This window comes from Actinacidiphila cocklensis, assembly GCF_907177275.1.
Lineage (GTDB): Bacteria > Actinomycetota > Actinomycetes > Streptomycetales > Streptomycetaceae > Actinacidiphila > Actinacidiphila cocklensis.
In genome coordinates, this window is the sequence record NZ_CAJSLV010000094.1 from 1 (window position 1) to 41,106 (window position 41,106).

A 41,106-nucleotide genomic window follows, 5' to 3' on the forward strand; every position below is an offset into this window, starting at 1 on the left:
AGACCGCCGCCCGCGGCGCCAGAGCGCCGTCGACGTACAGCTGCCGCGAATCGGAACCGGCCGGCACGGACGCGGCGTAGATGTTGCTCGACGCGTCCTTCAGCGTCCACCCCGTCACCTGCTGCCCACCCGACAGCACCGGCTGCTCACCGGGGGCCGCCTGCCAGATGACCTGGTGGCCGTTGCTGCCGGAGTCCGCGCTGCCCAGTACGAGCGGGGACGACATGCGGTACGTGCCGCCCGCCAGTTGCACGACGATGTCACCGCTCATGTTCCCGTCGATGGCCTCGACCGCTGTCTTCGCCTGGGCCGGAGAACAGGGCGCTGACGCGGAGCACGCGGTGCCGCTGCCGGCCGGGGAAGCGTAAAGGGTGGTCATGGTCGCAGCGTGCGACGTCACGGCCGGAGCGGCGAGCACGGCGCCGACGGCGAGCGCCGCGACAAGAGCCGCTCTCGGTGGTCGGCTGCGGTGCGGGCGCGTACGGGAGGGGAAGATCATGGTCCGCTCTCTTTCTGCATGGGTGAGAAGTCGGTTACGCGGGCTGGGAGGCTCGCGCTGCCGGCGTGTGCCCCATCCGCGGGCCGATCGCTATACCACCTATGCCATCCCCGCTCCGGACGATGAATCAGTCTCTTCCAAAGAAGATCGAAGCATCACAAGTGCCGGAATGATTTGCGCGCTCCAGATGGCGCCAGCTGGACTGGAGGAAGCGAGCGCTCGCATGCAGTGGGGATACAAGGGCGGGCGGAGAAACCTGGGGCGGAGAGTGCCGAAATGAGACTGACACATTCTCGTGCCGAACCTCAAGAGGTGCGTCACACAGAGCTTTCGGACTCCGGATCGATGCCGGCTGGACGGCCTGATCCACCGACGGTCCGCGACCTGTCGGACCTCGGCCACCGCAAGGCCCGCCCTGGTGAACCGCGCCCCGGAGCGGTGCGGCCGGCCCCTTGCTCACCCGGAGCGCCGGGCGAGCAGGGGGCCGCACCGCCGCAACCCGGGGGCGGCACCATCCAGCGCGCTCTCGCCGATGCGGGACTGAGTACCCCTACGACTTCTCTGTCACCCCGTCCCGCACGGGTCAGGGACTGGTGCAGCTCAACGAGGCGTCGGTGGGCGCCCCGGCGCCGAGGAACCCGAACGTGGTCGACGTGGACGGTTGCAGTGAGCCGTTGTAGGACACGTTGCCCACCGACACATCAGAGCCGCTGGTAGTGACGGCGCCGTTCCACACCTGACTGATGCTCTGGCCGCTGCCGAGCGTCCACCGTACGGTCCAGCCGCTGATCGGCTGGCCGCCTGCCGTGACCTTGACCTCGCCCTGGAAGCCGCCGGACCAGGTGTTGACGGTCGTGTACGTCGCTGTGCAAGCGCCCCCTGAGGTGCCTCCGGAGGTGGTGCCGCCGCCGACCGTCCCACCGGTCGTGGTCCCACCGGTCGTGGTCCCGCCGGTCGTGGTCCCACCGGTCGTGGTCCCACCGGTGGTTGTCCCACCGCTGGTTGTCCCACCGCTGGTGGTTCCGCCCGGGGGCACGTAGGGGCACTTGCTGTGGTAGATCGAAATGCCGCTGGGATCGGCCAGTGACGGGCACAGGAACTGCGTGTAGCGGGTGTCGTTGTCGACGAAGATCTTGAGCCAGGGGATCAGGAGGCGCATCTCGGTGCTCTGCGGATGGGTGTAGTAGACGTGGTCGGCGCCGGCGATCTGCACGAAGTCGCTCTGGGCGGCGGCCGGCATGGTGGCGTAGAGGCCGTCGAGATACGAGGGAGTGACCACGGTGTCGTTCTGCCCGGCCATGACCATCGTCGGCACCTGGTCGGTGGACATGTTCTGCGACGGCGAGAAGGGCGCCAGGGCGACCGCGGCCTTGAGCGACGGCCGGTGCTCGGAGGCGTACACCACGCCACCACCCCCCATGGAGTGGCCGATCACGGACAGCCGGCTCGTATCGACGCGGTCCCGCACCGGACTCCGCTGGGTGAGGTAGTCCAGCGCCGCCAGGAGTTGGGTTCCCCGAGCGGCGTCGTAGTCGGTGCGGCTGTTGGTCTCGATGCCGATCACAACGAACCCGAAGGAGGACAGCCAGGGTCCCATCCAGGCTTCCTCATCGGCGAACAGGGCGGTGTAACCGGGGACGATCGCCACCGCGCCCCAGGTGCCCGCGCTGGTGTCGGTGGGATAGTAGACCGTGCCGCCGTTGAATCCGTTGCCCGGCGCGACGCTCATCTGCGCCGTGGCGAACGGCCCCCTGGAGGCGGCCACACCGGCCAGCGTCGGGTCGGGTCCACGCTGGTACGGATTGTCCGCAGCCGCTGCGGGCTGGAACGCCAGCATCGCCGCCAGCAGGCCCGCGACGGCCACCAGCACGGCCACGATCATCCTGACCGACCCGGGCCGTAAACCCTGGTACATCGTCCATCTCCGGGCGCCCGTGGGCGCCTCCCACGCTACGTGCTGCACGGCACGTCTCCCTTCCGGACAGCGGGCGGCTCGAACACCGGCCTGCTGATCGTCATGTGTCCCTTGGCGGGTGGAGGAAAAGGGACCTCGGCGCCGCCACACGGTCCGCCTGCTGGCAGGCAGGAATCGCGCAGCGTCGGCGGCGCGCGCCGAGGTCCCGTCCCCGGCGGCTCAGACCGGCACGAGGCCGGCCTGCGGTGCGATACGCCGGGGGGTCATGCGGAAGGCCGCGGCAGGGCCGCTCCCCCCGAGGTCGCATCGCCTGAAGGTCCGGTGCTGGGTGGTGACGCTGGAGGGGACATCACTCCAGTGAGCCATGACGTCACGAATCGTTCTCCTCGCATGTGGGGGGATGTCTGCGCGCCGGTCGGGAATGGTGGTTCCCGACTCGATGCGAGCGCGCACTCGGTCGGACGGTTCACACTCCGTCAGGGGCGAGTAATACCGGTGGGGGGTGCCGCGTGCACGGATTCGGTGTGCTGCAGGAGAGATTGCTGTTCATGCCCTACTCGTCCCGGCCTGGGACCGACGCTCCGGCCGTCACCCACGCTCATCAAAGGGGCACAGTCCGGCACGTGAGCTGGGCGCCATTGGGGAGATCACCTCCTGCATTGTTAGCGCTAACTACCGTTCTTTCCGAAGGGAGTAGCGGAGTGGTTCCCCACATACATGGGATGTCCAGGGCAAAACGCTCCACCCATCCAGCGCTCTTGTCAAGGGCCTCTGCCGCACCTCCTGCCTCAGCTGTGCCGCCCGCTGTGGGGGGCGGCGCAGCTGGAGGTCAGGAGCAGGAGGTGCCGTTGAGGGTGAAGCCGGCAGGTTGGGCGTAGGTGCCGGAGTATGTGCCCTGGAAGCCGAAGGACTGCGTACCGCCGGCCGGTATCTGGGCGTTGTAGGAGAGACTGGACGCGGTGACAGACCCGGAGGAGGGCGACACGGTCGCGTTCCAGGCGCTGGTGATCGACTGGCCGGACGGGAGGGTGAAGCCGAGCTTCCAGCCGTTGACGGCGCTGGACCCGGTGTTGGCCACGGTGACGTTGGCGGTGTAGCCGCCCGCCCAGGTCTGCGGGGTGACGGTGACCTTGCAGGACGGGGAACCGGAACCGCCGGTGGTGCCGCCACTGGTCGTACCGCCGGTGGTCGTACCGCCGGTGGTCGAGCCGCCGCCGATGTTCACCGAGGACGAGAAGGAGGTCACCGCCAGGCCGGCGCCGTTCTGCCAGGGCTCGAAGCCCGCCTGGACGCTGGTGAGGTACCAGGAGCTCTGGGCCATACCCCGGTTGATCGTCTCGTTGGCGAAGGCCTTGACGTCGAAGTTCCAGCTGCCGATGGCCGAGGGAGCCACGAAGGAGATCACGTCGTTGGAGCCGTTGTTGCCGGTCCACACGTCCCAGCTGCGGCCACCCACGTTCGCGGTACCGACGCGGGAGCCGACCGGCTGGACGGGGCTGGTCTGGTGGTACCAGACCATGATCTCGGTCTTGTTGACGCCGTCCTTCCTGGGCGTCGGGTCGAGCCAGATGTCGTACGCGGCGTCGTAGACGGCGTTGCCGACGTAGTTGAACGAGACGCTCGTCGGCGCACTGCTGATCGCGCTGAGCTGCGCGGGCAGGTTGGTGCCCGGTGAGCAGTTGGTGTAGTGGCAGCCGTAGAAGACCGACGGATAGGACTTGGGACCGCCGTTGGTGGCGGTGCCGTCGGCTTGGGTGATCTGGAAGCCGCTGCTGGTGACGTTGATGCACTGGGTCGCGGTGGTGCCCCAGCGGTTGTTCTGGACCACGTAGCGGCCCTGGATGGTGGTCGAGCCGTACTGGTCACAGATCTGGGTGTCGGCATGGGCGGCCGGAGCAGCAGTCAGGGCGATGAGTCCGCCGACGGCGACGCCGAGCGCCACGACGGCTGACAGCACGGCCTTGCGGGTCGACCGGAAGGCTCGCTGAAGTGTCGACATGCTTGTCCCTTCGACAGGCGCTGAGGTGGGGGGAGAGGAACAGGCAGAGCGTGGAATCCCCTCTCGGGACGGCGATGGGAGCGCTCCCACACAACTCCGGGCACAGATCACGGAACGAGCCGTCTCGCAGGCGACGACGGTTCGGCAGAAGCGCGTCCCTGCCCGGTGTGCGCGAAACGTTCGCAAGTGTGCGCGCGCAGGGCTCGAAACGTCAACGCTCGGGAGTCGAGATTTTCGGTACCCGCCGTCGGCCGGAATCAGGACGATCGCTCTCCGATCCGCCCGGCCCCTGGTCGCGGCGCTGCCGGCCGGGCGAGTTGGGCGGGCGCACCGCCCACGCACGCGCCTCGCACGAGAGGGGCTCCGTGCGAGATGTATTGACGCGTTCAGATGGGCGCCCTAAGGTGCCGCGAAACGATCGCAGGGCTCTCGGAAGTTTCAGTCACGGAGGCAAAGTTCGGCAAGATGTTAGCGCTCACCTACGCCCCATGCAGGCAGTGCGCCGATAGCAGCCGGGCGCCGGCCTCCGGTCTGTGCCCTGTCCCCCCACCGTAAGGAGCACCTACCGACATGTCTTGGCTCAACAGGCACCGAAGCGTTCACAGAAAGGCGGTGGCCGCGGCCACCGGAGTGGCGGTCAGCGCCTCACTGGCTGTCGTCGCCCTGGCGACGACAGCGCCCCATGCCGCAGCGGCGAGTTCGCTGGGTTCCGCGGCTGCGCAGTCGGGCCGGTATTTCGGTACGGCGGTGGCGGCGGGCAAGCTGGGCAACTCGACGTACTCCACGATTCTCGACCGGGAGTTCAACATGATCACCCCGGAGAACGAGATGAAGTGGGACACCACTGAACCGTCCCGGGGGAACTTCAACTTCGGTCCCGCCGACCAGATCGTCAGCCACGCCCAGGCCCACGGCCAGCGGATGCGCGGTCACACCCTGGTGTGGCACTCGCAGCTGCCCTCCTGGGTGTCCGGGCTGTCGGCGTCTGATCTGCAGTCCGCCATGGACAACCACATCACGCAGGAGATGACGCACTTCAAGGGCAAGATCTACGCCTGGGACGTGGTCAACGAGGCGTTCGCCGACGGTGGCAGCGGCCAGCACCGCAGCTCGCCGTTCCAGGACAAGCTCGGCAACGGCTTCATCGAGCACGCCTTCCGCACCGCGAGGTCCGTCGACTCCTCGGCCAAGCTCTGCTACAACGACTACAACATCGAGAACTGGTCCGACGCCAAGACCCAGGGCGTCTACAACATGGTCAAGGACTTCAAGTCCCGCGGCGTGCCCATCGACTGCGTCGGCTTCCAGAGCCACTTCGGGACCGGAGGACCCCCCTCCAGCTTCCAGACCACCCTGTCGAACTTCGCCGCCCTCGGCGTCGACGTCCAGATCACCGAACTCGACATCGCCCAAGCCTCCTCCACGAACTACACCAACACCGTCCAGGCCTGCATGAACGTCGCCCGCTGCACCGGAATCACCGTCTGGGGCATCCGCGACAGCGACTCCTGGCGCTCGAGCGACAACCCCCTGCTCTTCGACAGCAACGGCAACGCCAAGTCCGCCTACACCGCCGTACTCAACACCCTCAACGGCGGCGGCACGACGACGACGCCGACCTCGCCGACCACACCGCCGACCAACGGCGGCACCAGGGCGATCAAGGGTGTCGCCTCCGGGCGCTGCGTGGACGTGCCCAACTCCACCACCACCGATGGCACCCAACTGCAGTTGTGGGACTGCAGCGGCCAGGCCAACCAGCAGTGGACCTACACCTCCGACAGCGAGTTGCAGATCCTGGGGAGCAAGTGCCTGGACGCTGCCGGTACCGGCAACGGCGTCAAGGTGCAGATCTACTCCTGCTGGGGTGGCGACAACCAGAAGTGGCGCGTCAACTCCGACGGCACCATCGTCGGCGTCCAGTCCGGGCTGTGCCTGGACGCGACCGGCGCCGGCACCGCCAACGGGACGAAGATCGAGCTGTGGGCCTGCAATGGGGGCAGCAACCAGAAGTGGAGCTGAACCGGCAGCAGTAGTGCCTCCGCTCCCCCGGCCTCGTCGTAGGCCGGGGGAGCGGTCATCTTGGGTTCGGGTTATCCCAGCGTCCATTGCTGGTTGCTGCCGCCGTTGCAGGTCCACAGTTCGGCGAGGGCGCCGTTGGCGGTGGAGGCTCCGGTGACGTCGAGGCACAGTCCGGACTGGGTACCGGTGACGGTGCCGTTGGAGTTGACGCTCCACTGCTGGTTGGCCTGGCCGTTACAGGACCAGACCTCGACCTTGGTGCCGGCGGTGGTCTGGTTGTTGTACGCGTCCAGGCACATCTGCGAGCTGCCGGAGTAGACGGCCAACTGCCCGCCCGACGTACGGGTCCAGGTCTGGTTCGGCGTGCCTGCGCAGTCCCGGATGTCCACCTGCGTGCCCGCAGTGGTCGACGAGTTCGGCACCTCCAGGCACTTGCCCGCACCCACCGCATGCAACGCACCAGTGGTGCCGGTCCCGCCGCCGGTGGTGCCGCCCGCGACTCGGTACATCACCGTGCCGTGCGCGGGCACCGAGGCACTGATGGCGCCCGAGGTGGTGGACGTCGCCCCGGACCACAGGTCGGTCAGGTTGTAGCCGGAGGCGCCGGTCTTGCCTATCGCGGCAGCTGTGGTGCTGATGGTCGCGGTCGATCCGGTCTCGTTGAACAGCGCCACGGACACGTCGCCGTTGGACAGCGGCTTGGCCATCACGTCCAGGCCACCCCCCGACGAGACCAGGGTGCCCTGCTTGCCCAGCGAGTCCTGGTCCACCGCGATAACCCGGGAATTGGTGTAGATGGACAAGGTGGTGGAGCTGGCGGAGGCGATGTTGGTACCCGCGATCAGCGGAGCCGCCATCTCGGACCACAGGCTGAACTCCGTGCGGGCCTCGGTGGCGGTCAGGGATCCGTTGCCGACCTCCAGCATGTCCGGATCGTTCCAGTGACCGGGACCGGCGTAGGAGGCCAGACCCACGTTGCTGTGGAAGATCGACAGCATACTGGAGTAGCTCGCGTTGATGTCACCGGTGGTGCGCCAGCTGTTGCCCACTCCGGCGCCCCAGGTCCACACGTTCTCCTGGCCCCAGTTGCACAGGCTGTACAGGATCGGCCGGCCGGTCGCGGCGAGCGCGTCCCGCATCGCGGTGTACCGGGACTGCCCCGGCACACCGTTGTTGTTGCAGTTGTCGTACTTCAGGTAGTCCACACCCCACGAGGCGAAGGTCGCCGCGTCGGTGGTCTCATGTCCCAGGCTCCCGGGGTACCCGGCACACGTCGCAGTGCCGGCGTCCTCGTAGATCCCCAACTTCAGGCCAAGAGAGTGCACATAGTCCGCCGTGCCCTTGATGCCGTCAGGGAACTTCGCCGGGTCCGGGACCAGCCGACCGGACGAGTCCCGGGTGTGGGTCATCCAGCAGTCGTCGATGTTGACGTAGGTGTAGCCCGCGGCCTGCATGCCGTTGTCGTGCATGGCCAGCGCCGTGGACTTGATCAGCGACTCAGAGACGTTGCACCCGTACGCGTTCCAGTCGTTGAACCCCATCTGCGGCGTCAGCGCCAACCCGTTGCCCAACGCGGCAGCAGGCTGAGCCGCGCCTGGGGCGACCAGCGAGGCACAGACGGAAAGCAGCAGGGCCGAGACTGTTAGCGCTAACACTCTGCCGAGCGGCGACCGTGCGATCCAGCGCCTGGCTCTCGCATTGCTGTTGACCATGGTGTGTCGACCTCCTGGGCCGAGTCGTGGGGGGAGCCGTGCCTGCTACCGAACCCCGTCCGCGCGGGAAGGAGGTCGGTTGATGACCACGAGCCGTGCAGCCGTGGCGGGTTGGGAAGCAGGGTCGGTGCGGCGCGGGCAGGCATGCTGTCTGCCCGCCGTTGTGTGAAGTAGGTAACTCCTGTGCGTTCAGGGCGTCAAGAGTGGTGGGAAAATTTCCTTCTTGATGGAGTGCCCCGTGCGGCGGAAGGCCTGCTCACCGTGTGACGTCCTGGACGGACGCCAGAGCGGCCAGCTCCGGTCGCCGGGGAAGCCCTTCGCAGTCCCCCGGCACGCTCACCGCGTACGCGCCGGCGGCGACAGCCGTCCGCAGCCGCTCCGACGCGCTCCGGCCGGCCAGGAGTTCGGCCAGGTATCCGGCGACGAACGCGTCGCCGGCGCCGACAGGGTCGACAACCTCGGCGGGCAGAGCGGCAAGCCGGTGGTCGGTGCCTTCGATACGTGCCGTGCAGCCCCGCGCCCCGTCCTTGATGACCGCCTGGGCCGGCCCCAGTGCGGCCAGCCCTTCCGCCAGAGCGGCGGCCGAGGACTCACCGTCCGCACCGAGCACCAGCTGCGCCTCCTCCACGCCCGCGAACACCACGTCGGCGCGCGCGACGAGACGCCGAAGCGTAGGGCCGGCTGCTTCGGGGCTCCACAGCTTGCGGCGGTAGTTGACGTCGACGCTGACCGGTACCCCGGCGGCCCGTGCCCGGGTGACGGCGCCGAACACCGTGTCGCAGGCCGAGGGAGACAGCGCGGTCGTGACACCGGTGACGTGCAGGACCCCCGCGGCCTCGACGCAGCCCTGCGGGATGTCCCCCGGGCGCAGGCGGGATCCGGCACTCCCCGCGCGGTGGTAGTCCACCGACAGTGCGCTGCCGAAACGGCGGTGCTTGACCATCAGCCCGGTGAAGGACCCGTCACGGACCACGAGGGCCGTGACGCCCTCGGACCGCAGGCGGCGCTCGATCATGTCCCCCGTCGCGTCGGCGCCGAGCCGGCCTATCCAGGTGGCGGGTACGCCCAGCCGGGACACTCCGATGGCCACGTTGCTCTCGGCGCCACCGATGCCGTAGGTGAACGTGCGGGCGTACTCCAGGGAGCCGATCTCACCAGCGGTGACCAGTCCCATGGTCTCTCCGAGGGTGACCAGTCCCGGCATGCTCGTTCCGGTCATGCGGACTGCCTCCCCGCAGTGGTCGCCGCCAGCTGCGCGGCCTGCGCGCACAGCGTGCGGATCCGGTCCCACGCGCGCCGGGCCAGGAGATCGCGCGGCGCCATCCAGCTGCCGCCGACCCCCAGCACCGACGGCTCGTCCAGATACGCGGCGGCGTTGTCCTGGCCGATGCCTCCGGTCGGCATGAAGGCGATGTCGGGGATGGCGGAGGCGAATGCCCGCAGCGCGGGCACACCGCCTGACTGCTCGGCGGGAAAGAACTTCGCCGCCGGCAGCCCGAACCTGCGCGCACGAAGGACCTCCCCGGCCGTCGCGACTCCGGGCAGGACCGGCACGCCGAGCTCCAGGCACCGCTCGACGACCACCGGGTCCAGGCCGGGCGAGACGACGAAGCGCGCTCCGGCCTGCACCGCCTGGTCGACCTGCTGCGGTTCCAGGACGGTGCCGGCGCCGGCGAGCAGTTCTGGACGGTCGGCCAGCCTGCGCAGGACCCGCAGGCCGGCCTCGGTGCGCAGGGTCACCTCGACGCAGTGCAGCCGGGACTCCGCCAGGGCCTCCGCCAGCGGTGCCGCCGCCTGCACGTCGTCGACGACCAGCACCGGCACGACGGATGCGGACCGGATCCGTGCCAGCACCTCCGCGGTGTCGGGCAGGGGTGGGCAGGATTCCATGACGCATCGTCTCCTCGGTGCTCAGGTGAAGTGCGCTGCACGGGGCAACGCGGCATGGCGCGTGCGCCGCTTGCCGACTCGGGAGGGCACGCGAGGGCGTCGACGGCGTGCAGGGGTGGAACCCGGCTGCGGCTCAGCCGAACACGCGGCGCTGGATCTCGCGGCGGTAGTCTTCCAGCGTCTGGTCCAGGTGGAGGGTGGCCGCCTGCGCTGCGGCCTCCGCGTCGCCGTCCTTGATCGCCTGGTAGATCGCGGCGTGCTCTGCCACCGCCTCCTCGGCATGGCCGCCGACCGTACCGTGCAACCCGATGGTGCTGGACTGGCGTTGGAGACGCCGGGCCTCGCGGACCGCGTCCACCAGGAACGGATTCTGCGAGGCCTTGGCGACGCTGAGGTGGAATTCGTCGTCGCCGCGGTCGAACAGCTCGCGCTGGCCGGTCAGATGGCCTTCCCTGCATGTCTCGGCGGCCTCTTCGATCGCGCGCAGGTCGGCCGGCGTCGCACGTGTTGCGGCCAGCCGGCTGGCCGCGGCCTCCTGCACCCGGCGGAACTCGAACAGGCGGTAGACGTGGTCGAGGTCGGTCGGCAGGAAGAAGCTCCCCCACAGCGACGAGCCCAGCATGCCTTCGTCGTTGGCCACGAACAGGCCGCGGCCCTTCTGCGCGCGGATCCGTCCGATGGCCGAGAGGATCTTGACGGCTTCACGTACCACCGTCCGGCTGGTGCCCAGGCGCGAGGCGAGCTGGTTCTCCGTGGGCATCCGGTCACCCGGCTGCAGTTTCAGCTCGGCGATGAGCCGCAGGATCTCCTCGGCCACGCGTTCGTAGCCGGGTCGATAGGCCACGGTGTCCTGCGTGTCCGCCGGCGCCGATGCGGAGCTGCCGGTCGCCGCAAGTACGGGGTTGCCGTCCAACGACCCGCCTCCTTCATCTCCCGTCGTCAGCCACGCGGTACGCGGCCAGTCCGACATTACGCCGCAGCATACAACGGAGGTTCATCTCGGCGATATATGTAGGACTCATTTCCCCCTCACGCTCGTCGTAAATAAGTGTAAAACGGTCAAAAGCTGGCGGTTGTGAGTCGGTCGCGTTAAAAGATCTTGGAAATAACCATGCTCATCCTGTTGACTCGACCGGGGCCTGGCGCTTGTTATGTGTGATCAAAGCGCGATGCTGCTTCGCCTGAAAAGTTCAGGTCGGGACGGCTTCGTCCCGGTGACCACCGAGCTCCCACCTGTCTGCCTTCCCCTCCAGGAGTGCGACATATCCCGGCCCGCGTCCCAGCGATGGACGGGCCCCACGACGTAGTGGAGTTGTTCATGACAGCCAAGGTCCGCGCGGTCGGCGCGAACACACCCAACGGAACCCGCGGCAACCGCAGACGCACCGGCATGCTGGCCGTGGCCGGCGCCCTGGTGCTGGCCACGGTCGCCGCCTGCGGCGGAGGCAGCAACAACAGCGGTTCCCAAGGCGGCTTCAAGCCCGTCAAGCAGACAGGCGGCGCCCTGACGGTGTGGGTGGACGCCTCTCGTATGGACGCCGCCAAGCTCTACCAGCAGCAGCACCCCGACGTGAAGATGAACATCGTCAGCTACGACGGTGACGCGAACGGCTCCAACTACCTGCGCACCAAGGTGAGCCTGTTCAACCGCACCCGCAAGGGCTGGCCCGACGTGGTGTTCAGCTCGCAGAACAACGAGACCACCTGGGCGGTCGACGCCGGATTCACCGCTCCGCTGAACAAGGGTCTGATACCGCAGTCGACGCTGGCGGGCTGGGCCAAGGGCGCCAACACCCCCTGTACGGTCAACGGCACGCTGTACTGCCTGCGCAACGACCTCGCCCAGACGGTGCTGTGGTACAACGCCCCGCTGATGAAGCAGTGGGGATACCAGGTCCCGCAGACCTGGGAGGAGTACCAGGCCCTAGGGGAGAAGGTGGCCACCGAGCACCCCGGCTACCTGGTCGGCTCGGCCGGCGACACCTGGGCGCCCGAGCTGTACATGTGGCCGAGCAAGTGCGGGGCCAACCAGATCACCGGTCCCAAGGCGGTGACGGTCAGCACCGGCAGCGCGAACTGCACGCGGATGGCGTCGTTGCTCGACACCCTCATCAAGAACAAGACGATGTCCATGAGCAGCGTCTTCAGCTCGGACTTCGACAAGAACGAGGCCGGCAAGATCCTCATGCTGCCCGGCCCCTCCTGGTTCGGCGGCGCCCTGTTCCAGGGGTCGTTCAAGACGCCGGCACACCAGATAGCCGTCTCGCCGATGCCCAAGTGGTCCGCCGACAGCGGCAGCACGGCAGGCAACGTCGGCGGCGGGACCTGGCTGCTGTCCGCGCACAGCGCGAACCTCAAGGCCGCCACGGCCTTCCTCACCTGGGTGACCACGTCGGACGACTACCAGGCCAAGCTCGCACCCGGCTACCCGGCCTACGCCGCCGCGGCCAAGAACTGGCTGGCCAAGCAGGCCTCCTCCGGCTACTTCACCGGCGACATCTCCGCGCCGCTGCAGGCCGCGGCGGACGAGGTCTGGCCCGGTTGGGGCTACGGCCAGTTCAGCCAGGAGGCCGTCTGGGCCGCCACGGTGACCCCGCAGCTGACGGCAGGCAAGTCCATCGTGTCCCTGCTGCCGGCCTGGCAGACGGCGATCGCCAACTACGCCCGCGCCGCCGGCTACAAGGTCACAACCCAGTGACGGCGCAACCCACCGAGGCCGGCCGGGCACCGGTGCGCAGCGCGCGCACGCTGTGGCCCGGCCGGGCCGGGCACGGCTTCGTCGCCGCCTACACGGTCCTGCTGATCGCCTTCGGGGTCATACCGACCGGCTACGCGATCTACTTCGCCTTCACCGACGGCGGCGGCACCTTCAGCGGCCTGTCCAACTTCTCGACCGCCGTCGACGACTTCCGCTTCACACCCGCCGTCGAGCACGTGGCCCTCTATCTGGTCTGGTGGCTGGTGTCCCTGGTCGTGTTCGTCGTCGGGCTGGCGCTGCTGCTGCACCGCCTGGCGCTGAGCGGCGTCAGCAGGGCGCTGCGGTTCCTGTACTACGTGCCCGGCGCCCTCGCCGGGGCGGCCAGCGTGATGGTGTGGCTGTTCGTGCTGGACCCCACCGTCAGCCCGGTCGGCTTCCTGCTGCGGGCCTTCGGGTACGACACCTTCGGCGAGGTCATCGCCCCCGGGCACCTGCCGATCCTGTTCACCCTGATCGCCTTCTGGACCGGGGCCGGCGGCTGGATCGTGGTGATGTACGGGGCGCTGAACAACATCTCGCAGGACGTCCTGGAAGCTGCGCGGATCGACGGCGCGGGGGCCTGGCAGACCGCCTGGCGGATCCAGATCCCCCTGCTGCGCAAGTGGATCGTCTACATGGTCATCCTCGCCTTCGCCGGCGGTACCCAGCTGTTCGTCGAACCGCAGCTGCTGTCCCAGGCGAGCGTCGGCGTCGCGGGCCGGGACTACTCCCTCAACCAGCTCGCGTACGACTTCGCGTTCCAGAACAACGACGTCAACACCGCAGCCGCCGTGTCGGTGGAACTGCTGGTGGTCGGGCTGGTCGTGGCGGGGGTCTTCGTGGCCAGATCGGGGTTCTTCGATGCGGACTGACATCCGGCGGCCTGCGGTCGCCACATCCTCGGGCAGCGGGCAGGTGCCCGGACGAGCGGACCGGACCCGGTCCGGCCGCCCCGTGCGCGGGCGCCCCAACCCGCTCCCGGCCCTGGTGCTCCTGCTGTTCGTGGTCTTCTTCGTGCTGCCGGTGCTCTGGCTGCTGCTGGCGGCCACCAAGACCGACGACCAGCTGGTGCACAACAACCCGCTGTCGTTCGGCTCCCTGCACGCGCTGCACGCCAACTGGAAGGCCCTGACCGCCTATCAGGACGACGCGATCTTCATGTGGCTGCGGAACTCGGCCGTCTACTCGTTCCTCGCCCTGGTGATCACCCTGTGCGTGGCGGTGCCGGCCGGCTACGCGCTGGCGATGACGGAGTTCCGCGGCCGGCGCGCGCTGCTGGTCGCCACCCTCGTGGTGATGCTGATGCCGAACGCCACGCTGGTCGTGCCGCTGTTCCTTGAGGTCAACGCGGTCCACCTGATCGGCTCGATGTGGTCGATCATCCTGCCGTACGCCTTCTACCCGTTCGGGGTGTACCTGACCTACATCTACTTCAGCACCGCCCTGCCCAGGGAACTGCTGGACGCGGCACGGCTGGACGGCTGCTCGGAATTCGGCGTCTTCCGCCGGGTGGCGCTCCCGCTCGCGGCACCTGTCGTCGCGCTGGTGGGGTTTTTCAGCTTCGTCGCCAACTGGACCAACTACTACCTGCCGTACGTCATGCTGCCGCAGAGCGACCAGTTCCCGGTCCAGGTCGGCCTGGGGACGCTGCTCGACTCCGTCCCGCAGTTCAACCCGACGGCCAGCACGCTGCAGGTCGAGCGTCCTGAACTGGCCCTGGCCACGCTGCTGGCGATCGTCCCCGTGCTGGTCGTCTTCCTGTTCTCCCAACGGTTCCTGGTCGCCGGCATGCTCGCCGGCGCGACAAAGAACTGACCCAGCCGGTCGCCCCGCACGATGCGCAGCACACCGCCCGCCCCGGCCGGTGTGCGGGCAGCGCTGTGCCCGGACGCGGCCGTGCCCGAACGCGAATGGAGCTCCTCCCGATGCATCCCGTCATCTCGGCCTCGGTGCCGCTGCTCGAACCGCCGGGCTGGGCGACAGCGCAGCGCGAACTGTTCGACCTGCTCGACCGGGCCTGGCGCCGGTTCGCCCGCGACTTCACGGGGCCCGACGGACGGCTGCGCTACACCGGCGAGCTGACCTCCCGGGACGGCGTGGACGACTTCTACGAGGTCTTCTTCAACTGGCCCCAGTTGTACCTGCTCGGCGGAGCGGACGACCTGCTGGCCCAGTCCGAGCAGCACTGGGAGGGCGTCACCCGCCAGCTGACCGAGCTGGGCATGCTCAAGGACGAGTACGAACGCGGCTACGACTGGTTCCACCAGGGCGAGAGCCTGCTGCTGCTGTACTTCCTGTGCATGGCCGCCCCCGATCGGTGGGCCGAGCGGGCACAGCGCTTCGCGGATCTGTACGTCGACCCCGTTCACGGCAACTACGACCCCGACCGGCACATCATCCGCCGGCCGCACAACGGCAGCGACCCGGGACGCGACGGCCTGTCGGACGGCGACGCCTACCCGTGGCTGCCGAAGGAAGCCCAGATGTACGGCTTCCCACTCGGCTGGATCCTGCCGGCGGGCGCGGAGCAGCCGCCGCTCGACGCCGACCCGCGGCTCGGCGCGGAGATGCGCCGCCGGATGGGCGACGGTGACACCGCGGTCAACCTCTCCGCAGCGGGACTCGTCCTGAACGCCTGGATACTCTCCGGCGAGCAGCGCTACGCGGACTGGATCGCCGAGTACGTCGGCGCCTGGCGGGAGCGCGCCGCCGCCAACGGGGGCCTCCTGCCGGACAACGTCGCCCCGGACGGTACCGTCGGCGGGCTGCTGGACGGGCGCTGGTACGGCGGCCACTACGGCTGGTCCTGGCCGCACGGCTGGTACAGCGTGGGACATGCGGCGATCGTCGCCGCCCTGGCGGGTGCCGCGGTCACCGGCGACGACTCGTACCTGGACCTGGTGCGGCCGGTCCTGGACGAGATCATCTCGCACGGCAAGGTGATGGCTTTCACCGAGGCTGATTCCAGCATCAAGTCCAAGTGGATCCCGCAGCTGGCGGAGGACGTGAGCGTCCCGACCTTCCACGTGCCGTTCCGGTACGAGGACGAAGGCTGGTTCGACTACAACCCGATGCTGATGGCCGTCCCGACGGCGCTGTGGCACCACACCGCCTCCGACGCCGACCGGGCGCGCATCGAACGCCTGCGCGCTGCCGCCGGATACGACTGGCGTACGGTCCGCTCCTTCCGCAGCAAGGAGGAGGCCGGCCACGAGGAGCCCTGGCTGGCCTTCCTGGCGGGCGACGACCCGGCCTATCCGGAGAAGATCCTGGCAGCGGCCCAGGCACAGGTGCGGCACCGGCTGTCCCGCATGGAGAAGTACTGCGACTGGGACGTGCCGGAGGCGGACATCCACCTGTGGCAGCAGTCCAACCCCGTGGTCACCGAGGCGCTGGTCCAGCTGACCTGGGGCGGCCCCCAGGTGGTCTACAACGGCGGTCTGCAGCAGGCACGGGTGCGCTACCACGACGCCGCCGCCCGCCGTCCAGGGCTTCCCGCGGGGGTCGCGGCGCTGGTTTCCGCCATCGACCCGGACGCCACGGTCATCGACCTGGTCAACCTCGATCCCGAAGCGGCACGATCGGTGATCGTCCAGGCAGGCGCGTTCAGCGAGCACACCATCCGCTCGGTGGAGTACAGCGTCTGCGAGGACCCTTCCTGGATCGGTGACCTGTACGACTACGGGCACACCGCCCCGACGGTGACCGCCGCGTCAGCGGTGGTCGGTGGACCCTGGCTGCAGGTGGAGCTCCCCCGCTCCAGTACCGTCCGGCTCACCCTGCAGCTCGGCCTGCGCACCCGGCCGCCCTCCTACCGCACCCCGTTCGACGAGCAGTCGCAGCAGGACGCGCCGTGAAGCGCCGCACGTTGGGCACAACCGGTCCGGAGGTCTCCGAGCTGGGATTCGGGGCGTCCCCGCTGGGCGGCGTGTACGGCGCGTTCGCCGAGCCCGACGGTATCGACGCCGTGCACACCGCCCTGGACCTGGGGATCTGCTTCTTCGACGTCTCGCCCTACTACGGGGCGACGCTCGCAGAGACGGTCCTGGGCAAGGCGCTTCGCGGTGTCGAGCGCTCCAGCTACGTCCTGGCGACCAAGGTCGGCAGATACGGGGACGACGAGTTCGACTTCACCGCCGACCGCGTCAAAAGCAGCGTGCACGAGAGCCTGAAGCGGCTGGGAACGGACCATCTCGACCTGGTCCAGTGCCACGACATCGAGTTCGGCGACCTCGACCAGGTCGTGCACGAGACGCTCCCGGCATTGCGCGAGATGCAGGACGCGGGCCTGGTGCGTGCGGTGGGCGTCACCGGATACCCGCTCGGCGCCCTGCAGTACGTGGCGGCGCTGACGCCGGTGGACGTGGTGATGTCCTACTGCCAGTACACCCTGCAGGACCGGCGCCTGGCGCGGCGCAGCCCCGATTTCGACCGGGCGGGCACCGCGGTGATCAACGCGTCGCCGCTGGCGATGGGGGCACTGACCGAGCGAGGGCCCGCCTTCTGGCATCCCGCACCGGCGCCCGTCCTTGAGCGCTGTGCAGCGGCGGCCGCGCTGTGCCGGGCGAGCGGGGCCGACATCGCACGCCTCGCGGTGCAGTTCGCCGTCTCGACCGGCGGCTTCGCCTCCACCGTGGTCGGCACCTCCAGCGCTCGGCAGGTGCGCCGCCTCGTCGAATGGATCGCCCAGCCCCTGGACGAGGAGCTGCTGCGTGCCGTGGAGGACTGCCTGGCACCGGTGCTCGACCAGGGCTGGCTCAACGGGCGTCCCGAGAACCAGCACTCCGAGGAGCAGCCATGACCATGGATCAGCCGTCCGGTGGCGCCGCGGCGGAGCGCGCGCCGGTGCTCGACAGCCACGTCCACTTCTGGGACCCGCAGCACCTGTCCTACCCGTGGCTCGCCGACGTTCCCGCCCTCGACCGGCGCTTCTCCCCCTCCGGTTTCCTCGGTGACGTGCCCGAGCCGGTGGAGGCGGTCTTCGTCGAAGCGGGGCGGCATCCGGACCAGGCGGCCCAGGAAGTGCGGTGGGTGCGCAGCCTGGCACGTACCCAGCCGTGGATCCGCGGCGCCGTGGCGCACGTGAGCCTGGACGACCCGGTCGGGGCGCCGGACGCCATCGGCCGTTTCGCCGCCGACCCGTTCGTCGTCGGTGTCCGCCACAACATCCAGGACGAGGAGCCGGGCTTCACCGAGGGTGCCGGCTTCCGCGCGGGTGTGGGGCTCCTGGGCCGGGCGGGGCTCCCGTTCGACGCGTGCGTGCGAGAGCGGCAACTCGGCGAAGTCGCCGAACTGGCGGCCGCGTGCCCGCAGACCCTCATCGTCCTCGACCACCTCGGCAAGCCGTCCGTCCCCGGCCCCGACCCCGCGTGGCGGCCGGCCCTGCACCGGCTCGCCCGGAGGGACAACGTCGTCTGCAAGCTGTCCGGGCTGGCCACCGAGGCGGCTCCCGGCACCGACGCGACCGCCCTGCTCGCCGTGCTCCGCGAGGTGCTGGAGGCGTTCGGCCCCGACCGCTGCCTGTACGGCGGCGACTGGCCGGTGATGACGCTCGCCACCTCGTACGGGTCCTGGCTGGATCTGGTCCGCGAAGCGCTCTTCGATCTGCCGGCGGCCGATGCCGACGCAGTGATGCGCACCAACGCGGTCCGCACCTACCGGCTGCAGGACCGGGGGGCGGCTCCCATGTCCGACGAGGCCGACCGGCCCGCATGAGCAAAGGAATCCGCATGAGACGCCTCGCCCAGACCATCCGGCTGCGGCCCGAACGCCGCGCAGAGTACCTGGAGTTGCACCGTTCCGTGTGGCCGGGGGTGGAGGCCGCGCTGCGCGCGGCGCACATCCGCAACTACACGATCTTCCTTCGCGACGACGTCCTTTTCAGCTACTTCGAATACCACGGCGACGACTTCGAGGCCGACCTCGCCTCCATCGCCGCCGACCCGGACACCCAGCGCTGGTGGCGGCTCACCGACCCATGCCAGGAGCCGTGGCCCGACAGCGGAGCCGGCGGGAACTGGTCCGACCTGGAAGAGATCTGGCACCTGGACGAGGAGTCCCCCGCGTGAACGCACGACGAGTGGCCTACACCGCGCCTCGGACGCTGGCGCTGGAGGCCGGTACCGCAACCGCTCCCCCACCGCCAGGACACGTGGCGATCGACGTGGCGTACACCGGCATCTGCGGCACCGACCTGCACATCTTCCACGGCTCCATGGACGCCCGGGTCGGTCCGCCCCAGGTCATCGGGCACGAGATGTCCGGACGTGTGGCGGAGGCCGCTCCCGACGTCACCGGGTGGGTGGCGGGCGACAACGTCACCGTCATGCCCCTGGTCCCGTGCGGGAAGTGTCCCGCGTGCCACTCCGGCCACCGCCACATCTGCCATCGCCTGGTGTTCCTCGGCATCGACGCGGCCGGCTCCCTGCAGTCCCGCTGGACGGTACCGGCCGACACGCTCGTCCGGCTCCCCGAAGGTCTGCCGCTGGACCGCGCCGCGCTGGCGGAGCCCACCGCGGTGGCGGTGCACGACGTGCGGCGTGCCGGACTGCGGGACGGCGAGAAGGCCCTGATCGTCGGAGGCGGGCCCATCGGCCTGCTGATCGCGATCGTCGCCCGCCGCGGCGGGGCCGACCTGCTGCTGGTCGAACCCGATCCCTACCGGCGCGGGATCGCCGGGTCACTCGGCCTGGCGACACTGGACCCCGCGGCGGTCGACGCAGCCGACGCGGTGGCCGACTGGACGGGCGGCGCCGGGGCGAACGTGGCCTTCGAGGTCTCAGGCGCCGCAGCCGGGGTGACCACCGCGGTCGACGCGCTGGCGACGCGCGGACGGCTGGTGCAGGTGGCCATCCACCCGGCTCCGCGCGAGATCAGCCTGCACCGCTTCTTCTGGCGCGAACTCACCCTTCTCGGAGCGCGGCTCTACGACCGCGAGGACTTCGAGACCGCGGTGGGCCTGATCGCCGAGGGCCACATCCCGGCCGAGTCGCTCATCTCACGGATCGAGCCCATCGACCGGGCGGCGCAGGCCTTCGAGGCACTCGAAGCCGGAGGCGGCGTCATGAAGGTCCTGATCGACTGCCAGTCCGACGCGGGAGCAGACGCACGATGACAACGATCCGTACGCCGTTCGACCTGACCGGCAAGCTCGCGGTCGTCACCGGCGCCCGCCGGGGCATCGGGCTCGCCGTCGCTGAGGCACTGGCTGCCGCCGGGGCCGACATCGTGGCCGTCAGTGCCCACCTGGAGCCGTCCGGCAGCGAAGTCGAGAAGCGTGTGACCGCGCTCGGGCGCACCTGCACCGCCATGCAGGCGGACTTCGCCGACCGCGCCGCCGTCGCGCGCCTCGCCGCGGACCTCGGGGAGCTGGACCGGCCGGTCGACATCCTGGTCAACAACGCCGGAACCATCGCCCGCGCCCCGGCCGCGGAGCACTCCGACGACGACTGGGACCACGTCCTGACGGTGAACCTCAGCAGCCAGTTCGCCCTGACCCGCGAGGTCGGGCGGCGCATGCTGAGCCGGGGCCAGGGCAAGGTCGTCTTCACCGCCTCCCTGCTCAGCTTCCAGGGCGGCATCAACGTCCCTGGCTACACCGCCGCGAAGTCCGGTATCGCCGGCCTGACCCGGGCACTGGCCAACGAATGGGCCGGGCGCGGGGTGAACGTCAACGGCGTGGTGCCCGGCTACGTGGCGACCGACAACACGCAGGCTCTGCGGGACGACCCTGCCCGCTATGCCGCCATCCTCGACCGGATTCCTGCCGGACGGTGGGCCAGACCGGAGGACATCGGGGGCGCCGCGGTGTTCCTGGCCTCGCCCGCTTCTGACTACATCCACGGCGCCCTCATCCCCGTCGACGGGGGCTGGCTCGGCCGCTGACCGGCGCCGAATCCTCCCGGGGACCGCGGCAGGCCCAGCGGTCCCCGGCCAGCCCCCGTCGGCTCCGACTCCCAACCCTGAGGACCCTCATGCACCGTCATCCACGGGCGACCGCCGCGGCCCTCGCCGCGGCGCTCGCCGCCCTGGCCGCGAGCGTGCTCACCACCGCTCCCGCACACGCCGCAGCCGGCCCGGTGGCCCGGATCGTCGTCTCTCCCCCAGGCGACCGCGGGCCGGCAGCCGCCGGCCGGCACGTCGCCACCATTCAGGAAGCGCAGAAGCTCGCCCGTACCCTGTCGGGCAAGGCCGACGTGGTCGTGTCGCTGGCGGGCGGTACGTACCGCCTGGCCGAGCCCTGGAAGCTCACCAGCGCCGACTCCGGGCAGAACGGGCACACCGTCACCTGGCAGGCACTGCCCGGCCAGCAGCCGGTGCTGTCGGGTGGGCAGCAGGTGACGGGGTGGACGCTGCAGGACGCGTCGAGCAACATCTACGCCGCGTCCGTGCCGGCCGGTTCCGATTCGCGGCAGCTGTACGTCGACGGCGCTCTGGCGCCGCGGGCGGCGGTCTCCATCGCCCGCAGCGACGTCAAGATCACCGCCGCCGGGATGACCATCGTCAACCCGGCGCTGAACTACCTGGCCTCGCTCCCGCAGCAGAACCGGATCGAGCTGGAGAGCCAGAACTCCTTCACCGACCGCTACGCGCCGGTCCAGTCCATCAGCGGCAGCACCATCACGATGCAGCAGCCGGCCTGGAACAACAACAACTGGGGCTACGACACCCTCGCCAGCCCCTTCGCCGGCGGCAGCCTCCAACTGGAGAACTCCTACAGCTTCCTGAACACCACCGGCCAGTGGTACCTCGACCCCCAGGCCGGACAGCTCTACTACAAAGCACCCAGCAACTGGTCACCCACAGCGCACGACATCGAACTGCCCCGCCTGACCTCCCTGCTCCAGATCAGCGGAAGCTACACCAACCCCGTCCACGACATCACCGTCAAGGACATCGCCTTCCAGCACACCACCTGGCTCCAGCCCAGCACCTCCACCGGCTACGCCGACCAGCAGAACGGCGCGTTCATCCCGTCCGCCTACCCGCAGCCGAGTGACTTCATCACCTCCTGCCGCAGCGGCTGCCCCCAGTTCGAGGCCGCGCGCAACGGCTGGAACCAGATGCCGGCGGCCGTTCAGGTCTCGGCGGCCCGCGGTATCACCTTCACCGACGACACCTTCGCGCACCTGGGCCAGGTGGGCCTCGGCATCGGCAACGACGCCAACGCCCACGCCTCCGGCATAGGCCTCGGCACGTCCGACATCACGGTGCACCACAACACCTTCACCGACGACTCCGGCGCCGGCATCGTGGTCGGCGGCATCCAACCCGACGCCCACCACCCGTCCGACCCCGCGATGGTGAACAGCGACGTCACGATCACCGACAACCTGGTGACCAAGGTCGCCGAGGACTACCGGGAGATGTCCGGGATACTCTCGACGTACGTCACCCACGCCGTCATCAGCCACAACGAGGTCTCCGACCTGGCCTACGACGGCATCGACGTCGGCTGGGGCTGGGGCGCCAACGACCCCGGCGGCAGCCAGGACTACCGCAACCGCGGCCTGTACAACTACCAGCCCGTCTACACCACCCCCACGACCCTGAAGAACACCGTCGTCACGGACAACCTGATCCACGGCACGAAGAAGGTGTTCCACGACGGCGGCAGCCTGTACAACCTGTCCGCCAACCCGGGCTCGGTGTTCGAGGGCAACTACATCTACGACAACCAGCACACCGTGGGCCTCTACCTCGACGAGGGCTCCCGCTACGTCACCCTGAAGAACAACGTCATCCAGGACTCCGGCGTATGGGCCTTCACCAACGCCGGCGGCACCAACAACACCAACGACAGCACCTTCGACACCAACTGGTACAACTCAGGCGCCACCCAGGTCGCCACCGGCTCACCCCACAACAACGTCCTGACCGGCAACCTCCAGGTCGCCGACGACAGCTGGCCGCTGGGCGCGCAGCAGGTGATGTACACAGCCGGCATCGAGCCCGCCCTGCGCACCGCTGCCGACTCCCGGCCGGCGCCGGCCGGGGTGGCCCTCACCGCGGAGAAGTCCTCGCTGGACTCCGGAGGCAGCACCACGCTGACAGGCACCGTGCAGAACTTCTCGGTACACCGGATCACCGGGCTGACGGTCAGCCTGGACCTGCCGAGCGGCTGGACCGCGAAGCCGGTGACACCGGCCCCGGCCACGCTCGCCGGCGGGGCCGCCGAGTCCTTCGGGTGGCAGGTGACGGCGCCGTCCGCCGTCACCGACCCCCTCAGCAATGCCGCCTTCGCCCTGAAGGCGGCCTATCGCAGCGGCCGGACGTCGTACAGCACCTCGGCGGCGGCCCGCGTCGCCGTGGCCGGGACGCTGACCTCGCTGCGGTCCTTCGGTTCCGTGCCGTCCGCCTTCGGGCAGCAGGACGACCGCTACGCCATCCTGACCGGCGGCAACGACATATGGGGCGCCGGAGGCCAGCACTTCGACGAGTACGGCGCGATCTACAGCCCCAAGGCGGCCGGCCCCACCTCCACCCTCACCGTCAAGGTGACCGCGCAGCAGGCGGTCGACCCGTGGTCCAAGGCCGGCCTGGTGGTGCGCAACGACCTGTCCGCGCCGGGTGTCTCACAGGGCTACGCCGCTCTGGTGGTCACCCCGGGCAACGGTGTCTCGCTCCAGTGGCAGGACGCCGCGACCCCGGGATACCTCGACCAGTTCGCCACCTCCGCGGACAAGGCGGCCAAGGCCCCTGTCTGGCTGCGCATGGTCCGCAACGGCAGCCGGCTCAGCGGGTACTACTCCGCTGACGGAACGAGCTGGACCCAAGTCGGCTCCGAAGTCACCCTCGCGGGCGCCGACCCGGCCGAGGACGCGGGCATGATCGCCACCGCTCACAGCCCGAGCGCACAGGGGGAGGCCGACTTCAGCGACTTCCAGGTGAGTTGAGCCCGCAGGCCCGGGTGCCGGCCCCCGGGCCTCGTACCTGAGAGCCGCCCCCGGCCGTCGCGGCCGGGGGCGGTTCACGCTTCCGTCACGTCAGTTACGTGCCCACTTCTGGTTGGTGGCCCCGGTGCATGTCCACAGCTGCACCAGGGTGCCGTTCGCAGTGCCGTAGGCGCTCGCGTCCAGGCACAGGCCGGTCTGGACGTTGGTGATGCTGCCGTCCGAGTTGATGTTCCACTTCTGGTTGTTCTGGCCGTTGCAGTCCCAGATGATCGCCTTGGTGCCGTTGGCCGTACCGCTGCCCTCGTCGTCCAGGCACTTGGTGCCGTAGACCTGCAGTTCCTTGGCGGTGGTGAGGTTCCACTGCTGGTTCGAACCGCCGTTGCAGTCCCACAGCGCGGTCTGCGTGCCGTTGGTCTGGCTGAGGTTGGGCACGTCCAGGCAGCGGCCGGAGGCGGTGCCGCGCACCACGCCGCCGGTGCCTCCGGTGGAGCCGCCGCCGTAGCCGGCAGCGGTGATGCTGGCCTGCACCGCGCTCTCCGTGGCGTCCGTCGGGAACCCGGAGGTCATCGCGCCCTCGAAGAACTCGCCCTGGCCGGAGACGCTGTTGTCGCCGCCGGTCCCCAGCAGCAGGGAGCTGTCGGTCTTCATCGGCGAGTAACCGTTCGGCAGCCCGCCCGAGTAGGTCGTGGTGAGACTCCCCGTGGCGGCGTTGCCGTATTTCAGTGTGAAGTTACTCGTCCCGTTGTTCTTCTCCCAGGCGCTCACGAACGGGAAGTGCACTCCCTGGTTGTTGGCGTCGTGGTTGGACCCGCTCCCGGTGTGGAACATGCCGTTCTCCAGGTCGGCCTCGACCCAGGGGCCGGTGCCGGTGCAGCCGCCGAACCAGCAGGCGTTGCCCCAGTAGATCGCGTTCATGGTGGCGTTGCCGGTGTCGGTGTGCGTGTTCTCACCGCTGCCGTAGTCGAAGCAGCACCACTGGTTGGTGAAGTTGGACGAGGTCACCATGTAGATGCCCTCGGGCTGGGAGCCGGTGGGCGCCCCGTTGGCATGGTCGATCCGGTACCCCACACCCTGGTTGACCTTGACCCCGAAGACCGGGTGGCCGCCCGCGGTGATCGGCAGTGCCGCGGCGTCGGCGCCGACGTCCGCCCCGTTCGCGCCCGGCCCCTTCCAGTAGCCGCCCCAGGAGATGGGCAGGTCGTTGTGGCGGGAGCTCTGGTCGTAGATCTTGCTGATGATGCACGACGTGCCGGCACAGAAGGTCGTCTGGACCGAGGCGTCGGCGTATCCGCCCGCGGACAGCAGGCCCACGTCGTGATATGTGTGGTCGGAGGCGCGCTGGACCTGGTATAGCGGTCCGTTGTACGCCGCGAACAGCGCCCGGGTCGTGGAGTGTGCCGCGATGCAGGGTGTCCCGCCGGCGGCGTAGATGTCACAGGGCAGGGACGAGGCCGCCGCGGCCGCCGGACGGACCGCGGCGGACACCGTCCGGGCGTTCGGGCCGCTCGCGGCGGCCCGGCCGCCGAAGACGGCCGCGGCCATCGCCAGGGCGAGCAGGAGGATGAGCAGCGGTCTTGCTCGCCGTACGCCGGTGGATAGGGAAGATGCGGAGCTGTGCATCGGCTCTCCTTCGATTGTGGGGTGGTGCTCCCGCTGTGCCGGGCCTGTGCGTCACGCCGACGGCGGGACGCCGGTCCGGCGTTTGTCGTCGGCGTGGCTCAGCCGGGGACCAGGGCGGTCCACTTCTGGTTGGCCTGGCCGTTGCAGTCCCACAGCTGGAGCTGCGTGCCGTCGGTCGTGGAGGAGGCGGGGTCGTCCAGGCAGCGGCCGGAGACCGGATTGCGGTAGGACCCGTTCACCGCCTGCCAGACCTGGTTGGCACCGCCGTTGCAGGTCCAGATCTCGATCTTCGTCCCGTTCGCCGTGCCGCGTCCGGTGGCATCCAGGCACTTCCCGACCGCGCGAAGGGTGCCGTCGGCGTAGGCCGTCCAGTTCTGGGCGGCGGCGCTGTTGCAGGTGTAGATCTGGGCCGGAGTGCCGTCGGCGCTGCTGCCGTTCCTGACGTCGAGGCACTTCCCCGCGATCCCGGAGCGGACCGGCCCCGAAGCGGAACCCGAGCCCGAGCCGCCCAGCCAGCCGGCGCTGTCGGCCGCCTGGACACCCCGCCGGAAGGCGTCGGCCATCTTCTGGTACCCGTTGTCGTTCGGGTGCAGGTAGTCGGAGAGGTCCGCGGTGGTCACCGCGCTCATGTCCACGTACCCGACGTGCTTGCCCGCGGCCTGCTCGCTCTGCACGATGCCGGGGATGGCCTGGTTGTACGCGCCGCGGTACTGCTCCTCGGTACCGCTTGTGGAGACCACGAGCGAGGCCACCAGCACGGTCGCGGACGGGACGTCGCGGGTGATTTGGTCGACGAGCGACTTCAGCCGGGCGGTGGCCGTGGAGACCTGGTAGTTGCCGTTGAGGTCGTTGGTGCCGATCTCCAGGGTGACCACATTGGGCTGGTACCGGGACAGGGCCGCGTCCGTGAGGGCGGCCACCTGGTCGATGCGGTAACCGGAGTGCCCCTCGTTGTCGGGGTCTGACATCGTCCCGCCGCGCAGCGAACCGACGAAGTCGGTCGGATGGCCGTCGGCCACGAGCCCGTTGTACAGCGCAGCACGGTATCCGTTGCCCGTGCTGCTTCCGACGCCCCAGGTGATCGAGTCACCCAGCGGCATGAGGCTCAGGGGTGCCGTGGACGCCGCAGCGGCGGCCGCCGCCGGCGTCGTCGACGCCATGCCCGGTAAGCAGAGCGCCGCGGCCAGGGCGAGCAGGAGCGCGGTGAGAGGTCTTTTCATCAGGTTTCCTCGTCTGGTGAGGAGGGCGGACGCCCCGGGTGACGTGCAGGGCATGCCGTCAGCGGTGGCCCGCCACGGCGACGTCGGCCTGTACCGCGTGCTCCGCCGGCGGTGACCGGAAACGACCCTCAGACGCGCGGGTCCGGCCGCGGGACCCACACACCGGGCGGCGGACGGCGGCTGAGCAGTGGTCAGGTGACAGTGACGACCGGGCGTGGCCGCCGGTCAGCGGCACCAGGGTGTGCCGCGCCGCCTCGGCGCGGAGACACGGGCCTCGGTGGTGGATGCGCTGCTGTACTCACGGGGGACTCCTGCATGAAGGCCTGCGACGCCAGATGTGAGCGCTCACAACCCTCGACGTGGGGGGATTACACAGAGAGGAGTTGCATACCCACCGCCGCGCTCCCGCAGCAGTGGGACGGAATGAGACTGACACATATGAGCGACGGAACTCAAGAGTGCTGCACCCGACCATCTGCGAACCGGCGGCGCAACCGATCACCAGGGCCGCCGAGCCCGCACCGGGGGTGCCGCCTTCGCCACCAGACCCCGCAGGTCACAGCGCCACAATGCGCGGCCGGTCGGCGATCGCGGGCCGAGACGCCCAGATTCCGCCACCTTACCGGGCTCGCCCGGTCGGCGAGTCGCGGCGGCCGTTCGGCCGTGGCGCAGCAAACCGACCGGTCTCGATGTATACGACAGCAGACGCAGGCGTCTCCGATCTGATCGAACGAGCAGAGGGGCTTGACACCACCTGCCCTATGCAGCACGCTGCCGTCGTTCCGACGACAGACGCCGTCCCGAAAAACGGGTTATGGCACCGGTGCATATGTTAGCGCTCACATATGCCGGTGCCGTGCCCGCCCATGGCTGCCCCCACGTGCCAGGAGACCTGCGTGAACGTCAGTCCCGTTCCTCTCGTGTCCGGCCCGCGGCGCCGGACCGTCCGTGCACCGGTATCCGATCTGCCGCGGCCGCGCCGCCCTGGCCTCCGGCCGGCCCTGTGGAGCCCGCCGCTCATTCACCCATGACAGCACCAGCATGCGCAGTCCCACGGGACCGCGCTCCAGGAGGGAGATCCGATGGACGACAGACTGACACGAGGCGGTGCGCCGTCCCGGCACGGCGGCATCCGCGGCATCTGGGAATCGGCCCTGCACCGGACCCGGTTGAAGGCCGGGAGCGCACCCGCCCACAAGCCGCTGCGCCGGCGCGCGGCTCTTCCGGCCAAGCTGGCAGCGGCAGCTCTGCTCGTCGTCGGCGGCCTGGCCGGCGGTGCGGTGGGAGCCGGGACGGCACGGGCCGCCACCTCGGAGCCGTGTGACATCTACGCGTCCGGCGGTACGCCGTGTGTGGCGGCGCACAGTACGACGCGGGCGCTGTACTCGACGTACAACGGGCCTCTGTACCAGGTCAGGCGTGCCTCGGACAACGCGACGAAGGACATCGGGCTGCTGAGCGCCGGTGGTTACGCGGACGCCGCCGCGCAGGACTCCTTCTGCTCCGGCACGAGCTGTCTGATCACGGTCATCTACGACCAGTCGGGCCGCAGCAACAACCTGACCCAGGCTCCTGGGGGCGGCGCGGCAGGCGGCCCCGACAACCTCGCCAGCGCCACCGCCGCACCCACCATGGTCGGCGGGCACAAGGCCTACGGCGTCTTCGTCGCCCCCGGCACCGGCTACCGCAACAACCACACCAACGGCATCGCCACCGGCGACAACCCCGAGGGCATGTACGCCATCTTCGACGGCACCCACTACAACGGCGGCTGCTGCTTCGACTACGGCAACGCCGAGACCGACAGCAACGACGACGGCAACGGCACGATGGAGGCCATCTACTTCGGCAACATCAAGGTCTGGGGCTACGGCGCCGGCAACGGCCCCTGGATCATGGCCGACCTGGAGAACGGCCTCTTCTCCGGCGTCAACCAGCACCTGAACTCCGGTGACCCCACCATCAACTACCGCTACACCACCGCCATCATCAAGGGCACCCACAACCAGTGGGCCATCCGCGGCGGCAACGCCCAGTCCGGCGGCCTGTCCACCTTCTACAACGGGGTACGGCCCAACGTCTCGGGCTACAACCCGATGCGCAAACAGGGCGCCATCATCCTGGGCACCGGCGGCGACAACAGCAAGGGAGCCCAAGGCACCTTCTACGAAGGCGTCATGACCTCCGGCTACCCGTCGGACGACACCGAGAACGCCGTCCAGGCCAACATCACCGCTGCCGGATACACCAACTCCTCCGGCACCGGTACGACCGGGGCGCTGCACGCGGTGGGTGCGGGCAAGTGCCTGGACGTGCCGAACTCCTCGACCACGGCCGGTACGCAGCTGCAGATCTGGGACTGCAACGGCCAGGCCAACCAGAGCTGGACGCGTACGTCCTCGGGCCAGCTGACGGTCTTCTCCGGCGGCTCACAACTGTGCCTGGACGCCTACAACAACCAGACCACCGCCGGTACCAAGGTCGAGACCTGGTCCTGCAATGGCGGCGCCAACCAGCAGTGGAGCGTCAACTCCAACGGCACCGTCACCAGCACCCAGTCCGGACTGTGCCTCGACGTCACCGGAGCCTCCACCGCCAACGGCGCCCTCGCCGAACTGTGGACCTGCAACGGCGGCAGCAACCAGCAATGGACCCTCGGCTGACAGCAGCCGCCCTCAGGAGAACCGCATCACCCACCCCGATGGCCCGCCGGCGCTCCCGGCGGGCCACCGGCGTGGGAGCCGCACCACCCGACACCCGAGGAGGCGCCATGCGCTTACTGCAATCAACTGCGACGCACGCGGTCGCGGCGGCCCTGTGCACTCTCGGCCTGCTCTGCACCACCACCCCGGCGCACGCCGGACCCTCCGTCGCAACCAGCCCCTCGGTGCCGATCTACCTGGACACCGGCTACTCGTTCCAGGAACGGGCCGCGGACCTGGTCGCCCGCATGTCGCTCGACGAGAAGGTCCAGCAGTTGCGCACCAACAGCGCACCGGCCATTCCGCGCCTCGGCGTGCAGCAGTACACGTACTGGAGTGAGGGCCAGCACGGCATCAACACGCTCTTCGCGAACACCAATCCCGGGTCGGTGACCGGCGGCGTCCACGCCACCAGTTTCCCCACGAATTTCGCCGGGTCCATGAGCTGGGACAAGGACCTGATCTACCGGGAGACCACCGCCGTCTCGGACGAGGCCCGCGGTCTGCTCGACAAGTCGCTGTGGGGTACCGGGCAGAACAACCTCGGGCCGTCCAAGGACGACTACGGCATGCTCACCTACTGGGCGCCGACGGTGAATCTCGACCGCGACCCGCGGTGGGGCCGCACCGACGAGGCGTTCGGTGAGGACCCTTACTTCGCGGGGCAGATGGCCGGCGCGTTCGTCAACGGCTACCAGGGCCAGAACCCGGACGGCACCGCGCAGAGCAAGTACCTCAAGGTCGCGGCCACGGCGAAGCACTACGCGCTCAACGACGTGGAGCAGGACCGCACCGGCATCAGTTCGAACGTCTCGGACGACGACCTGTACGACTACTACACCGCCCAGTTCAAGAGCCTCATCGAGAAGGCGCACGTCGCAGGACTGATGACGTCCTACAACGCGATCAACGGCACGCCGTCGGTGGCCAACACGTACACCACCAACCAGATCGCGCAGCGCACCTTCGGTTTCGGCGGGTACATCACCTCCGACTGCGGTGCGGTGGGCACGACGTACCAGAGCTTCCCGGCCGGCCACGACTGGGCTCCGCCGGGCTGGAGCACGGACCGGAAGGGCGGAAGCGCCACCTGGACCAACACTGCGACCGGGCAGCAGGTCTCCGGTGCCGCCGGCGGTCAGGCCTATGCGCTGCGGGCCGGGACCGACGTCAACTGCACCGGCGCGGAGGCGACGTCACTCAACCTCGAACAGGCGATCAGAGCAGGAATCCTGAGCGAGGGAGTCATCGACGACGCACTGCTGCACCTGTTCACCGTCCGGATGCGGACCGGGGAGTTCGACCCGGTGGACGAGCAGCCGTACACGAAGATCACCAAGGCCGCGATCGAGTCGCCGGCGCACCAGGCCCTCGCACGGACCGTCGCTGACAACGCCCTCGTCCTGTTGCAGAACAACAAGGCCGGGGGCGCCCGCTTGCCCCTGCTGCCGCAGGACCCGGCCACGCTGGGCAAGGTCGTGATCGTCGGCGACCAGGCGGGCAAGGTCACCCTCGGCGGCTACTCGGGCGACCCCACCAAGAAGGTGGACGCGGTGCAGGGCATCACGGCCCAGGTCAAGGCGGCCAACCCGGACGCTCAGGTCGTCTACGACGCTGCCGGCACGTCCACCACCGCGACCGGCGACGCCGTGCTCAACGACCGGACCCGGGCCGACATCCAGAGCGCGGACCTCGTGGTCATCGCGGTCGGCACCGACGAGGCCACGGCAGGCGAGGGCAAGGACCGGAGCGGACTGGCGCTGCCCGGCAACTACGGCAGCCTCATCGACCAGGTCACGGCCCTCGGGAACCCCAGGACCGTCCTGGACATCCAGTCCGACGGGCCGGTGGCCATCGAGGCCTACCGTGCCCAGGTCGCCGCCATCGTCTTCGCCGGCTACAACGGCGAGAGCCAGGGTGACGCGCTGGCCGACGTCCTGTTCGGCAGGCAGAACCCCGGCGGGCACCTCAACTTCACCTGGTACAAGGACGACTCCCAGCTGCCGGACATCTCCGACTACGACCTCGCCCCTGGTGGCACCGGCGGTCTGGGCCGCACCTACCAGTACTTCACCGGCACCCCGACCTATCCCTTCGGCTACGGCCTGAGCTACAGCGCCTTCGCCTACTCCCACGTCCGCGCCGACCGCCGCTCGGTCGCTGCCGACGGTACCGTCGGCATCAGTCTTGACGTCACCAACACCGGCTCCGTGCCCGGGACGACGGTGGCACAGCTCTACGCGGCGGGCGACTTCACCGTCAAGGGCAGGGAACTGCCGGACAAACGCCTCGTCGGCTTCCAGAAGACCAGGGTCCTGCGGCCCGGCGCCACGCAGCACATCACCCTGCACGTCCGCGTCCCCGACCTCGCCTTCCACGACGGCCAGAAGGCCAAGCAGGTCGTCTACGACGGCCGGTACCGCTTCGAGGTCGGAACCGACTCGGCCACCCCCGTGGGATCGGCCCAGGTGACCGTGCACGGCAGCCTCACCCCGCACGTCCAGTACGTGACCGTGCAGCCCGAGTCCGTGGTCTACGACGCCGGCGACACCATCGACCTCACCGGCCGCAACCAGTGGATCAAGGACGACACCGCCCCCGCCGCCCAGCCCGGCCGCAACATCAACGTGACCGCCGACCACGTCGTGCAGGCGGTCAACGACGACGGATCGTTCCTGGACCTGTCCAGGACCGCGGTCCGCTACACCAGCAGCGACCCGTCCGTCGCCACCGTGAGCCGTGGTGGTCTGGTCACGACGGTGGGCAACGGTGTGGCAACCATCAGTGCGACCGTACACGGGGTGACCGGCTCCGCGGTGATCCGCGTCCACCACACCCTCGCCGTCTCCTCGGCGCGTATCGTCACCCCGGGAGCCCCTCTCACCGCGACCACCACGTACACCAACACCGGCCCCACGGCGCTGCCGAACGCCTCCGTCACCCTGGCCGCACCCGACGGCTGGACCGCCACGCCCACGTCGCCGGCCACTTTCACCAAGGTGGCCGCTGGTGCTTCGGTCACCACCACCTGGACCGTCACTCCCCCGGCGGACACCAAGCCGGGCAGCTACGCCCTGGCCGCCTCCGCCATCTACCAGGGTGCAAAGGCCAGCGACGACGCCGCCGGGCAGTTGCTCGTCCCCTACTCCTCACTCGACGACGTCATCACCAACGTCGGCATCAGTGACGACGCGGACCCCGGCAGCGGCAACATCGACGGCGGCGGACAGAGCCTGTCACAGCAAGCCCTCGCCACCCAGGGGATCGCCGCCGGCGGCACGGTCGCCCACGACGGCCTGACCTTCACCTGGCCGGCCACCGGCACGGGCAGGCCCGACAACATCGTGGCCAGCGGGCAGACAGTCCCGTTCACCGGAGGGGGCAGCACGATCGGCTTCCTCGGCACCGCCGACTACGGCAACGCCTCGGGCACCGGGATGATCACGTACACCGACGGGACCACGCAGAGCTTCACCCTGTCCTTCCCCGACTGGTGGGCCAACAGCCCCTCCGCAGGCAACGACATCCTCGCCACGACCGGCTACTTCAACAACGGCAGCGGCAAGGTCCAGCAGAAGGTGAGCGTGTACGGCGCCACCGCTCCGCTCCAGGCCGGCAAGACCATCGCCTACCTGACCCTGCCGAACATCGGCCCGAACGCCGCCACCAACCAGGTGGCGCTGCACATCTTCGCCATCGCCGTCGGCTGACGACCGCCGTACCACGGCAGCAGATCGGCACAGTCGTGCGGCCCGGGTCACCACCCGGGCCGCACGACTTTCGTGTCCGACTACCCTAGGGTTCGTTGAACCAAGTGCGCTCAGGTGCGACTCACCCTTCGTACCAGCACTGAGCGGCGGCAACGGATACCGACCGGCGCTGCCCGCACGTGTACAGGAAAGCGAGCTGAACTGCCATGGCGGACAACGCCACCTTGAAGTCCCAGTACCTTGCCCAGATCCAAGCCGACCTGGAGCGCACCGCCAAGGAGAAGGAGCGCATCGCCGAAGAACTGGCAGTGCTGCAGGAGCGGTTGGCGGGTCTTGAGCAGGACCACGCACTTCTCGTCGGAGTGCAGCAGGCCCTGGCCGGCGCGTCGTCCGCTCCTTCGCAGAACACCGAACCTGCCGTCGCCGACGCGCCTGAAGCGCCGCAGGCGGCGGTGCCCGCGCCCCGCAAGCCCAAGGCGGTTCCCCGTACGCCCAGGCAAGCCACGCGCAAGACGAAGACCACGGCCGGGCACGGCGCCGGAACGAGCAGCCCCGCGCCGGCATCCACGCTGGTGGAACTGGTCGTCGCCGATCTCACCGGGCACAGCGAGCCCCGTTCGGCCGCCGAGGTCGCCACCGCACTCACCCAGGCCCACCCCGGCCGGAAGATCCAGACCACCGTGGTGCGCAACACCCTCGAAGCCCTGGTCGCCAAGGGACAGGCCCTGCGCTCCAAGCAGGGCCGGTCCGTGTACTACTCGGCCACCGGAGACCCCGCGGTCTCCGCATCAACGTCCGAGGCTGCCGAGGCCGCCGAGGCCGCCGAGGCCGCCGCATAGGGTCGGGCAGGTGACCCCAGCGACCTGGTCGGCACGACGGTGATCGGCTTGCGGGCGCCCTGTCGGGCGTCGGCGGTGGGGGGGACAGCCGGCGCTCAGGTCCGGCGTCGCCCCGTCATAGTGCGCTGGATCAGGATGAACGCGAAGAGCAGCACCCCTGTGGCGATCTTCGTCCACCAGGAGCTGAGGGTGCCCTCGAACTGGATGAGCGTCTTGATCAGGCCCAGCACCAGCACGCCGAAGAGCGTCCCGATCACGTAGCCCGATCCGCCGGTGAGAAGCGTGCCGCCGACCACCACCGCGGCGATCGCGTCGAGTTCCAGGCCTACCGCGTGCAAAGGGTCACCCGACTGGATGTACAGGGTGAACAGCAGCCCCGACAGCGCGGAGCAGAAACCGCTGACGGTGTAGACGGCGATCTTCGTACCCGCCACCGGCAGACCCATCAGCAGCGCCGACTGCTCGTTCCCGCCGATGGCGTACACCCGCCTGCCGAACCGCGTGTAGTGCAGCACGTAGAACGCGAGGGCCAGGACCGCCAGCGAGATGACGGCGGCGATCGAGAGGAACGATCCGCCGGGCAGCGGAACATGCGTCTGGGCGAGCCTGTCCACCGTGGGGTCGGTGATGGATATCGACTCCTTGCTGATGACCAGGCACAGCCCCCGGAAGAAGAACAGCCCCGCCAGGGTCACGATGAAGGGCTCGATCTCGAAATGGTGGATCACGTAGCCCATCAGGTAGCCGCCGAACGCACCGACTCCCAGGGCGATGGGCGCCACGAGGAGGAGAGGCAGGCCCTGCTTCTCCACCAGCCACGCGGTCAGCATCGTCGTGAACCCGATGACCGAACCCACCGAGAGGTCGATTCCACCGGTGAGGATGACGAAGGTCGCACCGACCGCGGCGACGAGCAGGTAGCCGTTGTCGATGAAGAGGTTCATGAAGACCTGGGCGTCGAGGAATCCGTAGGACTGGTACCGGAAGGCACCGAAGCCGAACATGAGCACGAACAGGCCGGCTGTCACCAGGACGGGCAGCCGCCGGTCCTGCAGCAGCCGGAGTCCCTCCGCACGTGTTCGGAAACCGTCGATCACGCTCACGACGACACCTCCATCTGCGGCGCCGCGTCGGCGGCCGCACCCGGGCTTTTCTGAGCAGGGCCGCGGCGCTTGGCGCGAGCGCCGAACACCTTGGCACGGAAGACGGAGGACTGCATCAGGCAGACGACGATGACGACGACTGCCTTGAACACCAGGTTGGTCTGGGTCGGCACACCGATGGTGTAGATCGTGGTGGTCAGGGTCTGGATGATGAGAGCCCCGATGATCGTGCCGCCGAGGTGGAACCTGCCGCCGGTGAGCGAGGTGCCGCCGATCACGACGGCGAGGATCGCGTCGAGTTCGATCCACAGCCCCGCGTTGTTGCCGTCCGCCGCGGACACGTTGGAGCTGATCATCAGGCCGGCGATGCCGGCGCAGAGCCCGCAGAACATGTAGGCCATGATCTTGATGCGCCGTGATCGGATGCCCACCAGGCGGCTGGCCTCCGCGTTGCCGCCGACCGCCTCGACCAGCAGTCCCAGGGCGGTGCGGCGGGTGAGCGCCATGCTCAGCACGACCACCAGGGCGACCACGAAGAGGGAGAACGGCAGGGCCAGCCAGTACCCCCCGCCGATGAGCGAGTACGCGTCGCTGTTGACGGTGATGATCTGACCGCTGGTGATCAGCTGGGCGATTCCGCGGCCCGCGACCATCAGGATCAGTGTGGCGATGATCGGCTGGATGCCGAGCCGGGCGACCAGCAGGCCGTTCCAAGCGCCGCACACCAGTGCCACGGCAAGTGCCAGCGCGAAGGCCAGCAGCACTCCGGCCACGCTGTCCTGGTCCGCCTGCTTGCTGACGACGAGGCAGGCCAGCGCGCCGGATATCGCCACCACCGCCCCGACCGAGAGGTCGATGCCTCCGGTGGCGATCACCAGCGTCATACCGATCGCCACGAGGATGAGCGGGGACCCGAACAGCACGATGGAGACCAGGCTCCCGTACAGGTGGCCGTTCTTCAGATGGATCTCGAAGAACCCCGGGGTGAACGGGACGTTGATCACAAGCAGCGCGACCAGGGCAGCCACCGGCCAGAACAGCCGGTGCTGTGTCGCCGCGCGCCACAGGGATGTGAGGCTCACTGATGCTCTCCGCTCGCAATGATCTCCAGGACCCGCCCGGCGGTGACGTCGGGCCCGTTGGCCATCCGCGCCACGAGCCGGCGGTCGCGGAGCACGCCCATGGTGTGGCTGAGCCGGAGCACCTCCTCCAGCTCGGCCGATATGTAGACCACGGCCACACCCTCCTCGGACAGTGACACGACGAGCTTCTGGATCTCCGCCTTGGCCCCCACGTCGATGCCCCGGGTGGGCTCGTCGAGGATGAGCAGCTTCGGCTGGGTGAGCAGCCATCGGGCGAGGAGGACCTTCTGCTGGTTGCCGCCGCTCAGCGAACCGGTCTTCGCCTCTGGGTCGGCCGGACGGATGTCCAGTGCCGCGATGTACTTGGCGACCAGCTCGTCCCGCTGCGACGCGGGTACGGGGCGGGTCCAGCCGCGGGCGGCCTGAAGGGCGAGGATGATGTTCTCCCGCACCGTCAGGTCCGGAACAAGGCCCTCGGTCCTGCGGTTCTCCGAGAGGAATGCGACTCCCCTGCCGATCGCGTCGTTCGGCTCCCGCAACGCGGCCTGATCTCCGCCGATGTACACCTTGCCGCCGTCGGAGGTGTCGGCGCCGAACAGCAGGCGGGCCAGTTCCGTACGGCCCGAGCCGAGGAGTCCGGCGAGCCCGAGGACCTCCCCGGCGCGGACCTCCAGGTCGAACGGCGCGATACCGCCGGCCCGGGAAAGGCCTTCCGCCTTGAGGAACGGCTCGCTCGTATCAGGCTCCGTGTGGTGCTCGCTGAGTTCCTCCAGCTCGTCCAGGTCCTTGCCGATCATCAGCTTGACCAGGTTCACCTGGTCGAGGTCGGCGACCAGGTGCTCACCGACCAGAGCTCCGTTGCGCAGCACGGTCATCCGGTCGCAGACCTCGTAGATCTGGTCGAGGAAGTGGGAGACGAACAGGATTGCCACACCGTCCTGTCTCAGCCGCCGCATCAGGGCGAACAGTTCCTCGACCTCGTCGCGGTCGAGGCTGGAGGTCGGCTCGTCCAGGATCAGCACTCGTGTGCCGGCTGCGGCGTCACCCTCATCCGCGGCCGCGGGGTTCCCGGAGCCGACGGCACGGATGATGGCCACCAGTTGCTGGACGGCCAGCGGGTGCGAGCCCAGCGGCGCGGAGACGTCGAGGTCGAGGCCGAACCGCGTCACCAGCTGCGCAGCCCGCCTGCGCAGTTCCTTCCACCGGATCCGGCCGGCTGCGACCGGTTCGCGGCCGATCAGGATGTTCTCCGCCACCGAGAGGTTCTGGCAGAGGTTGACCTCCTGGTAGACCGTGCTGATACCGGCCTGCTGGGCTTGCAGCGGACTGGTGATGCGGACCGGCCGCCCCTCCAGGACGACCGTTCCGCCGTCGAGCGGATGAACTCCCGTCAGGACCTTGATGAGAGTGGACTTCCCGGCCCCGTTCTCGCCGAGAAGAGCGTGGATCTCGCCAGGGAACAGTCGGAAGTCGACGTCCGACAGAGCCCGTGTGCCGGAGAACTCTTTGACTATGCCCGTCATTTCCAGGACGGGCCGAGGCTCTGCCATGGCAGCGCTCCTACGTGGAATCGTCGCGACGCGGACGGGAGTCCCCCGCACCCCGGGGGCACTCGTGGGCGGCTGTCAGTACTTGCGGCTCGGCAGCGCCGCCGCGGCCTGATCCGCCGTGTAGTCGCCCTCCTTGGTCTTGATCCAGCGAGGAAGCGTCGATCCCTTGCCCGCGTGCACGGTCTTGACCGCGTCCATCAGCTGCGGGCCGAGCAGCGGGTTGCACTCGACGATCGCGTTGATCTGTCCCTTGGACATCGCCACGAACCCGTCGTGCACCCCGTCGACGGACACGATCTTGATATCCGTTCCGGGGGTCTTGCCGGCCGCCTGGATCGACTGGATGGCGCCGATGGCCATGTCGTCGTTGTGGGAGAACAGCACATCGATGTCCGAGTGCGCCTGCAGGAAGGCCGCCATCACCTGCTTGCCGCCTGCCCTGGTGAAGTCGCCGGTCTGGCTGGCGATGATCGTCCACTCCGGGTGGCTCGCGTGCATGATCTTGCCGAAGCCCTTGGCCCGCTCGATCGCGGGTGCCGCGCCCGTGGTGCCTTCCAGCTGGGCGATCTTGACCGGCCCCTTGTGGCCGGCGAGGACCTTCTCCAGCATGTGCGCCGCGCGCTCCCCCTCGATCTCGAAGTCCGAGCCCACCAGGGTGACGTAGAGCGAGGGGTCGGAGGTCTCGACCGAGCGGTCGGTGAGGATCACCGGGATGCCGGCCGCCTTCGCCTCCTTCAGCACGGTGTCCCAGCCTGTGACGACGACCGGCGAGAACGAGATGACGTCGACCTTCTGAGCGATGTAGCTGCGGATCGCCGAGATCTGGTTCTCCTGCTTCTGCTGGGCGTCGGAGAACTTGAGGTTGATGCCGGCGGCCTTCGCGGCCTCCTTCACCGACTGGGTGTTGGCCGCGCGCCAGCCGCTCTCCGACCCCACCTGGGAGAAGCCCAGGGTGATCTGCTTGCTCCCGCTGCTGTCCGGCCCGGTGGACTTGGCGGGGTTCTTCTTCGCGCACGCCGCGAGGATGCCGGCGGCCGAGACGGCCGCGCCCGCGGTGAGAAAGCTGCGTCTGTCGATCATGTCTTCTCCTTCGAGGAATTCGGCAGGTGCACTGGTGCAGGTTGCTGACGCACCCCTTGCGGTCGCACGGCGGCGCTGCCGGAGGGCGAGTGGGGAGTGGTCAGCAGGTGGTGGGGGATCGGGTGAGGAGGCCGACGTTCCAAGGGAGGGTGTCGTGGTTGCCGCTGGCGTGCGGGGGTCTTGGCCGGCAGCCGGGGAAGTCCGGGCGACGGCGAGGGGCGGTGTCGCAGGTGGCCCACGTAGGTACTCCATAACGGTCCGACTGCACCGCTCCGGGTGGGATCTGACGGGCTGAACAGCAACGGGCGTCGCGGACAATGCGGGTTCATGGCCGTGACATCACGTCAGGGATGTGTGCGCTCACCTGTCAGTGGCCTGCGACGCCTGGGAGGGCGCCGGTAACCCTCCGACATGCTGAGGAGACAGCGGATGTGGCGAAGCGTCGCCGGGTGCGGCTTGCTGAGGATCGACCAATTGGGTGAGCGCTAACATAAGCCCGTTGCGATGCCGGTGCCAACCCCTCGGCACTGACAGCCGGAACTCCCCCGCGGTCATCCACCCGACCGGAGCAAACGCGACTGGTAGTGAGCGCTAACACCATTGTTCCCTCTCGCACTTCGAGCCAATGCAGCCACCGCCGTGCCGTCACACATCGCCCCGTGGCACGAGCGAGCGGATTCCTCGGATGCCGTACGATCTTTTCGCGGCACCATAGGACGCCCGCTGATGCACGTCAATAGATCGCACAGGCCGCCCACAGCGTCTGCGCGCACATCCGGTCATGCCGCGCCTGGGCAGGCGGACTTCGCAGCCGCGCAGCCGCCGTGCCGGCGGGCCGGGCGGCGGCACGGCAGGCGCCCGGCGGGCCTTCGGCGCGGGTGCCGCCGATCAGGCCGGGGCCCGCAGATGCAGGTGGCAGCCGGAGTGCCGCAGGCACGGGCCTGACGTGTTCACCGACTCGAAGCAGGAAGCGCACAGGGCCGTACGCGCCGCACGCCGGCGCCTCCGTCGCGCGGCGAGGGTGAGTACCGCCGAGCCGCCCGCCGACCGGGAGTTTCACTTCCGCCACGAATGTTTCGAATCCTCGCGCACGATCCACTCACGTCGACCGGACGCACCCGCGCGGACCACGCACAACCGTGGTTCCGAGGCGGCCGGATGAGCCAGGAAACCACGACGTTCGGCGACCTTCAGGCAGGTTGACCGCCGCGCTCTCGACGAGCGCCGTCACCGTCGGCGCGAGCAGGATGCCGAAATTTTCGCACCGCGGGGCGTTGACCTTTCGGTTCAGCGGGTCCACACTTGCCACCGTTTCGCCTGCTCGCCACGTCGTGACACGCAACGCCTCGCGCCGTGACGGCCAGACCCTCGTGATTGGTCCCCCCACAGCATCCAGGCCGGGTGCCCTGTTCCCGCTCCCGGCCGGATCGCCAAGAAATGAGGTCGCCATGGCGCCGGAGAATTGCCGCGCCCCCGATCATCCGCGCCGCACGGCGCGCAGCCCACGTCCGCCGGTTGCGATGCCGGCCCCCCTCGGCGGACCGGCATCCGCCGATTGATGTTAGCGTTAACAGACCGCCTCGACTCCGGCCTCGTCGTCGGCCGGAGCCGGTTGCTCCGTCTGTGCTCCGGCGACGGCCGCCGTGCCGACTCACCCGAGGGCGTGACCGGGTGTCACCTCCCCCCGAGGCGGCGCCCCTTCCTGCCTTGTCGCTTGCAGAGCGCTGCGGTCCGGCTGTTCACGAACGCTTCCCCGCGGGGCTCATCCGCGGATCCGCGACGCCCCTGGAGCCCGTACGGCCCCTGCGTCGGCCTCGCCGCGGGCCGCTACCGAACGCACTACACCGAAAGTCCGGACGGCCCGTGACGGGCCGGCCGGAACCGCTTGCTCAAGGATCAGGAGGTCCTCATGCGCAGAGGAAGATTCCGCCACAGGCATCTGTTTGCGGCGCTTGCCTCGATGCTCGCAACCGTGGGCGTGGTGGCGGCGATGCTCGTCGCCAACCCGGCCCAGGCGGCCACAAGCGGCGCCTTGCGCGGCGCCGGCTCCGGCCGCTGCCTGGACGTGCCGAACGCCAGCCAGACCGACGGCACGTATCTGCAGATCTACGACTGCTCGGGCGGGACGAACCAGCAGTGGACGCTGACGTCCAGCAACCAGCTGACCGTCTATGGCAACAAGTGCCTGGACGTACCGGGCCACGCCACCACGGCCGGCACCCGCGTGCAGATCTGGAGCTGCAGCGGCGGTGCGAACCAGCAGTGGCGGGTGAACTCGGACGGCACGATCGTCGGCGTGGAGTCCGGGCTGTGCCTGGACGTCACCGGCGCCGCCACGGCCAACACCACGGCGGTGGAGATCTGGACATGCAACGGCGCCAGCAACCAGAGCTGGTCCGGTCTGTCCGGGACACCGACCACGCCGCCGACGTCGACGCCGCCGACGTCGGGTGGTACGTGTTCTCTTCCGTCGTCGTATCGGTGGTCGTCGTCGGGTGCGTTGGCGCAGCCGGCGAACGGGTGGGTCTCGG

General features: G+C 69.3%; 27 protein-coding genes and 1 pseudogene. 15 read left to right on the plus strand and 13 right to left on the minus strand.

Annotated elements, in window-relative coordinates; translation table 11 throughout:
• The 3 genes and pseudogenes from NFU81_RS33745 to NFU81_RS33755 all read right to left on the minus strand — a co-directional run.
• Positions 1 to 379: pseudogene (locus NFU81_RS33745) on the minus strand (right-handed parallel beta-helix repeat-containing protein); the annotation flags it as partial.
• Positions 380 to 1,082: 703 nt separating this feature from the next.
• Positions 1,083 to 2,414, minus strand: coding sequence for a poly(ethylene terephthalate) hydrolase family protein (locus NFU81_RS33750; RefSeq protein WP_251498894.1), 1,332 nt, complete (start codon positions 2,412 to 2,414; stop codon positions 1,083 to 1,085).
• Between the two features lie 829 nt (positions 2,415 to 3,243).
• Positions 3,244 to 4,413, minus strand: a complete 1,170-nt coding sequence (locus tag NFU81_RS33755; protein WP_251498897.1) for a glycoside hydrolase family 12 protein — start codon at positions 4,411 to 4,413, stop codon at positions 3,244 to 3,246.
• Between the two features lie 570 nt (positions 4,414 to 4,983).
• On the opposite strand from NFU81_RS33755, the gene NFU81_RS33760 reads away from it, so the two are divergent.
• Positions 4,984 to 6,435 (plus strand): endo-1,4-beta-xylanase, encoded by a 1,452-nt coding sequence (locus NFU81_RS33760; RefSeq protein ID WP_308208347.1) that lies wholly within the window; start codon positions 4,984 to 4,986, stop codon positions 6,433 to 6,435.
• A 71-nt stretch (positions 6,436 to 6,506) separates the two neighbouring features.
• Here NFU81_RS33760 and NFU81_RS33765 read toward each other — a convergent pair whose 3' ends face one another.
• From NFU81_RS33765 to NFU81_RS33780, 4 genes are all read right to left on the minus strand, one after another.
• On the minus strand, positions 6,507 to 8,147 hold the full coding sequence (locus NFU81_RS33765; RefSeq protein ID WP_251498900.1) for a glycoside hydrolase family 27 protein: 1,641 nt from the start codon (positions 8,145 to 8,147) through the stop codon (positions 6,507 to 6,509).
• A gap of 256 nt (positions 8,148 to 8,403) precedes the next feature.
• The gene (locus NFU81_RS33770; protein ID WP_251498904.1) at positions 8,404 to 9,366 is read right to left on the minus strand and encodes a sugar kinase; all 963 of its coding nucleotides are present in this window, start codon (positions 9,364 to 9,366) and stop codon (positions 8,404 to 8,406) included.
• The gene (gene eda, locus NFU81_RS33775; protein WP_251498905.1) at positions 9,363 to 10,037 is read right to left on the minus strand and encodes a bifunctional 4-hydroxy-2-oxoglutarate aldolase/2-dehydro-3-deoxy-phosphogluconate aldolase; all 675 of its coding nucleotides are present in this window, start codon (positions 10,035 to 10,037) and stop codon (positions 9,363 to 9,365) included. The genes NFU81_RS33770 and eda overlap by 4 nt, the downstream gene beginning before the upstream one ends.
• 133 nt (positions 10,038 to 10,170) lie before the next feature.
• Positions 10,171 to 10,950: a FadR/GntR family transcriptional regulator gene (locus NFU81_RS33780; RefSeq protein ID WP_422665359.1), complete on the minus strand. Its 780-nt coding sequence runs from the start codon at positions 10,948 to 10,950 to the stop codon at positions 10,171 to 10,173.
• 405 nt (positions 10,951 to 11,355) lie between these two features.
• Here NFU81_RS33780 and NFU81_RS33785 point away from each other — a divergent pair, with 405 nt between their 5' ends.
• From NFU81_RS33785 to NFU81_RS33830, 10 genes are all read left to right on the plus strand, one after another.
• Positions 11,356 to 12,735 (plus strand): ABC transporter substrate-binding protein, encoded by a 1,380-nt coding sequence (locus tag NFU81_RS33785; RefSeq protein WP_251498908.1) that lies wholly within the window; start codon positions 11,356 to 11,358, stop codon positions 12,733 to 12,735.
• Positions 12,732 to 13,646: a carbohydrate ABC transporter permease gene (locus tag NFU81_RS33790; protein WP_422665360.1), complete on the plus strand. Its 915-nt coding sequence runs from the start codon at positions 12,732 to 12,734 to the stop codon at positions 13,644 to 13,646. Before NFU81_RS33785 ends, NFU81_RS33790 begins: the two co-directional genes overlap by 4 nt.
• The gene (locus NFU81_RS33795) at positions 13,636 to 14,589 is read left to right on the plus strand and encodes a carbohydrate ABC transporter permease (protein WP_251498910.1); all 954 of its coding nucleotides are present in this window, start codon (positions 13,636 to 13,638) and stop codon (positions 14,587 to 14,589) included. Before NFU81_RS33790 ends, NFU81_RS33795 begins: the two co-directional genes overlap by 11 nt.
• Before the next feature lie 110 nt (positions 14,590 to 14,699).
• Positions 14,700 to 16,631, plus strand: a complete 1,932-nt coding sequence (locus tag NFU81_RS33800) for a DUF8034 domain-containing protein (RefSeq protein ID WP_251498913.1) — start codon at positions 14,700 to 14,702, stop codon at positions 16,629 to 16,631.
• On the plus strand, positions 16,628 to 17,575 hold the full coding sequence (locus NFU81_RS33805; protein WP_251498915.1) for an aldo/keto reductase: 948 nt from the start codon (positions 16,628 to 16,630) through the stop codon (positions 17,573 to 17,575). Before NFU81_RS33800 ends, NFU81_RS33805 begins: the two co-directional genes overlap by 4 nt.
• Positions 17,572 to 18,489, plus strand: coding sequence for an amidohydrolase family protein (locus NFU81_RS33810; RefSeq protein ID WP_251498917.1), 918 nt, complete (start codon positions 17,572 to 17,574; stop codon positions 18,487 to 18,489). Before NFU81_RS33805 ends, NFU81_RS33810 begins: the two co-directional genes overlap by 4 nt.
• A 14-nt stretch (positions 18,490 to 18,503) precedes the next feature.
• Positions 18,504 to 18,842: an L-rhamnose mutarotase gene (locus NFU81_RS33815; RefSeq protein ID WP_251498919.1), complete on the plus strand. Its 339-nt coding sequence runs from the start codon at positions 18,504 to 18,506 to the stop codon at positions 18,840 to 18,842.
• Positions 18,839 to 19,888, plus strand: coding sequence for a zinc-dependent alcohol dehydrogenase (locus NFU81_RS33820; protein WP_422665361.1), 1,050 nt, complete (start codon positions 18,839 to 18,841; stop codon positions 19,886 to 19,888). Before NFU81_RS33815 ends, NFU81_RS33820 begins: the two co-directional genes overlap by 4 nt.
• Positions 19,885 to 20,658 carry an SDR family oxidoreductase gene (locus NFU81_RS33825; RefSeq protein WP_274037766.1) on the plus strand — a complete coding sequence of 258 codons (774 nt, stop codon included), beginning with the start codon at positions 19,885 to 19,887 and terminating at the stop codon, positions 20,656 to 20,658. The genes NFU81_RS33820 and NFU81_RS33825 overlap by 4 nt, the downstream gene beginning before the upstream one ends.
• An 89-nt stretch (positions 20,659 to 20,747) precedes the next feature.
• A complete protein-coding gene (locus NFU81_RS33830; RefSeq protein WP_251498922.1) occupies positions 20,748 to 23,669 on the plus strand; it encodes a DUF1349 domain-containing protein in 2,922 nt (973 codons plus the stop codon).
• Positions 23,670 to 23,759: 90 nt separating this feature from the next.
• On the opposite strand, the gene NFU81_RS33835 is transcribed toward NFU81_RS33830, so the two are convergent.
• Both NFU81_RS33835 and NFU81_RS33840 read right to left on the minus strand, forming a co-directional pair.
• Positions 23,760 to 25,289 carry an arabinofuranosidase catalytic domain-containing protein gene (locus NFU81_RS33835; RefSeq protein WP_251498925.1) on the minus strand — a complete coding sequence of 510 codons (1,530 nt, stop codon included), beginning with the start codon at positions 25,287 to 25,289 and terminating at the stop codon, positions 23,760 to 23,762.
• A gap of 98 nt (positions 25,290 to 25,387) precedes the next feature.
• Positions 25,388 to 26,509 carry a ricin-type beta-trefoil lectin domain protein gene (locus NFU81_RS33840; protein ID WP_251498927.1) on the minus strand — a complete coding sequence of 374 codons (1,122 nt, stop codon included), beginning with the start codon at positions 26,507 to 26,509 and terminating at the stop codon, positions 25,388 to 25,390.
• A 1,082-nt stretch (positions 26,510 to 27,591) separates the two neighbouring features.
• On the opposite strand from NFU81_RS33840, the gene NFU81_RS33845 reads away from it, so the two are divergent.
• The 3 genes from NFU81_RS33845 (at position 27,592) to NFU81_RS33855 (ending at position 33,760) form a co-directional block, all read left to right on the plus strand.
• Positions 27,592 to 29,172, plus strand: coding sequence for an arabinofuranosidase catalytic domain-containing protein (locus NFU81_RS33845; protein ID WP_251498929.1), 1,581 nt, complete (start codon positions 27,592 to 27,594; stop codon positions 29,170 to 29,172).
• Positions 29,173 to 29,279: 107 nt separating this feature from the next.
• Positions 29,280 to 32,921 carry a glycoside hydrolase family 3 C-terminal domain-containing protein gene (locus tag NFU81_RS33850; RefSeq protein ID WP_251498931.1) on the plus strand — a complete coding sequence of 1,214 codons (3,642 nt, stop codon included), beginning with the start codon at positions 29,280 to 29,282 and terminating at the stop codon, positions 32,919 to 32,921.
• A gap of 206 nt (positions 32,922 to 33,127) precedes the next feature.
• A complete protein-coding gene (locus NFU81_RS33855; RefSeq protein WP_251498933.1) occupies positions 33,128 to 33,760 on the plus strand; it encodes a hypothetical protein in 633 nt (210 codons plus the stop codon).
• 95 nt (positions 33,761 to 33,855) lie between these two features.
• Here the strand turns inward: NFU81_RS33855 and yjfF are convergent, their stop codons facing one another.
• The 4 genes from yjfF to NFU81_RS33875 form a co-directional block, all read right to left on the minus strand.
• On the minus strand, positions 33,856 to 34,863 hold the full coding sequence (gene yjfF / locus NFU81_RS33860) for a galactofuranose ABC transporter, permease protein YjfF (RefSeq protein ID WP_251498935.1): 1,008 nt from the start codon (positions 34,861 to 34,863) through the stop codon (positions 33,856 to 33,858).
• A complete protein-coding gene (locus tag NFU81_RS33865; protein ID WP_251498938.1) occupies positions 34,860 to 35,945 on the minus strand; it encodes an ABC transporter permease in 1,086 nt (361 codons plus the stop codon). Before NFU81_RS33865 ends, yjfF begins: the two co-directional genes overlap by 4 nt.
• Complete coding sequence (locus NFU81_RS33870) at positions 35,942 to 37,495, minus strand: sugar ABC transporter ATP-binding protein (RefSeq protein WP_251498940.1); 1,554 nt, start codon at positions 37,493 to 37,495, stop codon at positions 35,942 to 35,944. Before NFU81_RS33870 ends, NFU81_RS33865 begins: the two co-directional genes overlap by 4 nt.
• Before the next feature lie 75 nt (positions 37,496 to 37,570).
• A complete protein-coding gene (locus tag NFU81_RS33875; RefSeq protein WP_251498943.1) occupies positions 37,571 to 38,575 on the minus strand; it encodes a substrate-binding domain-containing protein in 1,005 nt (334 codons plus the stop codon).
• Between the two features lie 1,909 nt (positions 38,576 to 40,484).
• Between NFU81_RS33875 and NFU81_RS33880 the strand changes: the two genes are divergently transcribed.
• Positions 40,485 to 41,106: RICIN domain-containing protein (locus NFU81_RS33880; protein ID WP_251498952.1), on the plus strand; the 622-nt coding region annotated here is incomplete at its 3' end.

What these genes read in the sequence shown, in the direction of transcription:
- NFU81_RS33750 (WP_251498894.1), bottom strand. Translation starts at nt 2,414, where the DNA reads ATGTACCAGGGTTTACGGCCCGGGTCGGTCAGGATGATCGTGGCCGTG.
- eda (WP_251498905.1), bottom strand. Translation starts at nt 10,037, where the DNA reads ATGGAATCCTGCCCACCCCTGCCCGACACCGCGGAGGTGCTGGCACGG.
- NFU81_RS33840 (WP_251498927.1), bottom strand. Translation starts at nt 26,509, where the DNA reads ATGAAAAGACCTCTCACCGCGCTCCTGCTCGCCCTGGCCGCGGCGCTC.
- NFU81_RS33850 (WP_251498931.1), top strand. Translation starts at nt 29,280, where the DNA reads ATGCGCTTACTGCAATCAACTGCGACGCACGCGGTCGCGGCGGCCCTG.
- NFU81_RS33755 (WP_251498897.1), bottom strand. Translation starts at nt 4,413, where the DNA reads ATGTCGACACTTCAGCGAGCCTTCCGGTCGACCCGCAAGGCCGTGCTG.
- NFU81_RS33810 (WP_251498917.1), top strand. Translation starts at nt 17,572, where the DNA reads ATGACCATGGATCAGCCGTCCGGTGGCGCCGCGGCGGAGCGCGCGCCG.
- NFU81_RS33815 (WP_251498919.1), top strand. Translation starts at nt 18,504, where the DNA reads ATGAGACGCCTCGCCCAGACCATCCGGCTGCGGCCCGAACGCCGCGCA.
- NFU81_RS33870 (WP_251498940.1), bottom strand. Translation starts at nt 37,495, where the DNA reads ATGGCAGAGCCTCGGCCCGTCCTGGAAATGACGGGCATAGTCAAAGAG.
- NFU81_RS33845 (WP_251498929.1), top strand. Translation starts at nt 27,592, where the DNA reads ATGGACGACAGACTGACACGAGGCGGTGCGCCGTCCCGGCACGGCGGC.
- NFU81_RS33855 (WP_251498933.1), top strand. Translation starts at nt 33,128, where the DNA reads ATGGCGGACAACGCCACCTTGAAGTCCCAGTACCTTGCCCAGATCCAA.
- NFU81_RS33785 (WP_251498908.1), top strand. Translation starts at nt 11,356, where the DNA reads ATGACAGCCAAGGTCCGCGCGGTCGGCGCGAACACACCCAACGGAACC.
- NFU81_RS33795 (WP_251498910.1), top strand. Translation starts at nt 13,636, where the DNA reads ATGCGGACTGACATCCGGCGGCCTGCGGTCGCCACATCCTCGGGCAGC.
- NFU81_RS33825 (WP_274037766.1), top strand. Translation starts at nt 19,885, where the DNA reads ATGACAACGATCCGTACGCCGTTCGACCTGACCGGCAAGCTCGCGGTC.
- NFU81_RS33760 (WP_308208347.1), top strand. Translation starts at nt 4,984, where the DNA reads ATGTCTTGGCTCAACAGGCACCGAAGCGTTCACAGAAAGGCGGTGGCC.
- NFU81_RS33800 (WP_251498913.1), top strand. Translation starts at nt 14,700, where the DNA reads ATGCATCCCGTCATCTCGGCCTCGGTGCCGCTGCTCGAACCGCCGGGC.
- NFU81_RS33830 (WP_251498922.1), top strand. Translation starts at nt 20,748, where the DNA reads ATGCACCGTCATCCACGGGCGACCGCCGCGGCCCTCGCCGCGGCGCTC.
- NFU81_RS33835 (WP_251498925.1), bottom strand. Translation starts at nt 25,289, where the DNA reads ATGCACAGCTCCGCATCTTCCCTATCCACCGGCGTACGGCGAGCAAGA.
- NFU81_RS33875 (WP_251498943.1), bottom strand. Translation starts at nt 38,575, where the DNA reads ATGATCGACAGACGCAGCTTTCTCACCGCGGGCGCGGCCGTCTCGGCC.
- NFU81_RS33770 (WP_251498904.1), bottom strand. Translation starts at nt 9,366, where the DNA reads ATGACCGGAACGAGCATGCCGGGACTGGTCACCCTCGGAGAGACCATG.
- NFU81_RS33765 (WP_251498900.1), bottom strand. Translation starts at nt 8,147, where the DNA reads ATGGTCAACAGCAATGCGAGAGCCAGGCGCTGGATCGCACGGTCGCCG.